This is a genomic window from Streptomyces sp. NPDC088157 (assembly GCF_044741545.1).
Taxonomy (GTDB): domain Bacteria; phylum Actinomycetota; class Actinomycetes; order Streptomycetales; family Streptomycetaceae; genus Streptomyces.
Genome location: NZ_JBIUSU010000003.1, coordinates 913071 through 969599 on the forward strand (window position 1 = coordinate 913071; position 56529 = coordinate 969599).

The 56529-nt window shown below is 73.1% G+C and carries 48 protein-coding genes, 1 tRNA gene, 1 pseudogene and 1 riboswitch (2 of these 51 running past the window's edge); of the genes and pseudogenes, 21 read left to right on the top strand and 29 right to left on the bottom strand.

The genetic code is table 11. The features are described 5' to 3' along the window. Positions 1-760, top strand: partial view of a CHAT domain-containing protein gene (locus ACIPFH_RS15315; protein ID WP_401826902.1) — the final stretch only. Its footprint begins 1820 nt before the window's first position; only the last 760 of its 2580 coding nucleotides appear in the window; its start codon lies off the left edge, out of view; the stop codon is at positions 758-760. Positions 761-782: 22 nt separating this feature from the next. Here the strand turns inward: ACIPFH_RS15315 and ACIPFH_RS15320 are convergent, their stop codons facing one another. Then, the gene (locus ACIPFH_RS15320) at positions 783-2999 is read right to left on the bottom strand and encodes a LuxR C-terminal-related transcriptional regulator (protein ID WP_401826614.1); all 2217 of its coding nucleotides are present in this window, start codon (positions 2997-2999) and stop codon (positions 783-785) included. Between the two features lie 78 nt (positions 3000-3077). Here ACIPFH_RS15320 and ACIPFH_RS15325 point away from each other — a divergent pair, with 78 nt between their 5' ends. From ACIPFH_RS15325 to ACIPFH_RS15335, 3 genes and pseudogenes are all read left to right on the top strand, one after another. Beyond that, complete coding sequence (locus tag ACIPFH_RS15325) at positions 3078-4163, top strand: M12 family metallopeptidase (protein WP_401826616.1); 1086 nt, start codon at positions 3078-3080, stop codon at positions 4161-4163. A gap of 255 nt (positions 4164-4418) precedes the next feature. Then, positions 4419-4898 (top strand): annotated as a pseudogene (locus ACIPFH_RS15330) (AAA family ATPase); the annotation flags it as partial. Between the two features lie 244 nt (positions 4899-5142). Continuing rightward, positions 5143-5349, top strand: coding sequence for a hypothetical protein (locus ACIPFH_RS15335; RefSeq protein WP_401826619.1), 207 nt, complete (start codon positions 5143-5145; stop codon positions 5347-5349). Here ACIPFH_RS15335 and ACIPFH_RS15340 read toward each other — a convergent pair. The 15 genes from ACIPFH_RS15340 to ACIPFH_RS15410 form a co-directional block, all read right to left on the bottom strand. Further along, positions 5328-6476, bottom strand: a complete 1149-nt coding sequence (locus tag ACIPFH_RS15340; RefSeq protein WP_401826621.1) for an LLM class flavin-dependent oxidoreductase — start codon at positions 6474-6476, stop codon at positions 5328-5330. The genes ACIPFH_RS15335 and ACIPFH_RS15340 overlap by 22 nt on opposite strands. Next, positions 6469-7560: an LLM class flavin-dependent oxidoreductase gene (locus ACIPFH_RS15345; RefSeq protein WP_401826624.1), complete on the bottom strand. Its 1092-nt coding sequence runs from the start codon at positions 7558-7560 to the stop codon at positions 6469-6471. Before ACIPFH_RS15345 ends, ACIPFH_RS15340 begins: the two co-directional genes overlap by 8 nt. Beyond that, positions 7557-8933, bottom strand: a complete 1377-nt coding sequence (locus tag ACIPFH_RS15350) for an NtaA/DmoA family FMN-dependent monooxygenase (RefSeq protein WP_401826627.1) — start codon at positions 8931-8933, stop codon at positions 7557-7559. The genes ACIPFH_RS15345 and ACIPFH_RS15350 overlap by 4 nt, the downstream gene beginning before the upstream one ends. Before the next feature lie 19 nt (positions 8934-8952). Further along, positions 8953-10161 (bottom strand): LLM class flavin-dependent oxidoreductase, encoded by a 1209-nt coding sequence (locus ACIPFH_RS15355; protein ID WP_401826629.1) that lies wholly within the window; start codon positions 10159-10161, stop codon positions 8953-8955. A gap of 120 nt (positions 10162-10281) precedes the next feature. After that, a complete protein-coding gene (locus tag ACIPFH_RS15360) occupies positions 10282-10413 on the bottom strand; it encodes a putative leader peptide (protein ID WP_401826631.1) in 132 nt (43 codons plus the stop codon). Between the two features lie 11 nt (positions 10414-10424). After that, entirely contained in the window at positions 10425-11174 is a 750-nt protein-coding gene (locus tag ACIPFH_RS15365) for a GNAT family N-acetyltransferase (RefSeq protein ID WP_401826634.1), read from the bottom strand. Between the two features lie 78 nt (positions 11175-11252). Beyond that, the gene (locus tag ACIPFH_RS15370) at positions 11253-12278 is read right to left on the bottom strand and encodes an ABC transporter substrate-binding protein (protein WP_401826636.1); all 1026 of its coding nucleotides are present in this window, start codon (positions 12276-12278) and stop codon (positions 11253-11255) included. A gap of 72 nt (positions 12279-12350) precedes the next feature. Then, a complete protein-coding gene (locus ACIPFH_RS15375; protein WP_401826638.1) occupies positions 12351-13154 on the bottom strand; it encodes an amino acid ABC transporter ATP-binding protein in 804 nt (267 codons plus the stop codon). Further along, a complete protein-coding gene (locus tag ACIPFH_RS15380) occupies positions 13151-14131 on the bottom strand; it encodes an amino acid ABC transporter permease (RefSeq protein ID WP_401826641.1) in 981 nt (326 codons plus the stop codon). The genes ACIPFH_RS15375 and ACIPFH_RS15380 overlap by 4 nt, the downstream gene beginning before the upstream one ends. A gap of 397 nt (positions 14132-14528) precedes the next feature. Then, positions 14529-14648: riboswitch (SAM riboswitch) on the bottom strand. Positions 14649-14714: 66 nt separating this feature from the next. Then, on the bottom strand, positions 14715-15611 hold the full coding sequence (locus ACIPFH_RS15385; RefSeq protein WP_401826643.1) for a glutathione S-transferase C-terminal domain-containing protein: 897 nt from the start codon (positions 15609-15611) through the stop codon (positions 14715-14717). 147 nt (positions 15612-15758) lie between these two features. Further along, positions 15759-15881 carry a putative leader peptide gene (locus ACIPFH_RS15390; protein ID WP_356263454.1) on the bottom strand — a complete coding sequence of 41 codons (123 nt, stop codon included), beginning with the start codon at positions 15879-15881 and terminating at the stop codon, positions 15759-15761. 583 nt (positions 15882-16464) lie between these two features. Further along, positions 16465-16965, bottom strand: a complete 501-nt coding sequence (locus tag ACIPFH_RS15395; RefSeq protein WP_401826645.1) for a DoxX family protein — start codon at positions 16963-16965, stop codon at positions 16465-16467. Then, positions 16962-17300, bottom strand: coding sequence for a hypothetical protein (locus ACIPFH_RS15400; protein WP_401826647.1), 339 nt, complete (start codon positions 17298-17300; stop codon positions 16962-16964). The genes ACIPFH_RS15395 and ACIPFH_RS15400 overlap by 4 nt, the downstream gene beginning before the upstream one ends. Positions 17301-17586: 286 nt before the next feature. Then, positions 17587-18516: a carbohydrate kinase family protein gene (locus ACIPFH_RS15405; protein ID WP_401826650.1), complete on the bottom strand. Its 930-nt coding sequence runs from the start codon at positions 18514-18516 to the stop codon at positions 17587-17589. A gap of 29 nt (positions 18517-18545) precedes the next feature. Beyond that, positions 18546-19232, bottom strand: a complete 687-nt coding sequence (locus ACIPFH_RS15410) for a class II aldolase/adducin family protein (protein WP_401826653.1) — start codon at positions 19230-19232, stop codon at positions 18546-18548. A 58-nt stretch (positions 19233-19290) separates the two neighbouring features. Between ACIPFH_RS15410 and ACIPFH_RS15415 the strand changes: the two genes are divergently transcribed. The 4 genes from ACIPFH_RS15415 (at position 19291) to ACIPFH_RS15430 (ending at position 21760) form a co-directional block, all read left to right on the top strand. After that, positions 19291-19941 (top strand): TetR family transcriptional regulator, encoded by a 651-nt coding sequence (locus tag ACIPFH_RS15415; protein ID WP_401826655.1) that lies wholly within the window; start codon positions 19291-19293, stop codon positions 19939-19941. A gap of 94 nt (positions 19942-20035) precedes the next feature. After that, on the top strand, positions 20036-20398 hold the full coding sequence (locus ACIPFH_RS15420) for a hypothetical protein (RefSeq protein ID WP_356265268.1): 363 nt from the start codon (positions 20036-20038) through the stop codon (positions 20396-20398). 370 nt (positions 20399-20768) lie between these two features. After that, a complete protein-coding gene (locus ACIPFH_RS15425; RefSeq protein ID WP_401826658.1) occupies positions 20769-21224 on the top strand; it encodes a DUF6325 family protein in 456 nt (151 codons plus the stop codon). Between the two features lie 248 nt (positions 21225-21472). Beyond that, positions 21473-21760, top strand: a complete 288-nt coding sequence (locus ACIPFH_RS15430) for an SHOCT domain-containing protein (protein WP_401826661.1) — start codon at positions 21473-21475, stop codon at positions 21758-21760. A gap of 56 nt (positions 21761-21816) precedes the next feature. On the opposite strand, the gene ACIPFH_RS15435 is transcribed toward ACIPFH_RS15430, so the two are convergent. Together ACIPFH_RS15435 and ACIPFH_RS15440 are read right to left on the bottom strand one after the other, a co-directional pair. Next, positions 21817-21890, bottom strand: a tRNA-Pro gene (locus tag ACIPFH_RS15435). A 44-nt stretch (positions 21891-21934) separates the two neighbouring features. Beyond that, a complete protein-coding gene (locus tag ACIPFH_RS15440; protein WP_401826664.1) occupies positions 21935-23365 on the bottom strand; it encodes an MFS transporter in 1431 nt (476 codons plus the stop codon). Between the two features lie 125 nt (positions 23366-23490). On the opposite strand from ACIPFH_RS15440, the gene ACIPFH_RS15445 reads away from it, so the two are divergent. Next, a complete protein-coding gene (locus ACIPFH_RS15445; protein ID WP_401826667.1) occupies positions 23491-24069 on the top strand; it encodes a TetR/AcrR family transcriptional regulator in 579 nt (192 codons plus the stop codon). A 9-nt stretch (positions 24070-24078) separates the two neighbouring features. Here the strand turns inward: ACIPFH_RS15445 and ACIPFH_RS15450 are convergent, their stop codons facing one another. Further along, positions 24079-25275, bottom strand: coding sequence for a serine hydrolase domain-containing protein (locus tag ACIPFH_RS15450; protein ID WP_401826670.1), 1197 nt, complete (start codon positions 25273-25275; stop codon positions 24079-24081). Positions 25276-25888: 613 nt separating this feature from the next. On the opposite strand from ACIPFH_RS15450, the gene ACIPFH_RS15455 reads away from it, so the two are divergent. The 7 genes from ACIPFH_RS15455 (at position 25889) to ACIPFH_RS15485 (ending at position 41905) form a co-directional block, all read left to right on the top strand. Then, the gene (locus ACIPFH_RS15455) at positions 25889-32932 is read left to right on the top strand and encodes an SDR family oxidoreductase (protein WP_401826672.1); all 7044 of its coding nucleotides are present in this window, start codon (positions 25889-25891) and stop codon (positions 32930-32932) included. Positions 32933-33012: 80 nt separating this feature from the next. Continuing rightward, entirely contained in the window at positions 33013-37458 is a 4446-nt protein-coding gene (locus tag ACIPFH_RS15460; RefSeq protein WP_401826904.1) for a beta-ketoacyl synthase N-terminal-like domain-containing protein, read from the top strand. Next, the gene (locus ACIPFH_RS15465) at positions 37455-37793 is read left to right on the top strand and encodes an acyl carrier protein (RefSeq protein ID WP_401826675.1); all 339 of its coding nucleotides are present in this window, start codon (positions 37455-37457) and stop codon (positions 37791-37793) included. The genes ACIPFH_RS15460 and ACIPFH_RS15465 overlap by 4 nt, the downstream gene beginning before the upstream one ends. Positions 37794-37796: 3 nt before the next feature. Further along, positions 37797-38612 (top strand): alpha/beta fold hydrolase, encoded by an 816-nt coding sequence (locus tag ACIPFH_RS15470; RefSeq protein ID WP_401826678.1) that lies wholly within the window; start codon positions 37797-37799, stop codon positions 38610-38612. Then, positions 38609-39784 carry a glycosyltransferase gene (locus ACIPFH_RS15475; protein ID WP_401826681.1) on the top strand — a complete coding sequence of 392 codons (1176 nt, stop codon included), beginning with the start codon at positions 38609-38611 and terminating at the stop codon, positions 39782-39784. Before ACIPFH_RS15470 ends, ACIPFH_RS15475 begins: the two co-directional genes overlap by 4 nt. After that, positions 39781-40851: a class I SAM-dependent methyltransferase gene (locus ACIPFH_RS15480; protein WP_401826683.1), complete on the top strand. Its 1071-nt coding sequence runs from the start codon at positions 39781-39783 to the stop codon at positions 40849-40851. The genes ACIPFH_RS15475 and ACIPFH_RS15480 overlap by 4 nt, the downstream gene beginning before the upstream one ends. A 100-nt stretch (positions 40852-40951) precedes the next feature. Next, positions 40952-41905, top strand: coding sequence for an alpha/beta hydrolase fold domain-containing protein (locus tag ACIPFH_RS15485; RefSeq protein WP_401826686.1), 954 nt, complete (start codon positions 40952-40954; stop codon positions 41903-41905). Between the two features lie 71 nt (positions 41906-41976). On the opposite strand, the gene lhgO is transcribed toward ACIPFH_RS15485, so the two are convergent. From lhgO to ACIPFH_RS15525, 8 genes are all read right to left on the bottom strand, one after another. Next, positions 41977-43188, bottom strand: coding sequence for an L-2-hydroxyglutarate oxidase (gene lhgO / locus ACIPFH_RS15490; RefSeq protein ID WP_401826688.1), 1212 nt, complete (start codon positions 43186-43188; stop codon positions 41977-41979). A gap of 293 nt (positions 43189-43481) precedes the next feature. Continuing rightward, positions 43482-44810 carry an MFS transporter gene (locus tag ACIPFH_RS15495; protein WP_401826691.1) on the bottom strand — a complete coding sequence of 443 codons (1329 nt, stop codon included), beginning with the start codon at positions 44808-44810 and terminating at the stop codon, positions 43482-43484. 263 nt (positions 44811-45073) lie between these two features. After that, complete coding sequence (locus tag ACIPFH_RS15500; RefSeq protein ID WP_359127197.1) at positions 45074-46024, bottom strand: VOC family protein; 951 nt, start codon at positions 46022-46024, stop codon at positions 45074-45076. Next, on the bottom strand, positions 46021-47133 hold the full coding sequence (locus ACIPFH_RS15505) for a 4-oxalomesaconate tautomerase (protein WP_401826695.1): 1113 nt from the start codon (positions 47131-47133) through the stop codon (positions 46021-46023). The genes ACIPFH_RS15500 and ACIPFH_RS15505 overlap by 4 nt, the downstream gene beginning before the upstream one ends. Next, positions 47130-47834 (bottom strand): 4-carboxy-4-hydroxy-2-oxoadipate aldolase/oxaloacetate decarboxylase, encoded by a 705-nt coding sequence (locus tag ACIPFH_RS15510; protein ID WP_401826698.1) that lies wholly within the window; start codon positions 47832-47834, stop codon positions 47130-47132. The genes ACIPFH_RS15505 and ACIPFH_RS15510 overlap by 4 nt, the downstream gene beginning before the upstream one ends. Positions 47835-47901: 67 nt before the next feature. Further along, on the bottom strand, positions 47902-48654 hold the full coding sequence (locus ACIPFH_RS15515; RefSeq protein ID WP_401826701.1) for a PIG-L deacetylase family protein: 753 nt from the start codon (positions 48652-48654) through the stop codon (positions 47902-47904). Between the two features lie 49 nt (positions 48655-48703). Further along, positions 48704-49354, bottom strand: a complete 651-nt coding sequence (locus tag ACIPFH_RS15520) for a GntR family transcriptional regulator (RefSeq protein ID WP_356253491.1) — start codon at positions 49352-49354, stop codon at positions 48704-48706. Positions 49355-49537: 183 nt separating this feature from the next. Continuing rightward, a complete protein-coding gene (locus ACIPFH_RS15525) occupies positions 49538-50050 on the bottom strand; it encodes a hypothetical protein (protein ID WP_401826704.1) in 513 nt (170 codons plus the stop codon). A gap of 191 nt (positions 50051-50241) precedes the next feature. Between ACIPFH_RS15525 and ACIPFH_RS15530 the strand changes: the two genes are divergently transcribed. Then, positions 50242-50586 carry a cupin domain-containing protein gene (locus tag ACIPFH_RS15530; protein ID WP_401826907.1) on the top strand — a complete coding sequence of 115 codons (345 nt, stop codon included), beginning with the start codon at positions 50242-50244 and terminating at the stop codon, positions 50584-50586. On the opposite strand, the gene ACIPFH_RS15535 is transcribed toward ACIPFH_RS15530, so the two are convergent. Further along, positions 50576-51628: a LacI family DNA-binding transcriptional regulator gene (locus tag ACIPFH_RS15535; protein WP_401826707.1), complete on the bottom strand. Its 1053-nt coding sequence runs from the start codon at positions 51626-51628 to the stop codon at positions 50576-50578. The two genes, ACIPFH_RS15530 and ACIPFH_RS15535, sit on opposite strands and share 11 nt — an antisense overlap. A 129-nt stretch (positions 51629-51757) precedes the next feature. Between ACIPFH_RS15535 and ACIPFH_RS15540 the strand changes: the two genes are divergently transcribed. After that, the gene (locus ACIPFH_RS15540) at positions 51758-52915 is read left to right on the top strand and encodes a Gfo/Idh/MocA family protein (protein WP_401826909.1); all 1158 of its coding nucleotides are present in this window, start codon (positions 51758-51760) and stop codon (positions 52913-52915) included. A 148-nt stretch (positions 52916-53063) separates the two neighbouring features. Then, the gene (locus ACIPFH_RS15545; protein WP_401826710.1) at positions 53064-53732 is read left to right on the top strand and encodes a hypothetical protein; all 669 of its coding nucleotides are present in this window, start codon (positions 53064-53066) and stop codon (positions 53730-53732) included. A gap of 37 nt (positions 53733-53769) precedes the next feature. On the opposite strand, the gene ACIPFH_RS15550 is transcribed toward ACIPFH_RS15545, so the two are convergent. Continuing rightward, positions 53770-54804 carry a LacI family DNA-binding transcriptional regulator gene (locus ACIPFH_RS15550; RefSeq protein ID WP_401826712.1) on the bottom strand — a complete coding sequence of 345 codons (1035 nt, stop codon included), beginning with the start codon at positions 54802-54804 and terminating at the stop codon, positions 53770-53772. A gap of 118 nt (positions 54805-54922) precedes the next feature. Here ACIPFH_RS15550 and ACIPFH_RS15555 point away from each other — a divergent pair, with 118 nt between their 5' ends. Together ACIPFH_RS15555 and ACIPFH_RS15560 are read left to right on the top strand one after the other, a co-directional pair. After that, a complete protein-coding gene (locus tag ACIPFH_RS15555) occupies positions 54923-56089 on the top strand; it encodes a phytanoyl-CoA dioxygenase family protein (RefSeq protein WP_401826715.1) in 1167 nt (388 codons plus the stop codon). 15 nt (positions 56090-56104) lie between these two features. Further along, on the top strand, positions 56105-56529 hold the 5' portion of the coding sequence (locus ACIPFH_RS15560) for an SDR family oxidoreductase (RefSeq protein ID WP_401826718.1). Its footprint extends 352 nt past the window's final position; only the first 425 of its 777 coding nucleotides appear in the window; it begins with the start codon at positions 56105-56107; its stop codon lies off the right edge, out of view.

The following is a 56529-nucleotide window of genomic DNA, read 5'->3' on the forward strand; positions in this document are numbered from 1 at the left end:
GGTGGAGGCGGCGGGACGGAAGCTGGAGGAGCTGCTGCTGGGCGACGCGGCGCGGCACCTGGGCCCGGGCCCGCTCGTGGTGGTGCCGCCGGCCCGGCTGCACCGGGTGCCGTGGGCGCTGCTGCCGTCGCTGCGGGAGCGCGTGGTCAGCGTCTCGCCGTCGGCCAGCGGCTGGCTGCGCGCGCGGGAGACCGAACCGCCCCCCGGCGGTCGGCAGGTCCTCGTGCGGGGGCCGGGGCTGGCGTCCTGCGGGGCGGAGGTGCCGGAGGTGGCCGGGCGGTACGGCAGGCCGATCGTGCTGGAGCAGGAGGACGCCCGTGTCCCGCGCGTGCTGCGGGAGTTGGACGGAGCGGCGCTGGCTCACATCGCCGCGCACGGCACGTTCCGCGGCGACAGTCCGATGTTCTCGTCGCTGCGGATGGCGGACGGGCCGCTGATCGTCCACGACTTCGAGCGGCTCGCCCGCAGTCCGTACCGGATCATCCTGTCCAGCTGCGACACCGCGCGGCTCGCCTCGGTCGGTGCGGACGAACTCCTGGGCCTGGTCACGGCGTTGCTGCCGCTGGGCACCGCGGGCGTGGTGGCGAGCAGCGCCCCCGTCAACGACGCGGCGGTCGTCCCGCTGATGCTGGCCCTGCACAAGGGCGTCAGCGCCGGGCGCTCCCTTGCCGAGGCCCTGCGGGACGCCCGGGCCGCGCTGCCGGGCGACGCGCTGCATCAGGCCACGGGGTGGGCGTTCACGGCGTTCGGCGCGGCGTGAGCCGTCCGCCGGCCCGGCCTGCTCACGCGGGCTGCTCCACCAGCCGCGGGAGCGCTCCGCGATCGCCGGCGCCGAGCCGGGTGTAGGCGCTGTAGAGGTGGTTGCCGACGGTCCGGACGGACAGGGTGAGGCGTTCCGCGATCTGCCGGTTGCTGAGGCCGGCCGCGGCGAGGGTGACGATCTGCCGCTGACGAGCGGTGAGTTCGCCCAGCACCAGGCCGGACAGGGCCGGGGTACGGGCGCCCTGGCAGCGCCGGGCCAGGGCGACGGCACGGGTACGGGCGGTGCGGGCCGCGCTGGGGTCACGGTGGACCCGTACCGCCTGCGCGTACGCCTCGGCAGCGAAGAGGAGGAAACCGCGCTCCTCCAACTCGGCGGCCACCAGGTCCAGTGCGGGCCCGTCGCCCCGGGCGAGCGCGCGGGCATGGCGGGCGAAGAAACCGTCGGACGGGAGCAGCGGGACGGCCCGCTCGGGCACACCGAGGCGCACGGCGTCGTAGACGGTGTAGGGGTCGGGTGCCGCTGGGGAGCCGTGAGCCGTGCCGGAGTCGTGGGCTGCGGCGCGGGGGTCATGGGTGGTGCGTGCGTGGCCCGTGGTGGGGCGGTCCTGGATCGCGTGGACGTCGTGCGTGCTCGTGCCGTCGCCGGAGCGGGTACGGGCGCCCATGCCGGTGCCCGTCATGGCGAAGGCGCGGGTGGTGCCGGTGCCGGTCGTACCTGTGCCGGTGCCGGTGCCGGTGCCGCTGCCCGTCGTACCGGAAGCCGCCGTGCCGATGTCGCTGCCCGTCGTACCTGTGCCGGTGCCGGTGGCCGTACCGACTCTGGTCGCGGCGGTGGCAGCGCCGGTGACACCGGAGCCGGTCGGGCCGGCGGCGGTGCCGGCACCGGTCGGGTCGGTGGTGGTCTCGTCGAGGGTTTTCAAGGCCGTGTCGAGGTCTCCGCGGGCGGCCGGTGGCCAGGCGGCCGTGGTGGGGTGGTCGGCGAGGAGGTCGATCGGTGTGCCCGCCTCCCCCGACTGGGCGGCGCACAGGGCGAGTTCGGTACGGCAGTTGCGGTCCTGCGGGGCGGCGGCCAGACCCTCTCGCGCCCAGGCCGCCGCCTCGCGCAGCTCTCCCCGCAGCCGTGAGAACCGCGCGCGGACGGCGGCGTACCGCGGTGGTACCGGTTCCCCCTCCGCGACCAGCCACTCCCCCACGGGCGTGGGCGTCGTACGGACGTCGGCCCGCTCGATGCGGCGGGTCAGCCCGGCCGCCTCGGCGTCGAGGGCGGAGGCCGTGGAGCCTCGGCGGCCGGTGAGCCGCCTCGTGCGCAGCCGTCCGGCCGCGGCGCGCAGGACCGGGCCGTGCAGGGGGTGGGCCAGGCGGACGGTCGTGTCGTCGTCGACGTCGAGGAGGCCGTCCGCCTCAAGGCGTTCGAGGATCCGCAGGTCCAGAGTGTCCGCCGCCAGCGGGAGGGGTTCCGCGAAGGCGAGGCGGTCGAGGATCTCGCGTTCGTCGGCGCGGGCGCGGGCGAGGACGGCGCCGCTACGCTCGCGCAGGGCCGGGGTCACCGGGACCCGGCCGCGCCACATCAGCTCGTCTGTATCCGCGCGCCTGGTGAACAGGCCCTGCTCGCGCAGCGCGTCCAGCAGGTCCCGCAGGAGGCACAGGTCGCCCCCGCACAGGCGGTGCAGACGGTTGACGGTGAGGGGCTCCACAGGGCCGCCGGCGCCGGCCGTGAGGAGGGGGACGGTGTGCTCACGGGGCAGGGGTTCCAGGACCAGACGGGGCAGCAGTTCGCCGGTCCACAGTCGGCAGACGGCGTCGGGCGCGAGGGCGCCGTCCGTGACGAGGACCAGCAGACGGGTGCGGCCCTGGACGGCCAGCTGGTGCAGCAGGGCGGCGGAGGCGTCGTCGAGCAGATGCGCGTCGTCGACCAGCAACAGCCGTACACCGGAGAGGAGTTGTACCGCGCGGTGCAGGGTGACGCCCTCCGGCAACAGGTGGGCGAAGGCGGCGAAGGGCAGGTCGTGGGTTCCGGGAGTGCCGGCCACCCGGGCGCAGTCGGCGCCGCGGACCGCCTCCGCGGCCAGGCGGGTGCGGCCGCAGCCCGCCGGTCCGGTGATCACGATGCCGGGCCGGCCCGCCGCCAAGGAGCGGCGGACGAGCCCCAGTTCCTCGTCCCGGCCGGTGAACGGCCATGGCAGTCGCAGGGTTCCCGCTGGGGTCTCGAACGTCGTCACCTCAACTGGAGTCGGCATACTCACTCCTGATACAGGGCGACTTGAGTAGCCCCCGACTCAGGCCCCGGGGTGGCCGTGCAGGGCAACCTGGAGCCCATGACCGCCCGTTACTGCTCGCTCGCCCAGCAGTCGGCCCCCGCGTTCGCCCCGGGGCTGGCCGTCGAGCGGCTCGACGCCCTCCTGAGCGGGCGGCGGATGTGGGTCAACGGCACGGTGCTGCACTACTGCTTCTTCGACGGCGAGAGCGACGGGTCGGTCATTCCCGTGCCGGGGTCCGGGGAGACCCGCTGGGTGTCGTGGGTCGGCGGCGAGGACCAGCGGGAGGTGGTGCGGGACTGCTTCCGCGAGTGGCGCGACCTGGGCATCGGGGTGGTCTTCACCGAGGTCGCGGACCGTTCGGAGGCGGAGCTGCGCATCGGCTTCCAGACGGGCGACGGCTCCTGGTCGGCGGTGGGCCGGGACGCGCTGTCGGCCGGTCTCAACGAGCGCACCATGAACTTCGGCTGGGACCTGACCGCGTCCGGGGAGCGCGCGACGGCCCTGCACGAGATCGGGCACGCGCTCGGCATGCAGCACGAGCACCAGAGCCCGTTCGCCGGTCTGCACTGGGACGAGGAGGCGGTGTACGCGGATCTGGCGGGCCCGCCCAACCACTGGAGCCGGGCCAGGACCTGGTTCAACATCCTGCGCAAACTGGACCCGGCAGAAGTGAACGGGTCGGTGTGGGACTCACAGTCCGTCATGGAGTACCCCTTCTCGGCGGGTCTGATCCTGGAGCCGGAGCAGTTCCGCGGCGGCGTGCATCCGTCGGGCGGGTTGTCGCCGCTGGACAAGGAGTTCGTCCTCGGCTGGTATCCACCGGCCGAGGCGCCGCGCCCGCCCGCGCTGGTGCCGTACCGCTCGGTGGCGCTGTCACTGGGGCCGGGCGGGCAGGTCGACTTCACCGTCGAGCCCCGGGAGACCCGCGAGTACACCTTCGCCACCTTCGGGGAGAGCGATTCGCTGGTCGTGGTCTTCGAGGAGCGGGACGGCGAGCCCCGTTTCCTCGCGGGGCACGACGACGGAGGTGCTCCGCACAACGCCACGCTCAGGGCCCGGCTCGTCAGGGGTCGCCGCTACTTCGTCCGCTTGCGCCTGTACTCCGGCTGGGGTTCGGGCGAGACGGCGGTCATGTGCTGGTGAGCCGGGGAGTCGCGTAGAGACCGCAGTCCGGCGCCGGGGGAAGCGCCGGGGACACGTCGCCTTCGGGGGAGGGGGGCGTGTCCCCGGCCACACCGGCTCGGCCGTTCGCGGGCGGGTCCGGACCGCGTGTCCCGATCACGTGGTTCCCGGCGTTGCCGACGTGGCCGGCGTTCACCCGACGCGAGCAGCGTGCGGGTGGCACTGCACTCGTATGAACAGCGCGCCTGGCCCGGGACGATCCGGCAGGATGAGCGCATGCTCGTCGTCCTCGGCGGTCTGCCCGCCTCCGGCAGGACCGCCCTCGCGCGCCTTCTCGCCGCGCGGACCGGCGCGGTCCATCTGCGGGTCGACACGATCGAGCGGGCACTCGTCCGCTCCGGCCTGACCCGGCATCCTGTCGGACCGGCTGGCTACGTCGTCGGGTACGCCCTGGCCGAGGAGCATCTGCGGCAGGGGCTCACCGTGCTCGCGGAGTCGGTCAACCCGCTCGGCGTCACCCGCGACGCTTGGCGCGACTGCGCCGTGCGGGCGGGGGTGCGCTGCGTCGAGGTGGAGGTGGTCTGCTCGGACGCCGACGAGCACCGGGAGCGGGTGCGCTCCCGGACGGTCGACGTACCGGGTCTGCCGCTGCCCGGCTGGGATCAGATCACCGGCCGGGAGTACGAGGTGTGGGCCCGGGATCGTGTCGTGGTGGACACGGCCGGCCGCACACCCGAGGACTCGGCGGCCGCGCTGCCGGCGGTGATGCGGACGGAGGAGGTCCGCCACCCCGCCCAGCGTCACTCCACGACCTCACCCACGGAGGGAACAAGCCATGATCACCGGATACGTCATCGGCGAAAGCCTGCGCGCCGGAGCCGAGTTCGCGCCGCCGGGGCTGCGGCTGCGCGGGGTGCGCAGGCTCGACGTGTCGGCGAGCGCCGAGACCGGGCAGCCGGGACTGTGGACGCTCGTCGAGTGGGCGAGCGACGATGACGACGTGGCCGGGATCGCCGACGCGCTCGCCGCCGTGCTCGAGCCGCACCTCGGCTGGTACGCCGACTTCACCGCGGGTGAGGAGAGGGTCGTGGTGTTCGCGGGGAAGGTGTTCCGCCATCGGCGCGGCGACGAGGCCGGCCGCGCCGAGGCGGTCGCGTACGGGCGGTCCGTGGGGACGCCCGTGCATCAGCTCGACTGGGCGGAGTGACCCCTGCGGCGCCACTCCCCGGCGAGGAGCTCGTAGGAGCGGACCCGGTCGGTGTGGTCGTGGGTGATGGTGGTGACGAGCAGTTCGTCGGCGCCGGTGGCTTCCTGGAGTTGTTCCAGCAGGTCCGCGACCCGGGCCGGGGAGCCGACGAACCGGGTGTCGATCCGGTCCTGGACCAGCGAACGGTCCTCGTCGGTCCAGGTGTGGGCGCGTGCTTCCTCCGGGGTCGGGTACGGGATCGCGCCCTCGGCGGTGCGGATGCTGCGCACCCACGGGCCGTAGCCGGTGGCGAGTTCGCGGGCGCGGGCGTCGTCCTCGGCCACGACGACATCGGCGGAGACGCTGACATAGGGCGCGTCGAGGGAGGCGGAGGGCTTGAAGCGGGCCCGGTAGCCGTCCACCGCCTCCAGGACGGTGGCCGGGCTGACGTGGTAGTTGGCGGCGAAGCGCAGACCCCGGGCGCCGGCGACCTCGGCGCTCTCGCCGCCGCTGCTGCCCAGGATCCACACGTCGACGTCGGCGCCCTCGCCCGGTACGACATGCGCCTCGACGCCCTCCGGGGAGCGGTAGGTGCCGGCCAGCAGGGCGAGGATGTCGTCGATCTGCTCCGCGTAGTCCGGCGATTCGGCGTTCGGCAGGAGGAGGAGCCTGCGTTGCAGGGCGATCCGGGGCGAGCCGAGGAGGCGTTCGAAGGAGAAGCGGGGCGGTATCAGCAGGCCGTTCGGGGCACGGCCGTCGACGACCGGGGTGACGGTGGACGGCCGGCTCGGCCGCTCCCCCGGCGGACGGCCGCCCGAGCGGCCCAGGCCCAGGTCGAAGCGGCCGGGGTGCAGCGCGTCGATCAGGCCGAACTCCTCCACCGTGGACAGGGCGGTGCGGTGTCCGAGCTGTACGGCGCCGGAGCCGAGCCGGATGGTGGAGGTGGCGGCCGCGGTCAGCGCCAGGACCACGGCCGGGGACGTGCCCGCGACGCCGGGGTTGAGGTGGTGTTCGGCGAACCAGTAGCGGGCGTAGCCGAGGCGTTCGGTCTGCCGGGCCAGGTCGATGGAGTTGCGCAGGGCGTCCGGGGCCGTCGATCCCGAGGAGATCGGGACCAGGTCGAGAACGCCGAGGGGGATGTCAGACACGGGCCGGCTCCTCGGTGGACGACGGTGTCGGAAGCACCGGCGCCCAGTCGAACGGCGGGTCCGGTATCTCCTTGCGCAGCGCCGACGCCACCTCCGACTGGAACAGCTCCAGCGAGTCGCGGTGCCGGGTTTCGGTGAGGCCGCTCGCGTCGGCGTGCACATGCAGGACGGTGTGGCCGAACCGCTCGTGGTAGCGGTGCACCTTGTCGATGACCTGCTGTGGGCTGCCGATCAGGGCGGAGCTGCGCTCGACGAAGTCCTCCAGCGTCTCGAAGACCACGGGCAGCCCGGCTTCTCTCTGGAAGGCGAGCGTGCCCTCGAAGATCGGCCGGTATGCCTCGACGGCCTCCTGGGAGGTGCGCGCCACGTACAGTCCGGCCGAGCCGGCGCCGACCGCGAGGGCGGCCGGGTCGTGGCCGTAGTGCTCCCAGCGCTCCCGGTAGTACCGGATCAGCTCGGCGTAGGGCTCGACGGGGTGGGTGACGTTCGCCGAGAACAGCGGGTCGCCGTAGCGGGCGGCCAGGTCGACGGACTCCTTGCTGGTGGCGCTGCCGTGCCAGACCCGCACGGGCTGCTGGTAGGGCCGGGGCCAGACTTCCGCGTCCGTCAGCTCCGGGCGGAAACGGGTGGCCGCGGTGACCTTGTCGTTGCGCCAGATCCGCCGGAACACCTCGTAGCTCTCGGCGTTGCGCTCCCACTGGTCGTCGGGCGTGACGTGGAACAGCTCGCGCTGGGCGGCGCCGTTGCCCTTGCCGATGATCAGCTCCAGGCGACCGTCCGAGAGGTGGTCGAGGGTGGCGTAGTCCTCGTAGGCGCGGACCGGGTCGAGGAGGCTGAGGGTCGTCACGGCGGTGAAGAGGCGGATGCGGCGGGTGAGGGCGGCGATGTGGCTCAGCACCACCGGCGGCGAGGAGGAGATGAACGGCCGCTCGTGCCGCTCCCCCACGCCGAATCCGTCGAAGCCGAGTTCCTCGGCGAGCAGGGCGTTGTCGAGCACCTCTCGGAAGCGGTCCCGGGTCGGCTTGCGGACGCCGGTGACCGGGTCCGGACGGTGCACGATCAGGGTGATGGCGAGGAACTTCACGAGGCCACCCGCGCGGTGCTGTCCGCCTCGTCCGGCAGGGCGAGGCCGAGGTGGTCCCTGAGCGTGGTGCCCTCGTACTCGGTGCGGAAGACGCCCTGTTCCTGGAGGAGCGGGACGACCTCGTCGGCGAACCCGTCGAGGCCGCCCGGGGTGATGTGCGGGACGAGGATGAAGCCGTCGGCGGCGTCGGCCTGGACGTACTCGTTGATCGTCCGGGCGACGGTGGCCGGGGAGCCGACGAAGTTCTGGCGGTTGCCGGTCTCGATGACCAGGTCGCGGATCGACCAGTTGTTGGCCTCCGCGAGCTCGCGCCATTCGCGGGCGGTGGCCAGCGGGTCGCGGTACATACGGACCTGGGCCCGGCCTCGCGCGATGTGGTTCTCGCCGAGGTCCGGGTCGATGTCGGGCAGCGGGCCCTCCGGGTCGTAGCCGGACAGGTCCCTGTTCCAGACGAACTCCAGGTGCTTGAGGGCGGTGGCGCCGCTGACCTGCTGGCGCCGCACGTCCTTGGCGATCTCCTCGGCCTCGGCGTCGGTGTCGCCCAGGACGAAGCTCGCGGCGGGCAGGATCAGCAACTGGTCGGCGCGCCGCCCGTACTTGGCGAGGCGTGACTTGACGTCGGTGTAGAAGGCCTGTCCGGCGTCGAGGGTCGCGTACCGGCTGAAGATGGCGTCGGCGCTGGAGGCGGCGAACTCGCGGCCCTCGTCGGAGTCCCCGGCCTGGAAGATCACCGGACGGCCCTGGGGGCCGCGCGGGACGTTGAACCGGCCGTGGATGTCGAACTGCTCGCCCTCGTGGACGAAGGCCCCGGCCTTGGCGTCCTGGAGGAAGGTGCCGGTGCTCTGGTCGGCGACGATCTCGTCGCCCTGCCAGGAGTCGAAGAGCTCGCCCGCGGTGGCGAGGAACTCCTTGGCACGGGCGTAGCGCTCGTCCTGCGGGAGGAAGCCGCCCCGGCGGAAGTTCTCGCCGGTGAAGGCGTCCCAGGAGGTGACGACGTTCCACGCGGCGCGGCCGTCGGAGAGGTGGTCGAGGCTGGCGAACTGGCGGGCCACCTCGTAGGGCTCGTTGAAGGTGGAGTTGATCGTGCCGGTCAGGCCGAGGCGTTCGGTGACGGCGGCGAGCGCGGCGAGGATCGTGAAGGTGTCGGGGCGGCCGACGACGTCCAGGTCGTAGATCTTTCCGCCCTGTTCGCGCAGGCGCAGCCCCTCGGCGAGGAAGAGGAAGTCGAACTTGGCGCGTTCGGCGGTCCGCGCGAAGTGGGCGAAGGAGCTGAACTCGATGTGGCTGCCGGCCTGGGGATCGCTCCACACGGTGGTGTTGTTGACGCCGGGGAAGTGCGCGGCGAGGTGGATCTGCTTCTGGGGCTTGCTCATGGTGGGGTTCCCTTCCCGCTCAGGCGGTGGCGGTCGCGTAGCGGTTGGCGGGGCGGGACAGGCCAAGCAGGCCGCGCAGGGTGTCGGCCTCGTAGGCGCTGCGGAAGGCGCCGCGGCGCTGGAGTTCGGGGACCAGGCCCCGGGTGATGGCCGGCAGGTCGTGTCCGGCGACGGCGGGGCGCAGCCGGAAGCCGCTCAGGCCGGTCGCCTGCAACTCCTGCAACAGGTCGGCGAGTTGGGAGGGCGAGCCGGTGAAGATCCGGGCGTCGCTCCGGTACTCCTCGCCGGCGAGGGCGTCGAGGCGGTCGCGACGGGCAGCGGCCTCGGCCGGGTCGTCGTCGAGGAAGACGACCAGGTCTCCGAAGATGTGCAGCGGCTCGGCGGCCCGCCCTGCCCGCTCCTGTTCGGCGCGGATCTCGGCGACGATCGCACGGGCCTGGTCGCTGTCGTGCGGGGTGACATGGCCGACGTCGGCGGCGCGGGCCACCAGGCGGTAGGGGACCGTGTCGTGCGCGAGGGCGGTGACCAGGGGCTGGCCCTGCGGCGGGCGCGGGGTGATGGAGGGCCCCTTGACGCTGAAGTGGCGGCCCTCGAAGTCGATGTAGTGGAGTTTGTCGCGGTCGATGAACCGGCCGGTCGCCACGTCCCGGATCTCCGCGTCGTCCTCCCAGCTGTCCCAGAGGCGGCGGACGACCTCGACGTAGTCGGCGGCCTCGTCGAAGAGGTCGCTCACCAGTTCCTGGGTGGCGGGGGCGTCGTAGGCCTCGATGCGGGGGATCGTGCGGCGGCCGAAGTGGGCGGCCTCGGTGGGGCGGGCGGTGATCTGGACCCGCAGGCCGGCGCGGCCGCTGCTCACGTAGTCGAGGGTGGCGATCGCCTTGGAGAGGTGGAACGGCTCGGTGTGGGTGGCCACCGCGGTCGGCACCAGGCCTATGTGCCGGGTGAGCGGGGCGATGCGGGAGGCGACGAGGACGGCGTCGAGCCGGCCGCGTACCTGGTCGGTGCGGTCGTCCGGGTCGAGGAAGTGGGAGGACTGCGGGCCGAGGCCGTCCTCGATCGTCACGAAGTCGAGCAGTCCGCGCTCGGCCTCGGCGACCAGATCGGCCCAGTATCCGGCGGTGAACAGCTCACGGGGTCGGGCGACGGGCTCACGCCAGGAGGCGGGGTGCCAGCCGGTGCCGTCCAGAGCGACGGCGAGATGCAGCGGGGAGGAGGAGGTCGAGGACACGAGGGTGCCTTCCTGGAGGTCCGTACGAGAGCGCCGGCCTGCGCGCAGGGGCTGCGCGGGCACAGGGCGGGGGCGAGCAAGGCGGAATGGAGGCGCCCCGGGCCGAATGCTGAGGGAGGGTCAGGAGCGACAGAGCGCGCCGGCCACGCGCTGGAGGTCGATGTGGGGCCGGGAGTGGAGGTGCACGGCGTGGCGTATGCGGGTCACGTCCACTCCCCCCTCTTTCCGGGCGCCGGACGGCGCCTCACACATCTCGTCATGAGTCAGAACGCCCCGGTCTCGTCGGATGTTCCCGGTGTGCGCACCGAGACGACGGTCGAGCGGCGGCGCAGGGCGAAGCCCAGGGACTGGTACAGGCGGATCGCCGGGGCGTTGTCGGCGGCGGCGTGCAGGAACGGGGTGTCGCCGCGCTCGCGGATGCCGTCGCCCACCGCGCGGATCAGCCGGGTGGCGAGGCCCCGGCCACGATGGGCGGGGTCGGTGCAGACGGCACTGATCTCGGTCCAGCCGGGCACGCGCAGACGTTCGCCCGCCATGGCGGTCAGGCGGCCGTGGTGGCGGATGCCGAGATACGCGCCGAGGGCGATGGTCCGCCGGAGGAAGGGGCCGGGCCGGGTGCGGGCGACGAGGTCGAGGATCTCCGGCACGTCGTCCGGACCGAGGCGTACGGCCTCGGGCGCGGGTTCGGTGCGGAACCCCTCGGTGGCGACGAGCTGCACGCCCTCTCCCCCGCCGGTGATCTCCCAGCCGTCGGGAACCCGGTCGACGGGCTTGATCCGTACCGTGGTTCCGGGGCCGACGAGGGTGTGCAGGTCGGCCCAGGCGGCCGGATCCCCGGGGTCGGCGAGGGCGGCGAAGGCGTAGACGTCGGCCGGGTACCGTGCGGCCCGGCCGACCCGCTCGGCGAGGTGGGCGTGCGGGCCGCTGAGCGCGGCCCAGACGGCGTTGTCGAGGGGGTGCGGGTGGGCGGCGGTCGGAGCTCCGCCTCCGCGGAGGTCGATCGGGGTGGCCACGGAGGCGGAGTCCCTTCCTGTTCGCTTGCTGCCGTTTCTAACTCAACCCGCTTCTTGCGCCGCTGCGCTGACGTAGCGTCAGGAGTTGTCCAGCGGCAGACCGGGCGGGTTGATCTCGGACTTGGCGACGGCCTCGTTGGAGAGGTTGTAGGCGGCCAGCCACTTGGCGTACTGCCCGTTGTCGATGAGGTGGTTGATGGCGTCCGCGAGCGGCTTGGCGAGGCCGCTGTCCTTCTTGGCGGTGGCCGCGATCAGGCCCTGGAGCGTTTCGCCGGCGCCGGAGAAGGTGCCCGCGCTGCGCGTCGCGTTGGTCGTGGCCGCGGTCTTGGCGACGTTGTAGGCGATACCGGGGTTGGGGCCGAAGAACGCGTCGATCTTGCCGCTGCCGAGCGCCAGGTAGATGCCGTTGCGGTCCGGGTAGTACTTGATGGTGAGCTTCTTGCCCTCGGACTCCAGCTTCTTCTTCCACTCCAGGAGGATCTTCTCCTGGTTGGTGCCGGAGCCGACGGTGACGGTCAGGCCGGCGAGGTTCTCGTAGTTGCCGTCGAAGTTCCACTTGTTGGACTTCTTGACCTCCCAGCCGAGGTTGTCCTGGCGGTAGGAGGCGAACTCGTACTTCTTCTTGCGCTCCTCGGTGTCGGTGACGTTCGAGAAGGCGACGTCGACCTTGCCGCTGTCGATGCCGACGAAGAGGTTCTCCCAGGTGAAGTTCTTCGTCTCGGGCGTCAGGCCGAGGACCGCGGCCACCAGCCGGCCGAGGTCGGGCTCGGCACCGGTGAGGGTCTTCTGGTCGTCGCCGACGTACGCCAGCGGGGCGAAGCCGGAGGGCAGGGCGCCGATGCCGATGTTCAGTTTGCCGCTCTTCCTCACGGCTGCGGGCAGTTCGGCGCTGATGGACTTGACCTCGGACACCTTGAGGGTGGTCTCCTTGGCGGCGCCGTTGGACACCCGGCCGACGGTCACACTGCCGGCGGCGGCGCTGTCGGCCTCGGTGGCGGCCTCGCTGTCACCACCGCAGGCGGCGAGCCCGGTGGCGAGGGTGGCGACCGCGGTCGCCGCGGTGATGCCGCGAATCAGGCTGCGTCGGGTGAAGTGGGCAGACATGGCCGTCCTTTGTGACTGGATGAGAGAGGGTGGCGTGGGGGAGGTCGTGGGGCGCGTCGGCGCGCGGTGGCGTCAGAGCACCTTGCTGAGGAAGTCCCGGGTCCGCTCGTGCCGGGGCCTGTCGAGGACCTCGCTCGGCGGGCCCTGTTCGACGATCCTGCCGCCGTCGATGAAGACGACCTTGTCGGCGACCTCGCGGGCGAAGCCGACCTCGTGGGTGACGATGACGAGGGTGGTGCCGCTGGTCGCCAAATCCTTGATGACGGCGAGGACTTCGCCGACGAGCTCGGGGTCGAGCGCGGAGGTCGGCTCGTCGAAGAGGATGACGCCGGGGCGCAGCGCGAGGGCGCGGGCGATGGCGACCCGCTGCTGCTGCCCACCGGACAACTGCCTCGGGTAGGCGGCGGCCTTGTCGGCCAGGCCGACCCGGCCGAGGAGTTCGCGGGCCAGTTCCAGGGCCTGGTGCTTGGCGAGTTTCCCGGTCGCGACCGGCGCGGCGGCGACGTTGTCCAGCACGGTCAGGTGCGGGAAGAGGTTGAAGTTCTGGAAGACGAAGCCGATCCGGCTGCGCTGGGTCAGGATGGCCCGCTCGCTCAGCTCGCGCAGCCGGTCGCGGTGCCGGCGGACGCCGATCGGCTCGCCGTTGACGCTGACGTAGCCGATCTCGGGCTTCTCCAGGTGGTTGACGACCCGCAGCAGGGTGGACTTGCCGGAGCCGGACGGGCCGAGGATCACGGTGACCTCGCCGGGCCGCACGGTCAGGTTCACCCCGTCCAGCACCCGGTGGGCGCCGTACCACTTGTGCACGTCGTGCACCTCGACGGCGGCGGGCACGACCCCGGCGGTCTCGGTGGTCTGCACGGTCTCGGTGGTCATACGGCGGCCTCCCGGCGGATGCGGGCCCGCAGGTCGGCGAGACCGGTCCGCAGCTTCTGCAACGGCGTCGGCGGCAGGGACCGCGTGGCGCCCCGGGCGTAGTACCGCTCGACGTAGAACTGGACGACGGAGACGAGGCTGGTCAGGATCAGGTACCAGACGGTGACGACCAGCAGCAGCGGCACGATGTCGCCGGGGTAGGTGGAACCCATGGTCTGCGCGGTGCCGAACAGGTCGAGCAGCGACACGTAGAAGACCAGCGAGGTGGACTTGATCAGGCCGATCAGCTGGTTGACGTAGTTCGGGGTGATCGACCGCAGGGCCTGCGGGAAGACGATCCTCCAGAACTGGTAGCGCTTGGGCAGGCCGAGCGCGGCGGCCGCCTCGTGCTGGCCCTGGTCGACGGAGAGGATGCCGCCGCGGACCACTTCGGCGGCGTAGGCCGCCTCGTTCAGGCTCAGACCGACGACGGCGATCACCATGTCGGTGGCCAGCCGGGACTCGTCGAAGCGGAAGAACGCCGGGCCGAAGGGGACACCCACGCTCAACGTCTGGTACAGGGCGCTGAAGTTGTAGAGGAAGAGCAGCACCACGATGAGCGGGATGGAACGCAGCGCCCAGACGTAGGTCCAGCTGACGGCGCGCAGCACCGGGCTCTTCGAGAGGCGGGCGAGGGCGAGCAGGATGCCGCCGAGGAGGCCCAGCACCGCGCTGTAGGCGGCGACTTCCAGGGTGATCAGCAGTCCGTCGAGGATCACCGGCCGCAGGAACCAGTAGCCGAAGCGGTCCCACTGGTAGAAGGGGTTGGAGACCAGTCCGTGCGCGAACTGCGCCACCAGGACCAGCACCACGGCGGTGGCGATCCAGCGGCCCGGCCGGCGCAGCGGCTGGACCCGCTGGGCGGTGAGCTTCTCGGGCGGGGTGTCGATGGCGGGTGCGGCCTCGGCGAGGGTCACGGCGCCTGGGGGTTCACTCATGAGGGGCTCCGGCGGGAGTCGGACACCCCGGGGCACGGCAGACGTGGGCGGCGGTATGCGCTTCGGCGGGGCGGCGGGGACCGCTCGGCGGCAGCGAACAGGGCACGGCGCACGGATGCGTACGGAAGACCGGGGTGGGGCGGACAACGGCACACCGCTCGGGCGGTGTTCGTCAGGAACGCGGAGGCGGGGCTGCGGGGTGAGGGGGTTCGTTCAGCCCCGACAGCGGGCACGGCCCGGTGCGGTACACAGTGCGCTGTTCACACGGAGGAGGTCGACGGCGCGGTTGGCGACGAGGATGTCGAGATACGGCCGTACGCAGCTTCGGGGGCGACGGGGCGCCGTCCGAGGAGCTGCGTACATGTCCGTCACCATCACTGTTCCGGCCCCCGAGGGGCCCTCGCGCTTACCGATGCGTCATTACCGAAACGTCGGTCCGGTCGTCACCTGGGGCACCCCACCGCGGAGCGAGGGTTGCCGGTCAGCTAGCCAGGGCTTGTCGCTGACGCTCATGACCGTTCTGGGCCGTAAGTAAGACAGTTGCCCGAACGAATGTCAACGGCGGTCCAGTGGATGGACCGGGTCAGGGCCGCCTGACCTGCGGTCGGACCGTCGTACCGTCCGACGCGTGGGTCTCCCAGTCCAGGATCTGGACGGCGGCGCCGGCGGCCTCCAGACCCTGGCAACGGGCGTGGTGGCGGCGGGCGATGGCGTCCAGGTCGAGGTGGGCGCCGAAGGCCGGGTGGGCGGCCAGACGGCGGGCGTAGGCCCACAGGGCGGGGTGGTCGGCGATGCGGTGCACGGCGGCCGCGTCCAGGTGGTAGCGGTGCACGGTGTCGAGCTGGACCAGTGCGACCCACAACTCCACGTCGGCGGCCGTGATCTGATCGCTGATCAGATGTTCGTGGGCTCCGAGCCCCCGCTCCAGCACTCCGAGCGTGGTGAGCAGCGTGTCGAGCGCGGCGGCGCGCTCCGCCTCCTCCGTGTCGGCCGCTCCGGCGCGTTGGGCGGCCTCCTCGATGCCCTGGGCGCACATCCGCTCGACGGCCTCGATCTGCGACTCGGCGCCGCACGGGTACAACGCGGCCCGGCCGCCACCGAACCTGCGGGCGAGGTCGCGGGCGATGTCGGGGCCGTGGCTGCTGACGATGCGGCCCGACCAGTCGTCGCTGAGCACCGGCGCGAGGGCCGGCCCGGTGTACCGGTGCGCGCTGGCGTCGTACAGCGGGCGCAGCGCGGAGTGGCCTCCGTCGGGGCAGTCCGGGACGGCGGGCAGGAAGGTGACCGGGCAGGCCCTTTCCAGGCCGAGGAGGCTGTGGGTGACGGCGATGCGCAGACAGTCGGGGTCGGCCGCCGCCAGATGGAGGCGGTAGCGGCGCGGCACCGCGTAGTGCCCGCTGCGCGCGTCCCGGCCGATGCGGCCCCGGAAGGCGGGGGCGGGGCGGGCGGACAGGTGGGCGGCCAGTGGTGTGACGGACATGACTCTCCCCGGGGGCGGGACGCACGGCGGACGTGCGCGCGGCGGATGCGACGTCGAAGGAGGAGGTGCGGACCTCGTCCGCGCGTGCCGGGTGCGGCCGCGTCCAGGGGACACCGCCGGTGCGGTTCGGCGCGGGACGGACCCGGCTCAGCCCTGGGGCCTGATCGCGCTGGCAACGCGCTTCAGGTCGATGTGACGGCGGGAGGTGAGAAGGGGCGACGACCACGCCGTGCGGCTCGCGCGGCCGGTGATCGGCTCCTGTCGCCCCATTGTTTCCCTACCCGTTCACTAGGATTCCCGGATCGAGTGTCGATCCGCCTCGAGCCTCCGTCAAGGGGGCGTCCACCAGGTGAGTACCGGGCGGATGCGGGGGGTGCCCGGGACGAGCCCCGAGCGGCCCTCGGCGGAACCCGGGACGGGGCCGGAGTGTGACACCCGGACGGGGCCGGGGGTGGGACCCGGAGGGGGCCTGGGTGTGACACCTGGACGGGGCCCCGGGGTGGGACCTGGACGGGGACCGGGGTGAGGCCCCGACAGGGACGGGCGGGGCCCCGGACAGGGACAGATCAGGCCCGGGCGGGAACGGGGTGAGGCCGACGACCTGCTCCTCATCCGTGTCGGCCACCACGCACAGGCACACCAGGTCACCGTCGGCGGCCGGTTCGGCCGGTGAACCGGCGGTCCCGGCGGCCGTGTCGGCGAGGGGTTCGAGGCCGGCGGGGCGGCGAGGGGTTCGAGGCCGGCGGGGCGGCGGGCCCCCAGAGTGGTGGCGAAGCCCGCCTCTACGACCCGGCGGGCCAGGGCGCGCCCTGGCCGCCCGGTCCGATGAGACCCGCGCGCATGGGACGCCTCCTCAACTCTCCTTCCGCGGGCGCCAGAACACGGCCAGCAGACCGGCTGTCGCGACGACACCCACCCCGAGCACCACACCGGCGCCCGTCCATCCGGTCACGGCGATGTCCGCGGCCTCGTCCATCGAGTAGTCCCCCGGCCCCCACGCCCCGAGCGCCACCGTGAGGACGCCCAGGACGAGGACGTACTCGTACCCCTCCTTGAACACGAAGAAGCCGTTGCGGCGGTGCGCCAGCAGACCCGCGACCAGCATCACGGACAGCACGGCCGCGCAGGCCAAAGGCGTGAGGAAGCCGGCCAACAGCAGGACTCCCGCGCCGAGTTCGGTGAGGACGCTGAGCCAGGCCTGGAGTCTCGGGCGGGTGAGTCCGAGCCCGCCGAACCAGCCGGCGGTGCCGGATATGCCGCCTCCGCCGCGCCAGTGGTTCCAGCCGTGCGCCACCATCACCAGGCCGAGCACGAGCCGTACGAGCAGCAGTGCGGTGTCCGATGCCTCACTCATGGCCATGTCCCCTTCTCCGTCGGAAGCGCCCGCACCCCCGGCGCGCACTCCTCGACGAAGGCGAGCACGTGCCGGTGGTGGGCGAGAGCGGTACGGCCGACGCCGGTGTGGTGACCCGCGCCCGCCTGCTCGTGGCGTACCACCCGCCGGGCCCCGGTGAACATGGAAGCGAGGACCGCGAGGCTCTCGGCTCCGTTCGCCCCCTCGCACTCGGCGAGGGTGAGGCGCACGGCTGCCGGGACGCTCGCCGCGAGCCGGGCGAACTCCTCCTGTCCGCCTTCCCGTTGGCCCTCGTAGGCAGGCGAGGCCGAGCCCATGCCGCGGCGGCCGTCCACGTCGGACGGTTACCCGCGTGGCCGATGCCACAGCGCGCGGCGGGGGTCGGGCCGGGTCGCGGCGTCACTCCTCCCTCGCCCGTGCGGCGGCCGGGTGACGGACGCGGCCCAGGCCGCCCACTTCCATCCCGGGCAGCCGGGCGCCGCGCGGGTCGCCCTCCATCCGGACGGTGGTTTCGCAGCCCGCGAAGTGCGCCCGCCCACGATGGTGATCCGGGCCCGGGACCGGGCCGGCTTCGTGGTCGACGCCCTCCTCGTGCGCCGGGAAGGGCGACCGGGCGTCATCTCAGGTGCGGGGCTTCGTCGTCGCGGCGAAGGCGTCGGCGGCCGTGAGGTCGAAGTCGCCGTGGTCGCTGCCGAGCCCCTGCGCGACGAGCGCCGCGGCGGCGCTGCCGAGGACGGCGGCGTCACCCGGCGCCCGGCCCAGGCTCACGCCCCGCAGATAGCCGGCCGAGAACGCGTCGCCGCACCCGGTGGTGTCGACGACGTCGACCACGAAGGCGGGGACCGGTTCCGCGCCGTCCGCGGTCACCACGAGCGCGCCGTCGGCGCCGCGGGTGACGGCGACGACGCCCGCACCGGCGCCGAGCAGCTTGCGCGCCGCCGTCAGCAGGTCGTTCTCGCCGGTGAAGCCGAGGACCTGGTCCTCGTTGGGCAGCAGGTGGTCGATGTAGGGAAGGGCCGCCTCGATCTGCTCGAAGCTGCCGAGGACCCCGGGGGCGAGCAGGTCCACGGAGGTGACGACCCCGTGCTCCCTGGCGAACGACAGGATGCGCGTGGCGACGTCGACGCCGATCAGCTCCGGCCCGCCCAGGTGCAGATGGTCGGCTTCGGCGAGGGCCTCCCAGGGCACGTCGTCGAGGCCGTAGGTGATGTTGGCGCCGAGCAGGTGCAGTGAGGGGCGGTCGCCGTTGGGCCGGATCGGCAGGACGCTCGCGGAGGTGGCGGTGTCGGTGCGGCGGACGAGGAACTCGGTGTCGATGCCCGCCCGGTCGAGCAACTGCACCAGCATGTCGCCGGTCGGGTCGGAGCCGATGGCGCCGGCGCTGCGCACCTGCGCGCCCAGCTTGGCGAGGGTGAGAGCGGTGCCGCCCGCGGTTCCCGCGGCGGTCATCCGGATGTCCTCGACCAGCGTCGCGCCCTGGCCCTCGGGTATCTCCTGCACCGGCCGCACCAGTACGTCCAGGACGTGCACGCCCATGGTGAAGATCCTCATCGGCTTTCCCCCTTCATCGGCCTTCGGCCTCATCGGCTCTGTTCCTGCGTGGGTGCTACGGGGTGGGTGGTGCCGTAGTCGCGGGCGATCGCGGCCTCGATCACAGCGAGTTGCTGCTGTTCGTCGAGGAAGCGGGGCCGGCCCATGGCGGCCGCGCGCTGGTAGACGCCACAGGCCCATTCGAGGAGCAGCGCGTTGTCGACGGCCTTGTCGAGGGTCGTCCCGTGGGTGACCGCGCCATGGTTCGCCAGCAGGGCGGCGCTGCGGCCCTCGAGCGCGGTGAGCACCGAACCGGCCAGTTCGGGGGTGCCGAAGGTGGCGTAGGGCGCGACGCGCACCGTGCCGCCGAGGGCGAGCAACTGGTAATGGACGCAGGGCAGTTCGTCGAGGACGCAGGAGACCGCGGTGGCCATCGGAGCGTGGGTGTGGACGACCGCGCCGGTTCCGTAGCGGCGGTAGACCCCGAGGTGCAGGTCCAGTTCCGAGGTCGGCCGCAGGCTTCCGGCCACGACCTCGCCCTCGAGGTCGACCACGGTCACCTGGTCCGGGGTGAGTTCGGCGAGGACCGCGCCGGTCGCGGTGATCGCGACCCGGTCCTCGACGCGTACGCTCACGTTCCCGGCCGTGCCGATGAGGAGGCCTTCGGCCCCCAGGCGCCGACAGGCGTCCGCGACGGCGGCCCGCTCCTGACTCAGCGCCGAGCTTGAGGCGGTCATGGGCGCGAAGGTAGCGTAAACGTGAAACAAAGTCACGTTCAGATTTGGAGGCAGTTCCTTGGTCCACGCGACCACGGGTCCCGACGGTGGCGCTCCGCTGCGCCGCACGCCCCGGCAGGCGCGCAGCAAGGCTCGTCTGGCCCTGATGCTGGAGGCCGCCGAGCGCATCCTGGTCGGCGAGGGCGTCGAGGCACTCACCACGACGCGGGTCGCGGCCGTGGCGAAGGTGTCGGTCGGCTCGCTGTACCAGTACCTCCCCGACCGTGACGCGATCATCGACGCGCTCGCGTCGGGCTACTTCGCGCGCCTGGAAGACGTCATGGACGACCTGGTCCGCACCGCGGCGCGGGAGCGGTGGGCCGATCCGGTGGGCGCGCTCATCGACACGTTCGCCCGCGTCTACCGCACCGAGCACGGCTTCCGTGCCCTGTGGTTCGGCAGCGGGCTGACGGAGCGGACCCGGGCCGCGGACCGTGAGCACAAGCGGCGGATGGCCGACGGGATCCGCCGGGTGCTGCTCGTGCTGGGCCTCGCCCGCGACGACGAGAGGCTCGCGAGGGCCTGCCATGCCGCGATCCTCGCTGCCGACGCCCTCGCCCAGGAGGCGTTCCGCCGCGCCCCGGAAGGCGACACGGACCTCCTCGACGAGGCGAAGGCGATGCTGCGCTGCTACCTCACCGAGGTCGTCGCACGCTACGGGCGGCCGTAGCCGAAAGTCCGTGGCCACCGCTGCGGGACTGTCGATACCGTCGGGACCCGCAACCGACCGCGCCGGCGGTCGCCGCACCCGGAGAGCGAATCCCATGACCCTGACCAGGCAGCACCGAGCCACCACGACCCTGTGGCGGCCCACCGGCCCGAAGGAGCTGGAGTTGGTGCGTGAGCTCGGCATGCGTGCCTGGCCGCCCCGGTTGCCCGAGCAGCCGATCTTCTACCCGGTCCTCGACGAGGACTACGCCGTCCGGATCGCCCGGGACTGGAACGTCAAGCACGACGGCGCCGGCTATGTCACCCGGTTCGAGGTCGACTCCGAGTTCCTGCGCAGGTATCCGGTCCGGCAGGCGGGCGGCCGGACCATCCTGGAGCTGTGGGTGCCTGCCGAGGAGCTGGAGGAGTTCAACGCTCACCTCGTGGGCGAGATCGAAGTGGTGCACGTCTTCTCGTGACTCCCGGCACATCGGGGCCTCCGCGGCGTTCGCCGGCTGGGACGAGGCCTGGGGTTCCCCGGTCCAGCTGCTGCTCGACCTCGTCCAACTGATCGCGGTCGGGACGGGCACGCTCAAGTGCCGGCGGGCCGTCCGGCGCCGGGTGCGCGAGCGCCGGCACGGGCGCACGGCCGGGCGGCCGCGTAGGACGGGCGGACCGCGTAGGACGGGCGGACCGCGTAGGAGCGGTTCGGATGCCGTCGCCGTCGTCCGGGCATCCCCGGCCGGGCGGGCGGGCGCCGCACCGAGGTGCGGCCGCGGGTGTCCGATGCTGCAATGAAATCCGAGGACAGCGGGGGTTCGGACGCCGTGACCACCCAGGGGTGAAGCCGTGAGCGATGAATTCGTCGAAATGGGACCGATCGACTACGTGGTCGTCGAGTTTCCCGGGAACCGCATGACCGGCGAGGGCTTTCCCCTGCTGGTCGATCTGGTGGACCGCGGCCTCATCCGGATCCTCGATCTGATGTTCGTCAGGAAGGACGCGGACGGATCCGTGGTCGGCCTGGAGATCGCCGACCTGACCGGCGACGGAGCCCTGGACTGGGCCGTCTTCGAGGGCGCCTCCTCCGGCCTGCTGGGCCAGGACGACATCGAGGAGGCCGGCGCCGCGCTGGAGCCCGGCAACGCCGCGGGAATCCTGGTCTACGAGAACCTGTGGGCCGCGCCCTTCGCCACCGCCCTGCGACGCGGCGGTGCGCAACTGGTCGCCTCCGGGCGGATCCCGGTACCGGCCGTCCTGGCCGCGCTGGAGGAGACCGACGACGATCGGCCGCCGACGGCGTAGGCACTCCGCCACGGCGGATCACGGCCCGGGGCGGCCGCCCGGGTGACCCGCCCGCCGCGAACCGCCCGCCGCCCTTGCGGCCTGTCGGTCACTCCTGGCGCCGGGGGCCGGCGCCGGGGCCCGAGGACATGCGGGGAACATCCTCCGGTGGTCCAATGAAGGTGTCCGGTGCGCGCCCCGCGCGCCGGCAGGAGATGCCGTCTTCTTCGCGTCCTCTTCACGTGCCTCCGGCGAGAAAGGAAACCACCGTGCCAGGTCTCCTCCGCGGGGTCGCCCGCACAGCCGTGGTGGCTGGAACAGCGACCGCGGTATCGAACCGTGTATCACGCCGCCAGCAGGGGCGGTGGGCCCAACAGGAGCCTCAGCAGGCCCCTGAGCAGGCCTATCAGCAGGCCCCGCCGGCGCCGACCGCCGAGCAGCCGCCCGACATGAGCAGCAAGATCGACCAGTTGAAGCAACTCGGGGAGCTGAAGGCCCAGGGTGTCCTCACCGAGGCCGAGTTCGCCGACCAGAAGCGCAGGATTCTCGACTCCTGAAGCGAGGAGGCTGTACCGGAACCCCGGTACAGCCTTCCCTCTGCGACTTCGAAAAGTCGGGACGACAGGATTTGAACCTGCGACCCCTTGACCCCCAGTCAAGTGCGCTACCAAGCTGCGCCACGTCCCGAGGCGTTTCCGCTGCGGTGAGCTGCGGGAACGCGCAGGCCGAGCTTACCGCACAGGGGTGGGTGCGGCGGTCGTCACCTGGTGGGCGGCCGCGTCCGGCAGGCGGGTCGCGCGGCGGGCGGGGACCAGCAGGGCGGCGAGTGCGGCGCCCAGGCAGAGCACCGCGAGCAGGGTGAAGCCGTGGGTGTAGCCGGAGCCGTAGGGCAGACCCGACGGCTGGAGGCGGCCGGTGACCAGGACGCCGGTGACGGCGGCGCCGATGGACCCGCCGATGGTGCGGATGTTGGCGTTCATGCCGGTGGCGGCGCCGGTCTGGGCAGCGGGGACGCTGCCCACGATCAGGTTCGCCATCGACGCGAAGGCGAGACCGATCCCCAGGCCGAACACGCCTGCCACGAGGGCCACCTGCCACTGCGCGTCATGCCAGAGGGCGAGGAAACCCAGGGCGAGCGCACCGAGCGCGGCGCCGGTCGTGAGCAGCGCCTTGGCGCCGACGCGGGGCTCGAGACGGCCGCTGAGCACACCGGAGACGAACATCGCGAGGAGCATCGGCAGCATGAGGAGCCCGGAGGCGGTGACGCTCGCGCCGAAGCCGTACCCGGCCGTGCTCGGGGTCTGCACGAACCCGGGCAGGAAGGACCAGATCGCGTACATGCCCGCGCCGAACAGCAGGGCGGCGAGGTTGGTGGTCCACACGGCCGGCAGCCGCATGATGCGCAGGTCGATCAGCGGCGTTCGGGAGCGGGCCTCGGTGAACAGCCACAGCGCGAACAGCGCGACGGCCACGGCGAACAGGCCGATCACCCGGGCCGAGCCCCAGCCCCAGACGCCCGCCTGGCTGAGCGGCAGCAGCAGGGCGACCAGCCAGCCCGACAGGAGCACCGCTCCGATCCAACTGACCTTGCCGTCGGCCCTGTTGGGCGACTCGGGCACATAGCGCAGGGCGATCAGCGTGGCGGCCGCGACGATGCCGACGGGGATCCAGAACAGCCAGCGGTAGTCGAGCGCGGAGACGATCGGTCCGGCCGCGACCATGCCGACGCCACCGCCGGCGGCGATCACGGCGGACAGGTTGCTGATGCTGCCGGGCACCCGGGACGCGGCGAACTCGTCCCGGATGATGCCGAAGGAGAGCGGGAAGAGCGCTCCGCCGATCCCCTGGACCACCCGGGCGAGGATCAGGACGCCGATGTTCGGCGCGAGCGCGGCGAGCAGACAGCCGGCCAGGACGGCGAGCAGGACCCCGACGAGGGTGCGCTTCTTGCCGATGAGGTCGCCGACCCGGCCGAGGATCGGCGTGAACACGGACGCGGACAGCAGATAGGCGGTCATCACCCAGGTCGCGGTGGACTGCGAGGTGTGCAGCGCGTGCTGCACGGTCGGCAGGGCCGGCGCTATCAGCGACTGGAGCATGGAGAACACGCCGGCACCGGTCGCGAGGACCGCGAAGGTGAGGCGGGTGGACGTGCGGGGCATGAGGAGCCTCTCAAAAGGACTCTCGGGAAGCGGAGAAGGGGCCTCGGACTGCTAAAGTGGAGGCACCCCTCCACTGTAGCGGAGGCATCCCTCCGTTTCAACGAGTCACGCCCAGGAGGCAGCACGTGCCGGCTCAGCAGTTCCCCGTCAGCGAGATCGTCGCGGCCCAGCGCCCCGTCCGTAAGGACGCGGCCCGTAACTACGACGCACTGCTGGCCGCCGCGCGCGAGGCGTTCGCCGAGCACGGCTCCGAGGCGTCCCTGGAGGACGTCGCCCGGCGCGCCGGCGTGGGCATCGGCACGCTGTACCGGAACTTCCCGACCCGCCGGGCCCTGTTCGAGAGCGTGTACGCGGACGAGGTCAACGCGTTGTGCCGGTCGGCGGAGGAGTTCTCCGGCCTGGAGCCGTGGGAGGCGCTCACCGCCTGGCTCGAGCGGTTCGCCGGCTACATGGTCACCAAGCGGGCGGTGCGTGAGGCGCTGGAGGGCGAGTCGGAGATCTTCCAGGCCTGCCGTGAGTCGATGTACGCGGCGGGCGGGCCGCTGTTCGAGCGGGCCCAGCGGGCCGGGGCGGCCCGGGGGGACATGGACTTCGGCGATCTGCTGCGGATGGTCGCCGGCATCACCGCGACGGCCTTCGTGGACGACGCCCAGCGCGACCGCGTTCTGGCCATCGCGCTGGACGGGGTGCGCGCCGGGCGCTGATCTGGAGCGTCAGCCGGACAGCGGGTGCCGCGGGTCGAGCAGGTCCGCGATCCGTTCGGTGACCGTCTGGGCGGTGTTCCCGGCGGGGGCGTCCGGGCCCACCGTCGTGGACACCGCGATGGACAGCCGCTTGTCCGGCTCGTACGCCATCACGGCCGCGTAGCCGAAGAAGGACGGGTTCTGCACCACCCAGCCGTTCTTGACCACGACCCCGAGGCCGAAGTGGAAGTCCTCGGTCATGGGCAGGCAGACGGTGGCGGGGCAGTTGGCGGTGGGGTGCCCGAGACCGACCGTGCCCGGGTCCAGCTGGGTGCGGAAGGAGCGCTTCGAGAGCAGTTCGCCCGAGCCGATGGCCTGCCCGGAGCGGGCCAGGTCACAGATGTCCTGGGTCAGCACGGCGCCGGGGGCGGTGGTCCAGGAGGGGTTCCAGTAGGTGGACTCCTCATAGGTACCGCGTTCGTCGTCGTAGGCGTGCAGCACGGGCGGCGGGATGAGCGCGGTGTCGTTGTTGCGGGTGTTGCGCAGCTCGAGGGGTTTCATGACGCGTTCCCGCAGGAGGCGGTCGAGCGGGGTGCCGGAGATCTTCTCCAGGGCGCGGCCGAGGAGGACGAAGTTGGCGTGCGAGTAACTCCAGTTGGTGCCCGGCCGGTACCACAGGGGGTGGCTGAGGGAGATTCCGACGACCTCCTCGGGGGCCCAGTGCTGCCAGGGGTCGGCGTAGAGCCTCTTCAGGAAGGCCGGGTCGGTGACGTAGTCGTGCAGGCCCGACGTCGAGTCGCCGAGCATGCGCAGGGTGATCTCGTCACCGTGCGGCAGGTCGGGCAGCCAGCGGGAGACCGGGTCGTCGAGGCGCGCCTTGTGCTCCTGGACGAGCTGGAGCAGCACGGTGCCCATGAAGGCGATGCCGACCGAGCCGGTCCGGAAGTGCATGGCGGGCGTGGCGGGCACATCCGTGAGGGACTCGCCGTCCGCGCCGGTGACGAGTTCACGCCCGCCGACCGTGACCTTGACCAGGGCGGCCTTGAGACCGAGTTCCTTGCGGGCGGCGCGGACGAGGGCGAGGACCTCGCGCGCCTGGCCCCGCGGATTGCGCGTGGCGGCGCAGGCCCGGTCACGGGGACCGGGGTCGACGGCCGCGGCGGCCGTCTGGAGGGTCGAGGCGAGGAGTGCGGCGGCGCACAGCAGCGCCGTACGGGTACGCGTCATACGGGCACTATGGGCTGATCGCCACATCGACCCCGCGGGCAACACTCCCGGGCGGTGCCACCCCGGACCCGGACGGCCCTCAGGCACCGGAGGACGGTGAGCACGGAGGACTTCTCCGGTCGGCCGGGGGTGCGCCGGGTTCAGCACGGGACAGGCGCTCGGGGTGGGGCGGGGGCTGCCGCGTGCGAAGCGCCCCGAGCACAAGCATTTCCCGGTCACTCCGGGACCGACACACAGAATTTTCCCCGCCGGCCGCCCGACGCCGGGAATGTGCGTTCCGATTCGGACATGCGGTCCAGAGGAACCCATTTCCTGCGTTCGTTCATGTTTCTACGAGGTGAGTGGAGGGTGAACGGGACCGGCCCCGAAAGGAATTCATCCCATTTCCTACGCCTCGGCCCTCCGCCCACGACTGACCGAATCACTGCGGCTGGATACCGGCCGATCGTTCGAACGTTGACCAGTGAGTAATAAGCGCACTACCTTTCAACGCGTTTCGAGCACGCGCTTCAGAACGGCGTTCCGCGGTGTACCTCTGCCCGCTGGAATGCGGTGAGCCGCCTTTGCTGTCCCGAACCCCCCACCGTGCAGTCTCACCTTGATTCGGAGAATCATGACGTCCGCTGTGCGTTCCGAGGACATGATCATCGGCATCACTCCTTTCGGCGAACCCGATGCCGGACTCGCCCTGGCGGTCGCCCGGGCCGGCGGGCTCGGCGTCCTCGACCTGGGATCCGGTGACCGAAGATCCCGCGAGGCCCTCTCCCGGCTGCGCCGCGCGTCCCCGGGCGCCTTCGGGGTCCGGGTCGGCGCGCACTGCCGGCTCGCCCCCGCCGACCTGGAACCCGACGGCCCGCACACGGTGATCCTCGGCTCGCAGGCCGCACAGCCCTCGACGGCCGCCAACACCGAAGGCACGCGCTGGCCGATCGCCGACCTCGCGGCGCGCCACCGCGTGCTGGTCGAGGTCACCGACCTGGCAGGCGCGCGGGCCGCGTTACACGCCGGGGCGCACGGCCTGATCGCCCGCGGCGCCGAGTGCGGCGGCCGGATCGGCGAACTGAGCACCTTCGTCCTGCTCCAGCAGCTCCTCACCGCCCCCGAGGTGACCTCTCCGGTGTGGGCGTGCGGCGGAATCGGCCCGCGCACGGCCGCCGCCGCGGTGGCCGGCGGTGCGACCGGCGTCGTCCTGGACAGCCAGCTCGCGCTGCTCGCCGAGTCGGCGCTGCCCGAACCCGTCGCCGCGGCGCTGCGCACCCTGGACGGCTCGGAGACCGTCGTCCTCGCCGGACACCGTGTCCTGCGACGGCGCGGCCCGGACGCCCCGCGGCTCGCGGAGGGCGCGGGACCGCGGGCGGTGGCGGCGCTGCTGGGCGCGCGGGATCTGGGCGCCCAGCTGCTCCCGGTGGGCCAGGACGGTTTCCTCGCCGCCCGGTTCGCCGAGCGCTGGGGTGACGTACGGCGGACCGTGCGGGCAGTGCGGGACGCGGTTCTGGACGCGGTGCGCGACGACACGGCCGTACGGGCGCTGCGGGCCGGGTCGCCGATGAGCCGGGCGCTCGGGACGCGGCTGCCCGTCGCACAGGGGCCGATGACCCGGGTGAGCGACGGGGCCGCGTTCGCCGCGGCGGTGGCGGCCGACGGGGCGCTGCCCTTCCTCGCCCTGGCCCTGGCGGACGGTGCGCGGACACGGGACATGCTCGCCGAGACCCGGGACGCGGTGGCCGGCCGGCCCTGGGGTGTGGGGGTGCTCGGCTTCGCGCCGGAGGATGTGCGCACCGCACAGCTGGAGGCCGTACGGGAGCTGCGGCCGACGCACGCGATCATCGCGGGCGGACGGCCGTCCCAGGCGCAGGCGCTGGAGCGGGACGGCATCCGGACCTTCCTGCACGTGCCGTCGCCGGGGCTGCTGCGGCAGTTCCTTCAGGCCGGGGCGCGCCGCTTCGTGTTCGAGGGCTCGGAGTGCGGAGGGCACGTCGGACCGCGCGGCAGTTTTCCGCTCTGGGAGGCCCAACTGGCGGTCCTGGAGGACTTCTTCGCGCTGCACGAGGCCGACGGTCTCGAGGTGTTCTTCGCGGGCGGGGTCCACGACGAGCGGTCGGCGGCGATGGTAGCCGCGCTCGCCGCGCCGCTGACCGCGCGCGGAGCGTCCGTGGGCGTGCTGATGGGCACCGCGTATCTGTTCACGGAGGAGGCGGTGGCGCACGGCGCGATCCGGCCGCTGTTCCAGCGGCAGGTCATGGCCGCCGAGCGCACCACGCTCCTGGAGTCGGCGCCGGGTCACGCCACCCGCTGTGTGCCGAGCCCGTTCGCCGCCGGCTACCGCGACCAGGAGTCCCGGCTGCGTGGCGAGGGGGCGGGCGACCGGCAGATCTGGGAGGCGCTGGAGCGGCTCAACGTCGGCCGGCTGCGCATCGCGAGCAAGGGACTGACCCGGGACGCCGACGGCTCCCTCACCCCCGTCGACGAGCGACGCCAGCTCGCCGAGGGGATGTTCATGGCCGGGGAGGTGGCCGTGCTGCGCTCGGCGACCACCACGGTCGCGGCGCTGCACGAGTCCGTGACGACCGGCGCGGCCCAGCATCTCGTGCTGCGTGCCGCGGAGTTGGCAGACCGGGACCGGGTGCGGGAGCCGGCCGCACCGGTCCCGCTGGACATCGCCGTCGTCGGCATGGCGTGCATGTTCCCGCAGGCGCCCGACCTGCCCACCTTCTGGGCGAACGTGGTCGGGGGCGTGGACGCGGTCGGCGAGGTGCCGGCCGACCGCTGGGACCCGGCCGTCCACCACGGCCGGTCGACCCCCTCGAAGTGGGGCGGCTTCCTGCCCCGCATCCCCTTCGACCCGTTGCGGTACGGCATCCCGCCCACCTCCCTCGGCAACGTCGAGCCGGTGCAGCTGCTGTCCCTGGAGGCGGCCCGGCGCGCCCTGGAGGACGCCGGATACGGCGAGGGGCAGCGGGAGTTCGACCGCTCCCGGACCTCGGTCGTGTTCGGCGCGGAAGCGGGCAGCGACCTGTCGAACGCGGCCACGCTGAGGGCGGTGCTGCCCTCCTACTACGGCGAGGTCCCGGCGGGCCTGGACGAGCAGCTCCCCCAGCTCACCGAGGACTCCTTCCCCGGCATGCTCGCCAATGTCATCTCCGGGCGGATCGCCAACCGGCTCGACCTCGGCGGCGCCAACTACACCGTCGACGCCGCCTGCGCCTCCTCGCTGGCCGCGGTGGACGTCGCCTGCAAGGAACTCGTCGGCGGCACCTCCGACGTGGTGCTGTGCGGCGGCGCCGACCTGCACAACGGCATCAACGACTACGTCCTCTTCTCCTCCGTGCACGCGCTGTCCCCGACCGGCCGCTCCCGCGCGTTCGACGGTTCGGCGGACGGCATCGCCCTCGGCGAGGGGGTGGCCTGCGTCGTGCTCAAACGCCTCGCGGACGCCGAACGCGACGGCGACCGGATCTACGGCGTCGTCAAGGGTCTCGGCTCCTCCAGCGACGGCCGTTCCCTGGGACTCACCGCGCCCAGGCCCGAGGGTCAGCGTTCGGCCCTGGAACGCGCCTACCGCAACGCGGGCGTCTCGCCGGCCGACGTCGGGCTCGTCGAGGCGCACGGCACCGGGACGGTGGTCGGCGACCGCACCGAACTGCGCGTCCTGAGCGAGGTGTTCGGCGAGGCAGGGGCGAAACCGGGCGGTTGCGCGATCGGCTCGGTGAAGTCGCAGATCGGACACACCAAGTGCGCCGCCGGACTCGCCGGCCTGATCAAGACGGTGCTGGCCCTGCACACGGGTGTCAGGCCGCCGACGCTGCACGTCGAGGCACCCAACGCGGCCTGGGAGGCCGGGGAGAGTCCCTTCGCCTTCCATACGCGGGCACGGCCCTGGGCGGCGCCCCCTGAGGAACGCGTCGCCGGAGTCAGCGCGTTCGGCTTCGGCGGCACCAACTTCCATGTCGTGCTGAGTGCTTACGCCGACGGCGTGCCGCCCGTGCGGGGACTGGACGCCTGGCCTGCCGAACTGTTCGTCTTCCGTGGGCGCGACGCGGCCGCGGCCCGCCGTGCGGTGGACGAACTCCTCGAGGCCGCCGAGGCGGAGGGCCGGCCGTGGCGCCTGCGGGACCTGGCGCTCGGCGCCGCGCGCCGGTCGGACGCGAGCGGCGACCCCGCACAGGTCGCGGTCGTGGCGACGGACGTGGACGACCTGGTCGAAAAGCTGCGGCGGGTGTCGGCCGATCCGGCCGGACACGACCCGGCGCGGGGGATCCACCGGGCCCCGCAGGACGACCCCGGTGACGGCAAGGTCGCCTTCCTCTTTCCCGGCCAGGGCAGCCAGCGCACCGGCATGCTCGCCGACCTGTTCGTCACCTTCCCCGAGCTGCGGCCCTACCTGGAGCTCGGCCGCGCCCACGCCGACACCCTGTACCCGCCGGCCGCCTTCGACGACGCCGTACGCGACCGGCAGCAGGATGCGCTGACCGACACCCGGGTGGCGCAGCCGGTCCTCGGCGTCGCCGGGCTCGCCGCGCACGCCGTGCTCGGCGCGGCCGGGGTACGGCCGGACATGGCCGCCGGACACAGCTACGGCGAGCTGGTCGCCCTCTGCGCGGCCGGCGCCCTGGGCCCCGAGACCCTGCTGGAACTGAGCGCGGAACGGGCGACGGCGATCCTCGAAGCGGCTGGGGTCACGGGGGCCGACGGGACGACCGGACCCACCCCGTCCGCGGCATCCGCCGGAGGTGATCCCGGCGCCATGGCCGCTGTCGCCGCCGGTGCCGAGGACGTGGCGCGGGCACTCTCGGCGGCGCAGGCGCCCAACTCCGTGGTCGTCGCCAATCGCAACTCGCCCCAGCAGACGGTGATCTCGGGTCCCACGGACGCCGTCACCGAGACCGTACGGCTGCTGCGCGAGGCCGGGTTCGGGGCCAAGCGGATCCCCGTGGCCTGCGCCTTCCACAGCCCGCTGGTCGCCGGTGCCGCCGACCGGTTCGCCGGGGCGCTCGCGGTCCGGCCGGTGCACGCCCCCGAGTTCCCGGTGTGGTCCAACCGCACCGCCGCACCGTACCCCGCCGACCCGGACGCGGTACGGGCCCAGCTCGCCGCCCAGATCGGCGCCCCGGTCGCCTTCGTCGAGCAGATCGAGGCGATGTACGAGGCGGGCGCGCGCGTCTTCGTCGAAGCCGGTCCCGGGTCGGTGCTGACCCGACTGGTCGGGCAGATCCTCGGCGACCGTCCGCACCACGCGGTGGCCTGCGAGCCCCGCCCCGACGGCGGTCTGCGCGACTGGCTCGACGCCCTGGCCCGGCTCGCCGTCGCGGGTCTGCCGGTACGCGCCGGGTGGCTGCTGCGCGGCCGCGACGCGGTCGACGCGGTACGGACCCCCGCGCCGAAGCGGCCCGGCTGGACGGTCGACGGACAGTTGGTCCGCACCGCCTCCGGCGCCCTCCTGCCGGGCGCGCTCGCACCGGCCCGACGAGTCGTGGCACCCATCGAGAGGACTGAGGCGACTGTGACGACCAACCCCCCGCACGGCGTCCCGTCCGACCGGGACGCGCTCATCTCCGAGTTCCTGCGCACCAGCCGGGAGATGGTCGCCGCCCAACGGGACGTGCTGCTCACCTACCTGGGAGCCGCCCCGGGCGCGCAGCCCGTCCCGCCCGTGGCGGCCGCACCGCCGTTGATCCAGGCGGTGGCCGAACTCACCACCGTGCGAACGACGGTGGTGCCGGCGACGTCCGAACCGGCTCCGGAGTCCGCTCCGCCCCGTGCCGCCGGGCCCACGGACGTCCAGCAGGTCGTGCTGGAGATCATCAGCGAGCGCACCGGCTACCCCGTCGACATGATCGAGCCCGACCTCGACCTCGAGGCGGACCTCAGCATCGACTCCATCAAGCGGGCCGAGATCGCGGGCGAGTTGGCCAGGCGTCTGGGCGCCGGGGCCGGTGCGGATCTCACCTCGATGGACGACGACGAGCTGGAGGAGCTGGCGAAGGCGCGTACGGCCGCCGCGGTGACCGACTGGCTCACCGCCAGGCTGACCGGACCGGCCGCACCCGACCCCACTCCCGCAGCCGCACCCGCTCCCCCGGTCCCGCCGACCGTCGCGGCCGCGGCGGCCTCGGAGTCCGCAGCGCCCGCGGAGGTGACGTCGGAGGTGACCGGCGAGCCGCCCAGGAGGCATGTACTGCGACCGGTCCTCCTCGACGGCGGGACCGACGACCGGGCCGGCGACGGCAGCGGCGACGATGCCTATGCCGCCGCCCTCCCCGCCGCGCTGTCCGGCACCCGCTGGATCCTTCTGGGCGAGGCACCCGAAGTGGCCGCCCGGCTGCTGTCCCACGGTGCCGACGTCGACGTACGGGCCCGGGACCACGTCCTGTCGGAGGCGGACGGGCCGGTGGACGGGGTGCTGTATCTCGGAGCCCTCTCGGGCGCCGACGACAGCCCCGTGCTGCCGGACGCGTTCCCCGTTCTGAAGGCCGCCCTCGCGCGCGGCCCGCGCAGGCTGCTGGCCGTCCGCCGCGCCGACGGCGAGACACCCGACCCCCGGACCGCGGGGCTGCGCGGCCTGTTCCGGACCGTGGCGCGCGAGTATCCGGAGACCGTGGCCCGGGTCGTCGACCTCGCCGACGTCTCGCCGTCCGCCGTGGCGGACGCCGTGGTCGCGGAGGCCGTCGCGCCGGACCGCGCTCCGGTCGTGCTGCGGACGGCGGCCGGCCGGCACGGTTTCGAGCTGGTGGAGGCGCCGCTCGGCGCGCTCGGCAGCACGGGCGCCGGACCGGCCGGGGACGGGGCCGCCGAGGCCGCCGCACTGGGACTGGAACGGGATTCGGTGGTGCTGCTCGTGGGCGGGGCGCGGGGCATCACCGCGCAGTTCGCCGCCACGCTCGCCGGTGCCGCCCGCTGCCGGCTGGAGCTGCTCGGCCGTACTCCCGCGCCGGACGGTCCCGAAGACGCCGACACCGCGGCCGCCCGCACCCCTGCCGAGCTGCGTGCCGCACTCGCCGCCCGCGGCGCCACGAAGCCGACGGAGATCAACCGCGCCGCCGAACTCCTGCTGGCCCAGCGGGAGATCACCGCCACCCTGAGCGAACTCGCGGCACTCGGCAGCCCGGCCCGTTACCGCTCCGTCGACTTCCGGGAGCCCGGTGCGGTGCTTCAGGCGGTGAAGGAGATCCACGCCGAACACGGCCGGCTGGACGGTGTGGTGCACGCGGCCGGCGTGATCGAGGACCGGCTCGTCGCCGAGAAGAGCGCCGAGTCGTTCCAGCGGGTCTACGCCACCAAGGCCACCGGCGCGGACGCCCTGCTCACCGCGTTGGAGGAACTGCCCGCCGCCCCCGCGTTCACCGTGCTGTTCGGCTCGATCTCGGCCGTGCTGGGGAACCGGGGCCAGGCGGACTACGCGGCCGCCAACGACGCCCTGGAGACTCTCGGCGCGGCCTTCGCCGCCCGTACCGGGCACCGTGCGGTGACCGTGCACTGGGGTCCGTGGGCGCCCACGGCGGGGCATGCGGGCATGGTGGGTGCGGAGCTGGCCCGTGAGTACGCCCGGCGCGGCATCCGGCTGATCGATCCCGAGGAGGGGACCGCGGCGCTGCTGCGGGAGCTCGCCTGGGGCGAGGAGTCGGCCACCGCCGTCGTCTACACCGCTTCGGGCTGGTGACGGGCGCGGTGACGTCACCCCGATCGGTCGCCGAACGGTCGTCGGTGACCACCGGTCAGGTGCCGGTCGCCATCGTCGGCATGGCGGTGCTGCTGCCGGGCGCCGCGGACCTGGACGCGTACTGGCGCAACCTGCGGGACGGCGTGGACGCGATCGGCGACGTGCCGGAGGGGCGCTGGGACGCCTCGTACTACCGTCCCGGCACGGCGTCCGACCCGGCCGTCGCGGACCGGGTGTACGCGCGGCGGGGCGGGTTCGTGGACGGGCTGGCGGAGGTGGAGGTCACCCGGTTCGGGATCACGCCCCACTCGGTGGCCGGGACCGAGCCGGACCAGCTGATCGCGCTGCATGTGGCCTCGGCCGCGCTCGACGACGCGGGCGGCCCGGACCGGCTCCCCGACCGGGGGCGGGTCGGCGTCGTCCTCGGCCGGGGCGGCTACCTGACCCCCGGTCTGGTCCGGCTCGACCAGCGGGTCCGGACGGCCGGCCAACTCGTCCGCACACTCGGGGAGTTGCTGCCCGACCTGACGTCCGACCAACTCGGGCGGGTGCGGGCGGCGTTCACCGAGCGGCTCGGCCCGGACAGTCCCGAGTCGGCGATCGGACTGGTGCCCAATCTCGCCGCCTCCCGGATCGCCAACCGGCTCGACCTGCGCGGTCCCGCGTACACCGTGGACGCGGCCTGCGCGTCCTCGCTGGTCGCCGTGGACCAGGCGGTGGGCGCACTCGCCTCCGGCCGCTGCGACCTGATGCTCGCGGGAGGCGTCCACCACTGCCACGACATCACGCTGTGGAGCGTCTTCTCCCAGCTCCGCGCCCTCTCCCCCAGCCAGCGCATCCGCCCCTTCCACCGGGAAGCCGACGGCATCCTGATCGGTGAGGGGACGGGCGTGGTCGTCCTCAAACGGCTGGCCGACGCCGAACGGGACGGCGACCGGGTCTACGCCGTGATCCGGGGCACGGGGGTGGCCAGCGACGGCCGGGCGGCCGGGCTGGTCAACCCCGACCCGGGCGGTCAGGCGCAGGCCGTGCGGCAGGCGTGGCGGGCCGCCGGGCTGGACCCGGCCGAGCCCGGCTCCCTGGGCCTGCTGGAGGCGCACGGCACCGCGACCCCGGCGGGCGACGGAGCCGAACTGGCCACTCTCGCCGAGGTGTTCGGACCCGGCGACGGCGAGGCCGAGGCCGTACTGGGGTCGGTCAAGTCGATGATCGGCCACACCATGCCCGCCGCCGGGGTCGCAGGCCTGGTCAAGGCCGCGCTCGCCGTCCACCACGGCACGCTGCTCCCGACGCTGCACTGCGACGACCCGCACCCCGCCCTGGCCCGCACCCGGTTCCGCACCCTGGAGAAGGCTGCCGACTGGGAGACCACCGCACGGCAGCCGGTGCGCCGGGCCGCCGTCAACGCGTTCGGGTTCGGCGGGATCAACGCGCACGTGGTGCTGGAGGAGGCCCCGGGGGCACACGGATCACGCGCCACGGTGCCGTCCCGTCCGGTCCTGTCGGTCTCCGAACCCGAGCGCGTCCTGCTGCTCGCCGCCGACTCCCCCGCGACTCTCGCCGCGCTCCTGGACGCCGACGACGACACCGTACGGGCCGCCGGGCTCGCCCCCTCCCGGCCGCACCCGGACGCGGGACCGGCCCGCCTCGGCATCGTCGACCCGACCGCGAGGCGGCTCGCTCTGGCCCGCCGCACGGTCGCCGGGCAGCGTGCCTGGCACGGCCGCAGTGACGTCTGGTTCCGGCCGAGCCCCCTGCTGGGCGCCGACCGGGGCGGGTCGGCCTTCCTGTTCCCCGGTCTGGAGGGCGACTTCACCCCGCAGGTCGACGACGTGGCCGCCCACTTCGGTCTGCCCGCGCCTTCCGTCGCCGGGGACCGGACCAAAGACGTGGGCCGCCACGGTTTCAGCGTCGTCGCCGTCAGCCGGCTCCTCGACGCCGCGCTGCGCCGCAGCGGCATCGTGCCGGACGCGGTCGCCGGGCACAGCGTGGGCGAGTGGACGGCGATGGCGACGGCCGGACTGTACGCCGGGGACGAGGTCGACGCGTTCATGGCGAACTTCGACCCGGACTCGGTGTCGGTTCCCGGGCTGGCCTTCGGTGCGATCGGCGCGTCCGCCGAACGCGTGCTGGCCGCCCTGCGCGACGAGGGCGGGACCGCGGCGGGCCTGGTGCTCTCCCACGACAACGCGCCCGGCCAGTCGATGGTGTGCGGCCCGGAACCGGCGGTGGAGGAGTTCGTGCGGACCTTCCGCGCGCGCGGAGTGCTCAGCCAGGTGCTGCCGTTCCGGTCGGGCTTCCACACGCCCATGCTGGAACCGCATCTCGGCCCGATCAGGGAGGCCGCCGACGGTTTCCGGCTGCATCCGCCGCACACCCCGGTCTGGTCGGGGACGACCGCCGCGCCCTTCCCCGAGGACGAGGCGGGCATACGGTCCCTGTTCGTCCGCCATCTGCTGGAACCCGTCCGCTTCCGGCAGTTGACCGAGGCGCTGTACGCGGCCGGGCACCGGGTGTTCGTCCAGGTCGGCCCGGGTCAGCTCGGCTCCCTCGTCGCGGACACCCTGGGCGGCCGGGACCACCTGGTCGTCGCCGCCAACTCGCCCCACCGCACCGGCCTCGCCCAGCTCCGCCGGGTGGCGACCGCGCTGTGGACGGCGGGGGCGGCGGTGGCACCGTCACCGGCCCCCGTCGCGGCGGCGCGGACGCGACGACCGCCGGTGCGGCTGGATCTGGGCGGCGCCCTGGTGTCCCTCGCGCCGCGGCGGCTCGCCGAACTGCGTGCCGAGGTGCGCTCCCCCGCCCGGGCGGCCGGGTCCGTCGGTCCGTCGCCGTTGGACGCCCTCGTCGGGGATTCGCCGATGGCCGCCGAACTGTCCGCCCTGCTCCGCGAGACGGCGGACACGGCGGCCGCCCTGATGACCGCGAGGGCCACGGCTCCCGAGGCCGCGGCGCGGGTCGGCCCGTGGCAGACCAGCGTCCACGTCTCCCCCGACACCATGCCCTACCTGCTGGACCACTGCTTCTTCCCCCAGCGGCCCGGCTGGCCCGAGGTCGCCGACCGGTGGCCGGTCGTCCCGGCGACGACGATCGTGCAGCACATCGTGGACGCCGCGCAGCAGGCCGCCCCCGGCAGAGTGCCGGTCGCCGTGCACGGGGCGCGGTTCGAGGAGTGGCTCACCGCCACGCCCGCCGCCGACGTGCCGGTGACCGTGACGCCCGAAGGCCCGGACCGGCTCGCCGTCTCCTTCGGGCCCCGGGCCCGCGCGACGGTCGAGACGGCCGCCGCCCACGCCTTCCCGCCCCCCTCCCCGTGGACCGTGGACCCCGGCGCCGAGCGCGTCCCGGACCACACCGGCGCCCAGCTCTACGACGAACGCTGGATGTTCCACGGCCCGGCGTTCCAGGGTGTCACCGAACTCACCGCGATCGGCGACCGCCACGTACGCGGAGTGATCACCACCCCGCCCGCACCCGGCGCGCTGCTGGACAACGTCGGCCAGATCCTGGGCTACTGGATCATGGCGACCCGTACGGAGCGGACCGTCGTGTTCCCGGTCGGGATGCGGGAGATGCGCTTCTACGGGCCGCATCCGGCGCCGGGGAGCGAGGTGCGGTGCCTGGTGCGGATCACCGCGCTCACCGACGCGTTCCTGGAGGCCGACGTGCAGCTGACGGCCGGGGGCGGGGTGTGGGCGGAGCTGTACGGCTGGCAGGACCGCCGCTTCGACAACGACCCGAAGACCCGGCCCGTCGAACGTTTCCCGGAACATCACACCCTTTCCGAGACCCGGCCCGGCGGCTGGCAGCTGCTGCACGAGCGGTGGCCGGACCTGGCGTCCCGCGAGCTGATCATGCGCAACTCCCTGGGCGGCGTGGAGCGTTCGCGGTACGCGGAGCACGCGCCGCGCGGACGCAGGCAGTGGCTGCTGGGCCGGATCGCGGTCAAGGACGCGGTACGGCGGTGGCTATGGGACCAGGGCGAGGGCCCGGTCTTCCCGGCGGAGCTGCGGGTGTGCAACGACGAGGCGGGCCGGCCCTACGTCACGGGCGTGCACGGCCGCGTCCTGCCCCCGCTGGACGTCTCGCTGGCGCACTGCGCGGAGGCGGGCGTGGCGATCGTCCGGCCGCACACCCCGGGCCCCGGCCCGGGGATCGACATCGAGGAGGTCACCGACCGCACCCCGCAGACCCTCGCCGCCGCCCTCACCGAGGCCGAACTACGGCTGCTGCGCCGCCTGTCGGCCGGGACCGGTGGCTCCGAGGCCCTGTGGTTCGCCCGCTTCTGGGCGGCGAAGGAGGCCGTCGCCAAGGCGGAGGGCACCGGCTTCGGCGGCAGGCCGAGGGACTTCACGGTGCTCGACGCGACCCCGGCCGGCGACCGGCTGACCGTCACGGGCCGCCTGGAACGCGCCTACCCCGTGCACTGCGCACCGGCCGCCAACCCGCCCCGGCTGCCGGACCGTTCGTACGTAGTGGCCTGGACGACGGGACACCCGACCGCAGAGGAGTACGACGCCCGATGACACCCCCCACCCCCCGCACCCCCGCCACCGCCCCGGTCGGCGCCGACGAGAAGTCCGTCCTGGCCGATCTCACCGGCATGCTCGCGCGGCTCCTTCAGGACGAGTACGGCCTCGACGACTTCGAGGTCGACATGCAGACCACCTTCAACCGGGACCTGGAGCTGGAGAGCATCGACCTGGTCACCCTGGCCGGTCTGCTCCAGGAGCGGTACGGCGACCGGATCAACTTCGCCGAGTTCCTGGCCGGCATGGAGTTCGACGAGATCATCGAGCTGACCGTCGGACGGCTCGTCGAGTACGTCGTGACGAGTCTGAAGGCGGCGGAGGCGAGCTGAGCCATGGCGATGGTCGACACCGGCGCGGTCCGGTTGCACGTACAGCGGCTCGGCCCCCGGCAGGGGCGGCCGGCCACCACCACCGTGGTGCTGGTGCACGGTCTGCTCACGGACAGCCTGGCCAGCTACTACTTCACCGTCGCCCCGGCGTTCGCGGCCGCGGGCCTCGACGTCGTCATGTACGACCTGCGCGGCCACGGTCGCAGCGAGCGGCCCGCCCGGGGCTACACGCTGGACGACAACGTCGACGACCTGGCCGCGCTGCTGGACCGGCTGGCGGTGACCGGCCCCGTGCACCTGGTCGGCAACTCCTACGGAGGCACCATCGCGTTCGGCTACGCGGCCCGTCACCCCGGGCGGGCGGCGAGCGTCAGCCTGATCGAGTCCGAACCGGCCACCGCGGCCTGGGCGGTGAAGCTCGGCGGGATCCTGGACCGGGTCGTGAACCAGCTCGCCCACAACGAGTCCGACGCCATCGCCTGGATCACCGCCAACCGCAGCCACAACACCGCCCGGCTGGCCAGGGGCGCGGCCCGGCTGGCCCGGGAGACCACCCTCGGACGGGACATCCCGGCCAGCCGGGTCCTGACGGACGAGCAGATATCGGCGGTGCGCTGCCCCGTGCTCGGTCTGTACGGCGCCGACTCGGATCTCGCCGAACTCGCGCCCTGGCTGCGGGCGGTGCTGCCGGACTGCCGGACCGTGGTGATCCCGGGGCACGAGCACTCGGTCCTGGTGGAAGCCTCGGGGACGGTCGGCGGGCACATACTCTCGCTCGTCGACGGGGCCGGGCGGGTGGCGGCGGAGGCGGCCGGGTGAGCCGGTTCCTGTTCGTCGTACCGCCGTTGGTCGGTCACCTCAACCCGGCCGTCGGCGTCGCCGCCGAACTCACCGCGCGGGGGCACCGGGTGGCGTGGGCCTGCGCCGATCCGGAGCTGGTGGTCCGGCTGGCGGGTCCCGGGGCCGGAGCGGTCTTCGCCTGCGGCGGGGCACCGCGGGGCGAGCGGCCCGCCGACCTGCGGGGTCCCGAGGCGCTGAAGTTCCTGTGGGAGTGGTACCTGCTGCCGCTCGCGGAGGCGATGGCGCCGGGTGTGCGGGCGGCCGTCGAGGCGTTCCGGCCGGACGTCGTCGTCGCCGACCAGCAGGCCTTCGCCGGCGCGCTGGTCGCGGAGCGGCTGGGTCTGCCATGGGCCACCTCGGCGACCACCTCGGCCGAGTTCACGGATCCCCTCGCCGGGCTGCCCAAGGTCGGGGAGTGGCTGGACCGGCGGCTGGCCGGCCTGCGGGCCTCGATCGGGGCTCCGGCGGGCTGCGCCGACCCCCGCTTCTCGCCGCATCTCGTCCTGGCCTTCAGCACACCGGAGTTGGCGGGTGACACGCACCGGGGTGTCCGCTGGGTCGGCCCTTCGATCACGGCCCGCCCCTCCGTCGCCGGATTCCCCTGGGAGTGGCTCGACGGCGGCCGCGCCACCGTGCTGGTCACGCTCGGCACCGCCAACACCGACGTCGGCGGGCGGTTCCTCGACGTGTGCCGGAGCGCGCTGCGGGAGCGGGCCGACCGGGTGCAGGGCGTGATCGTCGATCCGGGCGGCACGCTGGAGACCCGGAGTGAAGACAAGGACGTACTGGTTCTGCCGCACGTGCCTCAACTCGCCCTGCTGGAGAAGCTGGAGAGGGGAGCCGGCGCGGTGGTCTGCCATGCCGGGCACAACACCGTGTGCGAGGCCCTGTGGCACGGCGTTCCTCTCGTCGTGGCGCCGATCCGCGACGACCAGCCGGTCGTGGCCGGGCAGGTCGCGGACGCGGGGGCCGGGGTGCGGGTGCGGTTCAGCCGGGTCACCGCGCGGCAGCTGGGCGCCGCGATCGACTCCGCCCTGGACGAACCCGGACACCGCGCCGCGGCCGACCGGATCCGTACGGCGTTCCGCGCCGCGGGCGGTCCCGCCGCCGCCGCGACCCATCTCGAGGAACTGGCCAGGGAGTTCACATGAGCGAAGAGACCAAGCCCACCGCCGAGCGGATCGCCGAGCTGCGTCCCGCCTACCGGGCGGACATCGCGGCCGGCCCGGCCCGCTTCTTCGAGCCCCGGCGCACCACCTGCCCGTGGTGCGGCTCGGCAACGCTGACCACCCGGCTGCGCACCTCCGATCTGCTCCAGCACAAGCCGGGCCGCTTCGTCCTGGACCGCTGCGGGGGCTGCGGGCACACCTTCCAGAACCCGCGGCTGAGCGCCGAGGGCCTGGAGTTCTACTACCGGGACTTCTATGACGGGCTGGGCGAGAAGAAGCTCGGGGACACCTTCGGGGGCCGTACGAAGATGTACCGGGGGCGGGCCGAGTCGATGCTGCCGCACGACCCCGGGCCGAAGACCTGGCTGGACGTCGGCACCGGGCACGGTCACTTCTGCGCCGCCGCCCGGGAGGTGCTGCCCGGGACGACGTTCGACGGACTCGACTTCACCGACGGCGTCGAACTCGCCGAGCGGGAAGGCCGGGTGGAGCACGGCTACCGGGGCGGATTCCCGGACCTCGCGCCCGAACTCGCGGCCCGCTACGACGTGGTGAGCATGTTCCACTATCTGGAGCACAGCACCGACCCGGACCGCGAACTGCGCGCCGCGCACGAGACGGTACGGCCCGGTGGCCATCTCCTCATCGAGGTGCCGGATCCCGAGAGCCGCTACGCGCGGCTCCTGGGCCGCTGGTGGCTGCCCTGGCTCCAGCCGCAGCACCTGCACTTCGTACCGGTGGCCAACCTGCGGGAACGGCTCGCGGACCTGGGCTTCACGGTGGTGGCGGAGCAGCACGCCGAACCGCACGACCCGGTCGACCTGCTGGCCGCCGTATGGCTGGCGCTGGACCACGCGGCGCCCCGCGAGGACGCGCCGTGGCTGCCCGAGCCGCCGAACGCGCTGCGCCGCACGCTGCGCGGGGCGCTGCTGGTCGCCGGGATCCCGGCGCTGATCGTGGGCACCCTGCTCGACCGGTTCGCGGTGCGTCCGCTGTCGCACCGGCTGGGGGTGTCCAACGCGTACCGGATCGTGGCCAGGCGGGACTGACGGACGAGTGCGCCCGCGGGTCGCGCCGTGCTAGCTTCGCCCCGTTCTCTTCATCAGGAATCCTGGCGATCGACGGTACGGCTCGACGAACGGAACCCGCATGTCCATCCTGGCCAGACCGGCGGTGGCCGCCCTCGCGGCCAAGACGATGCAGGGCCTCACCCGGCTGGCGAGCCGTCGGACGAGCGGCGCCGGGTCCGCCGCCTCCTGGCAGGCGCGCTTCCCCGAATACCCGCGAGACGTACAGGAGTTGACGGTACCGACCTCCGTCGCCCCGGCTGCGGTCACGGTGTACGCGCCCCCGGCCGGGACGGCGACGCGTCCGCCCGTGCACGTCAACTTCCACGGCGGCGGGTACGTCATGTCGATGCCCGAGGTGGACGACGGCCTCTGCCGCATCCTCGCGGCGCAGGCGGGGGTGGTCGTGATCAACGTGAGGTACGTCGTCGCCCCGCAGCACCCGTTCCCCGCCGCGGCCACCCAGGCCCACGAAGTCGTCCGCTGGGTCGCCGAACACGGCGCGGAGCACGGCTGGGACGGCAGGCGTCTGAGCGTGGGCGGCCAGAGCGCGGGCGGCGGGCTCGCCGCGGCCGTGGCCCGCCAGGCCCTGGAGCAGGGCGGCCCGTCGATCGCGCTCCAGGTGCTGCACTACCCCCCGCTGGACCTGTCCACGAGCGCCAAGGACAAGAAGGCCGCCGTCGCCAGGCCGCTGCTGCGGCCATGGCTCGGCGACATCTTCGACTCGTCCTATGTGCCGGATCCCCGCGAGCGTGCCCACCCGCTCGTGTCGCCCGCGGGCGCCTCGGACACCGCCGACCTCAGGGGCATCGCCCCGGCGCTGGTGATCACCGCGGAGTACGACCTGCTCAGGAACGAGGCCACGCGGTACGCCGAGCGGCTGGACGCGGCCGGCGCCCTCGTGGAGCACCACGACGTCACCGGAGCCGACCACGGCTACGACACCAAGGACGACGAAAAGGCCAGGACGACCTATGCCCTGATGGCACGTCACATCAGGCAGGCCACCAACTCCGATACGCAGCAAGCCTCTTGAGGCGAAGGCGACCGGGACGCCGCGGCCCCCGTGTCCCGGAGGCCGTCGGAGGGACGCGGGCGCCCGCTCCCTCAGCCATTGTCCGAGGCTCGGCCGAAAGCGGCCTCGACGATGTGCTCGGCGATCGCCATGGAGGCCGTGGCGGCCGGCGAGGGCGCGTTGCGGACGGCGGTGACCCGGCCCACCCGGTGGATGCGGAAGTCGTCCAGGAGGGTGCCGTCCCGGTCCAGGGCCTGGGCGCGCACGCCCGCTCCGCCGCGTACGACGTCCTGGACGCCGACGCCGGGGACGTACAGTCCGGCGTCCCTCATGAAGGCCGACGCCGAGAAGGATCCGCGGTACTCCCTGATGCCCGTGCGCCAGTGCCGGGCCGCCATCTTCCAGGTGCCGGGGTAGGCGGCGAGACCCAGCAGGTCCTTCGGGGAGATCCGGGTGCGCGTGTACCCCTCCCGGGCCAGGGCCAGGACCGCGTTGGGGCCGACCTCCACCGAGCCGTCGACGCGAGGCGTGAAGTGGACGCCGAGGAACGGGTAGCGGGGGTCCGGCACCGGATAGATCAGGCCCCGCACCAGGTCCGTCCGCTCCGGCCTGAGCAGCATGTACTCGCCCCGGAACGGGACGATCCGCGGGTCCCGCCGGTCCCGCGCGAGCCCGGCCACGGTGTCGGAGTGCAGGCCCGCGCACAGGATCAGCCGGTCCACGCGCACCTGTTCCCGCGCCGAGGCCACCTCGACGGCGCCGGGCGCCTCGGTGATGCCGGTGACCGCGAAGCCCGTCCGCACCTCTCCGCCCGAGCCGACGACGTCCTCGGCGAAGGCCCGGGCGATCGCCGGGTAGTCGGTGATCGCGGTGCGCGGGGAGTACAGGGCGGCGACGCCGCCGGCGTTCGGCTCGATCTCCCGGATCTCCTCGCGGGTGACCTTCCGCAGGTCGGGCACATGGTTGTTCCTGGCCCGGTCGTAGAGGGCGTTCATCCGGCCGAGCTCGTCCTCGCGGACCGCCACGACCAGTTTGCCGATCTCGCGGTACGGCAGCTCGCGGTCCTGGCAGTACGCTCGCAGCAGAGCCACCCCCCGCACCGTCAGGTCGGCCTTGAGGCTGCCGGGCGTGTAGTAGATGCCGGCGTGTACGACGCCCGAGTTGTGGCCGGTCTGGTGGAGCGAGACCTCCCGCTCCTTCTCGAAGACCACGACCCGGGTGCCGGGCCGGCTCAGGGCGATCTCGCGGGCCGTGGCCAGACCCACGATGCCGCCGCCGACGATGCCGATCGTCTCGTCAGCCATCGGCACCTCCTCTCTCTGTCTCGCTGCTCCTGATCGTCAGCCGCCGAAGTGCCCGGCGACCGTCCTGACGCGCGTGGAGAAACGCAGGACTTCCCCGCCCTGCTCCTTGCGGGCCGTGCCGGAGTCGTGGAACCCGCCGAAGGACACACGGATGGTGAAGCCGTGCGGTGCCAGGTGAAGGTACCGCCGATCCCGGCAGCTCACCCGCCTCGGAGCGCAACGTGCGACTGGACGCCGGAGGCCCCCATCGGCCACACGACGAACTGACGTCGTCCGACCGTGCGCCCGAGTGCTCAGTGGGCGCCCGCCAACTCCCGGTCGGCGTTGCGCGGGGCGGCCGGGCGGGAGCTGCGCAGCGCGGCGACGCCGATGAAGACCATGGACGACAGGCCGGCGACGGCGAACGCGGTGAAGCCCCGGTCGCCGTGGTTCGAGGCGAGCAGTTGGCCGCCCAGCCACGGGCCGAAGACGGCGCCGAAGCGGCCCATGCCGGAGGTCCAGCCGACGGCGGTGGCCCGGTTGTCCGCTTGGGAGCGGATGGAGACGGTCGCGTAGATCATCGTCTGGGCGCTGTTGAGGAAGACGCCGGTGAAGAAGACGACGACCATCGTCACGGTCATCGGCATGTGGACGCTGAGCAGGAACACGCCTGCGGCGGTCAGCGCGAACCAGATCGCGGAGATGCGCGGGGCGCCGAACCGGTCGGCGGCGCGCCCGGCGACCAGCATGCCCACGATGCCGCCGAGGTTGAAGACGACCACGAAGGACAGGGCCGAGCCGAGCTCGTAGCCCTCGGCACGCATCAGGGTGGGCAGCCAGGTGGCGACGCCGTAGACGAGGAGGAGACCACCGAAGGAGGCCAGCCAGTACAGCAGGGTCTGGGTCCACTCACCGCCGCGGAAGAGGTCCTTCAGCGCGTTCCAGCGGTCGGCCGCGCCCTGCTTGCCGGACCTGGCGGCCGGCAGCTCGACGTCGTAGCGGGTGGCCAGCTCGCGGGCCTCGTCGGTGCGGCCCTTGGCGACGAGGAAGCTCAGCGACTCGGGAAGCAGCTTCGCGAGCACCGGGGCGAAGAGCAGCGGGAGCACGCACACCCAGAACGCGGCGCGCCAGCCGACCGGGTCGATGAGCCACTTGGCGACGTAGGCGGAGAGGATGCCGCCCGCGTGGTGGGCGGTCATGAGCAGGCCGATGACGAGGGCGCCGCGGCCGCGCGGGGCGTAGTCGGAGACCATGCTGATCGCGGTGGGCAGCAAGCCACCGAGGCCGACGCCCGCCAGGGTCCGGCCGAGGCCGAAGACCTCGACGCCGCGCGCCGTCGCGCAGACGCCGGAGGCCAGCGAGAAGAGGATCACGCAACCGACCATCAGGTTCTTGCGCCCGACGCGGTCGGCGACGGTGCCCGCGGTGAGCGCGCCGATCAGCATGCCGAAGGTGGCGTAGCTGCCGAGGTCGCCGGCCGTGTCCGGGGTGAGGCCGAAGGTCTTCGTCTCCAGCAGGTGCGGCAGCACCGAGCCGTAGATGAACATGTCGAGGCCGTCGAAGAGCACGGCCAGCCAGCACAGACCGACGACCAGGAGGGCCAGTCTGCTGCCACGGGCGGACAGCGCGGGGGAGGAGGACATCGTTGTTTTCCTCTCGTCCAGGAGGCGTTCCCTGGAGGGGACGAGTGAAGAGGGCCGGCGCGGCTCGTGCGGCTGGCCCGGTGTGCGCAAGACGCTAAGGACCCCGCCCCGGGAGAGTCAACAGTTTTGTCAACAATCTCATCGACAGTCCGTCGGGGCTGTGGAGGGCCGCCGAAAGTGCACCGGAGGGTCCCGGAAGGTCCCCGCTTCCGCGCACTCGGAACAGGCTCGGCGGGCTCGGCGCAAGAGCTCGGTGCACAGGCTCAGCGCACGGGCGGTGTGCCGTGCGTGTGGAACGACTCGATCGTCCTCAGGCCCCAGGCCTGCCCCTTCTTGCGCTCCTCCTCGGTCCACGTGACGAGCGGCCAGTCGGGGGCCAGCACCAGGCGCGTGAGCGGGTTGCACAGTTCGATCCGGTTGCCGCCGGGCTCGTAGACGTACAGGAAGAACGTCTGCTGGATGGCGTGCTTGTGCGGGCCCGTCTCGATGAACACCCGGCTGTCGATGGCCAGGTCGGCGGCCCGCAGGATGTCCTCGCGGGTGTCGGTCGCGAAGGCGATGTGGTGCAGCCGCCCGGAACTGCCGGTCCAGTCCGAGGTGTAGACGACGTCGTACGACTTGTTCGTGTACGTCAGCCAGCGCGCCGCGATCTTCCCCGTGTCGAGGCGGATCTGTTCGGTGGGGCGGGCGCCCAGCAGGTTCTGCTGGAACTCGGAGTTGGCGAGCACGTCGGCGGCGAGGAAGTTGACGTGGTCCAGGCGCCGTACGCCCACGCCCCGGTTGGGTTTGGCCTGCGGCTGGTTCTTCAGCGCCGGCTTCAGCCCGTCGGGCGCCCGGTAGTACTCGCTCTCCCAGTACAGGGCGTGCTCGTGGCCGTCCGGGTCGGTGGTGACGTACAGCTTGCCGAGGCCGGGTTCGTCCTCGGTCCAGTGGCCGGTGCCGCCCGCCGCCTCGATCGCCGCGACCCGGCGCTGAAGGGCCTCCTCGCTGGAGGTGCGCAGGGCCAGCCGGCCGAGGCCGGGCTCCGCCCGGGCGGTGAGCACCAGGCTGTGGTGCTCGTAGTCGTCGAAGGTCCGCAGCTGGACCGTGTCGCCGTCCTGCCCGTTGACCGTGAGCCCCAGATAGTCGGTGAAGAAGCCGACACTGGCGTCCAGGTCCGGGGTGAAGAGCTGGGCGTGGCCGATGTGGGCGATGTCGCCGAGCGGCGGAGTCATCGTTGACCTCCAGGGGAGCGTGCGGGCAGGGGGGCCGTCTCGGCGGACCTGGGGAAGACGGTGCCGTCGAAGATCTTCCGGGCCGTGCGCACCACGGCGGTGCGGCGGGCGGAGGGCAGGCCGTCGGGGGTCGACCCGAGGCTGCTTTCGATGTCCAGGAATCCAGTGGGGTGTTCTATGCGAATTCGGTCGCTTCGGGCGTCGACCCTCGCCAGCTCCGCCCCGACGCTGCCGTCGATCCGCAGGCCGGCCGCGACACTTGCCGCGCCGAGGACCCCGATCGAGGGGTGGCAGCGCACGGGAATGAAGGTGCGGGTGGTGACCGCGCCGCCGTCCCGGGGCGCGGCGAGCAACGTGAGCTTGGGCACGGTGGCGTCCGAGACGTCACCGAGGCCCATCAGCCGGCCCGCCGCGAGGCGGATCGTCCGGAGGCGGTCGGCGAGCGCGACGTCCTCCTCCAGGTCCCTGGGCGGCTCGTAGCCGGTGACCTTGAGGGAGGCGGCCGCGATGAGCACCGTGGGCATCCCGTTGTCGACGCAGGTCACCGCCACACCGTCGATCTCGTCCCGGACGTTCCCGGTGGGCAGCAGCGCGCCGGCGCCCGGCGGGAACTCGATCACCACGGGCGCGGCCGTCCCCGGCACCCCGGAGATCCCGGCCGCGCCGGTGTAGTCCACGCGACCGCCCGGCGTGGGGAAGGTCGCCGTCGCGTAGTCGTCGGAGTTGACCATGCGGATACGTACGGTGGTCTCCGCCTCCCCCGCGGCGACGAGTCCGCGCTCGACGGCGAACGGGCCGACGCCGGTGAGGAGGTTGCCACAGTTCTGACGGTCGCTCACTTCGGGCCGTTCGACGGCTACTTGGAGGAAGAGGTAGTCGACGTCGGCGCGTGCGTCGGTTGACGGCGAGACCACGGCCACCTTGCTGGTGAGCGGGTGCGCGCCGCCCAGGCCGTCGATCTGGCTCGGGTCCGGGCTGCCCATGACCCGCAGCAACAGCTCGTCGCGCAGGGCCGGTTCGGCGGGGAGGTCCTCGGCGAGGAAGTAGGCGCCCTTGGAGGTGCCGCCCCGCATCAGCAGGCAGGGCAGTTCCTCGGGATCGCGGGTCACGACGACTCCCCCAGGTACTCCTCGTACGTCCTGTACTCGACACCGAGCCGTTTCAGGGTCTCCCTCAACCCGTAGCGGTCCAGGCCGAGTTCGCCGTCGAGGAAGGCGGCACGGGAGCGGGCCTCCTTGGCCTCGCGGGCCTCGGACGCCTCCGCGGTGGCCCGGGCCCGCTCGCGCGGGACGACCACGACACCGTCGTCGTCGGCGAGGATCACGTCGCCCGGGCGGATCACCTGGCCGTCGATCGCGACGGGCACGTTGACCGAGCCGCCGGTGGCCTTGACCGTGCCCTGCGCGGACACGGCCCGTGACCAGGCGGGGAAGTCCATGTCCCGCAGCTCCTGCGTGTCCCGGATCCCGGCGTTGGTGACCAGGCCGCGTACCCCGCGCTGTCGGAGCGCGGTCGCGAACAGCTCGCCGAACATGCCGTCGGTGGACGGGGAGGTGGTGGTGACGACGAGGACGTCGCCCTCGCCGCACTGCTCGACGGCCGCGTGGATCATGAGGTTGTCGCCGGGCCAGCTGAGCACGGTCACGGCGGTGCCGGCCACCCGTACGCCCTGCTGGATCGGGCGGATCGCCGGGCCCAGCAGACCCGTTCGGCCCATCGCCTCGCCGACCGTGGCCACCCCGAAGCCGGCCAGCGCGTCGACGTCCGTCAGCTCCGCCTTCGGTGGATTCGTGACGATCACGCCGCTCACACGTCCTCCTTCCGCGCGGTTCCGCTTCGCTCCGCGGACTTCCGGCCTCCGCTGTACGTCGGCTCGCTCACGCCAGCTCCTTCGCGATCTGCGGGTAGGGGCGCATGTACGCCTCGGCCATGGTCCTGTGCGCCAGGCCCAGGTTCGGTCCCGCGTTGCGCTTGAGCTGGACGCCCCGGCGCACGGCGAGGTCGGTGTAGTAGTCCCACAGGTGCTGCTGGGCGCCGAGGCACTCCATGGCCTTGCGCTTGGTCTCCCACACCTCGGTGATGTCGAGCAGCACCTCGGGCCTGAAGCCGCTCATCTCCGGCTGGTGCGGCTCGAAGTAGAAGACGGGCGGCGCGCCGATGATCTCGCCCTCGCCCGGGTAGCCGATGGCCTGGGCGAGGACCCTCGCCTCCAGCGCCATCCGGTTGGCGGCCGGATGGTCGCCGTTGTACGGGTCCTCGGTGGGATGGGTCAGGACCACGTCGGGCTGGGTGTCGCGGTAGACGGCGACCAGCCGGTCGGTCAGTTCGGCGGTGGCCACGAGCGGGTAGTCGCCGGCGTCGAAGAAGCGGACCTCGGCGCCGAGGGTGGCGGCGGCGCGCTCGGCCTCGTCCCGGCGTATCGCCTTGATCTCGTCGAGCTTCCTGCCTTCGCGCCACGCCTTGGCGGACTCACCTCGCTCGCCGAAGGTCAGGCACGCGATGGTGATCCTCTCCCCGCGGGAGGCGGCCAGGGCGATGGCGCCTCCCGCCCGCCACACGAAGTCCCCGGCGTGCGCGGTGACGACGAGGGTCGATCGTGGAGGGCCGGCGGGCGCGTTGGGCTGGGTCATTCTCTGATCTCCTTGGTGACAGGTGGGCGCCCGCCCCGCGCAGCCGTGATCAGTTGCGCAGCGCCTCGATCACGCTGGTGAGGTGGGCGCGGACGGCCGTCTCGGCCGCCTGCGGGTCCCTGGCCCGGATCGCTTCGATCATGGTCAGGTGCTCGTTCAGGGATTGCTGCGGCCGGCCCGGCCTCAGCGCCAGCTGGAAGCGGTGGCGCACCAGTTGGGCGTTGAGCCGCTCCAGCAGCTCCTGCGCGGTCTGCTGTCCGGAGAACTCCCGGATGCGGACGTGCAGTTCGTGGTTCAGGTCGGAGTAGGTGACCGGCTCGCCGTCGGCGACCGCCTTGGTCATGGCCGTGCCGAGGCCGGTCAGCTCGATCAGCTGGTCGTCGCTGGCCGCGACGGCCGCCTTCGCCGCGCACAGTCCTTCGAGGACCATGCGGCACTCGGTGATGGCGACCGCTTCGTCCACGGTCACCACCCGCACCCGCGAGCCGCGGTTGCGGATCCGTTCGACGAGTCCCTGGGACTCCAGATCGATGAGTGCCGCGCGGATGCTGGCCCGCGTCACACCGAACTGCTCGGCGAGCTCGTTCTCCACCAGCCGCTGGGCCGGTGCCATCTCGCCGTGCAGGATCGCCTGCCGCAGCTGCGCGAGCGCATGCTGTTTGGCCTGCTCCCCGGTGCTCGGACGGGCTTCGTTCGGCATGGTTGCCCTCCCTGGGTGAGTGCCTGTCGAACCTAAATCTAGCGAAACAAGATTGTCAACAATTTTGTCCGCCGTATTGCTGCCGCGTGGTCGTGCTCATGTTCCCACCGGGTGGCACGGCAAGGGCCCACGCGGGTGCGCAGGCGTCGCGCGGGCGGGTCTGCGGCGGCAGGGGACCGCGGGTTACTTGATCACCGCGTTCGCCACGACCACGATCACGCCGAGCAACGCGTCGACCGCCCCGATCAGCACCGCGACCGCCCACGGGCGGCGCGACCGGCGGGCCGTGACCAGGCCGAGGGCGAACAGCAGGGCGATGTTCAGGGCGAACGCCGCGTACTCCACCCCGTTCGCCGGCCACCAGCCCCAGCCGGCGCCCGCGAGGATCAGGACGGTGGGCAGGACGGCCACGACGAGGGGCCACTCCTCGGCGAGGGTGCGCAGCGCGTCCCCCCGGCGGTGCGGGGAGCGCTCGGCGATGTAGTGGGCGTAGCCGTGCGCGAGCGCGGAGGCGAACGCGGTCACCAGCAGCCAGGCGGCGTCGTAGCGGCGGCTGTCCTGGGAGGTGTGCCCGTACTGGCTGAGCGCGGCGACCATCGAGCTCGCCAGGACCGCTCCGTAGACACCGCCGAAGAGAAGGGCCTCGCGCGTGTCATGCCGGTGCGGCGCGGGAGCCGTCGCGGTGTCGTCCGCCATGGCTCCACGATCACCCGGCCGCGCACCGGCCGCCAGTCGTGACGAAGTGTCCTTTCACCTGGGCCGACAGCCCACACAATGTCCACGCCCGACGGACGTACGGCCTCGCTAGGGTCGCCCCCATGAGCACCGACAGCCCGAGCCGGCATGACCCCGACGGCCCCGACAGCGCCGCCGGCCTCGCGAGCCCCCTGCCCCACAGCTTCGTCGTCCACATCCCCGACGCCGACCTCGAGTCCGAGCCGCTCGATCCGCGGCAGATCGTCGCCGGAGCCCCCGAGGTGACCGGCAAGGTGGTGTGGGAGTCGGCGGACGGCCGTCTGATCAGGGGGATCTGGCAGATCACCCCGGGCGTCGTCACCGACATCGAGGCGGACGAGCTGTTCGTGGTGATCAGCGGGTCGGCGACCATCGAGGTCGAGGGCGGTCCCACGCTGACCGTCGGCCCCGGCGACCTGGCGGTGCTGCGCGAGGGCGACCGGACCACCTGGACGGTGCACGAGACGCTGCGGAAGGCGTACGCGATCACCCTGTGATCGCGGGTGGGCGCGCCGTCGTCCCGCGGACCTCCAGGGTCGGCGCGGCCAGGTGCACCCTCCCCTCTCCGCCCGGCCGTTCCAACCGGTCGAGCAGGCAGCGGGCCGCACGGCGGCCGACCTCGTGGCCGGCGCCGTCGACGGTAGTGAGCCACACATGGCGCAGCCGGGAGATGCTGGTGTCGTCGTAGCCGACCACGGACAGGTCGCGCGGCACCCGCAGGCCCAGTTCCTCGGCCGCCGACAGCACCCCCACCGCCGTCATGTCGTTGACGGCGAACACGGCCGTGGGCCGCTCGGCGCGGGCGAGCAGCCGCACCGTGGCCCGGTAGCCGCCCTCCTCGGTCAGGTCGCCGGCCTCGACGAGCGCCTCGTGGCCCGGTCCCGCCGCCCGCATCGTGGCCTCGAAGCCGCGTCGGCGCAGATCGGCGACGGCGCCGTAACCCGCGAGGTGGGCGATGCGGCGGTGGCCGAGTCCCACGAGATGTTCGGTGACCAGGCGGGCGCCGTGCTCGTCGTCGTTCGCCACCAGGTCCACCCCGGCCGGCACCGGCTCGCGGGCCCCCGCGACGACGACCGGCATCCGGGCGGCGACGGTCTCCAGCGCCGCCGGGTCGGGCAGCGTGCCGACCACGACCAGTCCGTCCGCTCCCAGGTCCAGGAAGGGCCCGGCCGGGTCCTGGCCGACGCGCCGGTGCAGCCGGGCGTCGGCGAGCAGCATGCGCAGACCGCTCGCGTGCAGCAGCGAGTTGAGGCCGTCCAGGAGGTCGACGTACCAGGGGTTGCGCAGGTCGTGCAGCAGGACGCCGACCATGGGGGTCCCGGTCCCCCCGCCCGAGCGGGTGGGAGCCTCCGGGAGGGTGCGCCGTTCGCCGAGGCTGCGCGCGGCCGCGTTGGGCCGGTAGCCCAGGTCGCGCACGGCCCGCAGGACGGCCTCCCGCTTCTCGGCGCGCACCTGGTCGGAGCCGCGGAGCACCAGGGAGACCAGCGACTTGGACACACCGGCCCGGTCGGCCACGTCACGGATGGTCGGGGGTCTCATACTTGGACCGTTCCATGTGACGCCGGGGTTGTCAAAGGGCCCGGACGGCCTTGACAGCCTGGGGAAAAGGCCCACAGGGTGGCCTGGTCAGAAGATGGAGCGGTCCAAGGAAGGGCTGTGGTGGCTGCGATGGTGGATGCGCTGGGAGTGGCCGTCGTCGGGTTCGGCTGGATGGGCCGGGTGCACACCCAGGCATACGCCCGCGTCCGGCATCACTACCCGCGACTGGCCCTGATTCCGGAGCTCGTGACCGTCGCGGAGGAGGTGCCCGGGCGGGCCGAGGAGGCCGCGGACCGGTTCGGCTTCGCCTCCTTCACGCGCGACTGGCGCGAGGTGGCCGCCGACCCGCGCGTGCGTGCCGTCAGCATCACCGCGCCGAACTTCCTGCACCGCGAGATCGGTGTCGCGATGGCCGAGGCCGGCAAGCACATCTGGATCGAGAAGCCGGTGGGCCTCACGCCGGAGGACGCCCGGGCAGTGGCGGACGCGGTGGCCGCGGTCGGCGTCCAGGGCACGGTCGGCTTCAACTACCGCAACGCGCCCGCCGTGGAGACCGCCCGCGACCTGATCGCCGCCGGTGAACTCGGCTCGGTCACCCACGTCCGCGTCCGCCTCTTCAGCGACTACGCGGCCCATCCCGACGGCGCCCTGACCTGGCGCTACGAGCGGGAGCGGGGCGGCAGCGGAGTGCTGGGCGACCTGGCCTCGCACGGCGTGGACCTGGCCCGCTTCCTGCTCGGCGACATCGTCTCCCTGACGGCCGACACGGCGGTCTTCGTCCCCGAGCGGGCCCGCCCGACGGGAGCCACGGCGGGCCACAGCCTGGCCGTCGGCGGCGAACTCGGGCCGGTCGAGAACGAGGACTACGTCAACTGTCTCCTGCGCTTCGCCTCCGGCGCCCGCGGCGTGCTGGAGGCCTGCCGGGTCTCCGTGGGCGAGCAGAACAACTACGGCTTCGAGGTGCACGGCACCAAGGGTGCCGTCTTCTGGGACTTCAGAAGGATGAACGAACTCGGCGTCAGCCGCGGCACCACATACCAGGACCAGCCCGTGAGCACGGTCTACGTCGGCCCCGGCGACGGCGAGTTCGGCGCCTTCCAGCCCGGTGCGGCGAACGCCATGGGCTACGACGACCTCAAGGTGGTGGAGGCCCACCGCTTCCTGCGCTCGGTCGCCGAGGGCATCCCCTACGGGGCGACCCTCGCGGACGCGGTGCACAGCGCGACCCTGCTGGAGGCCATGGCCCGGTCCGCGCGGAGCGGCTCCTGGGTGGACGTACACCCGTAGGGGTGGCGGTAGGACCACCCCCGATCCGGCTCCCAGGCCCAGGGACCGCGCGCCCCGGGAACGGCAGGCTTCAGGGGTCGGCAGGCGCGAACGCGAGCTCGCGGCCGCCGGCCCCGAATCCGCCTCACCGAGCACCCGGGGGATCCCCATGTCCGAAGCCTTCGCCCGGCGCCTGACCGGCCTCGCCGCCGTCGTCGCCGCGGTCGCCCTCATCGTCCAGGTACCGCTGTACTTCCTCTACTCGGGCCCGCCGCCGGACGCGAACGTCCTGTCCCGGCTGCTCATCGGGATCGTCGCGCTCGCCTCCCTGGTGGTGTTCGTGACCGCGTTCCGGGAGCTGGTCAAGCGGGTCGGCCCGGCACATGAGTGGACCGGCTCGATCGCCTTCGCCACCGGCCTCGTCTACGCCACGGTCACCCTGGTCTCGATGGGCCTCGAGGCCGGCGCGGTCATCGCCGTCGACCACCCGATCGACCCGACCATCGACGTCAGCGGCACCTACATCCTCTACGGGTCGATCTCCCGGCTCATGCTGGCGCTCTTCCTGACCGCGCTCGGCCAGGCCGTCACCCGTACCCGCCTGCTGCCGCGCTGGATTGGCCGCTCGGCGTACGTCCTGGCCGGGGTCAACCTGGCCTTCGTGCCGTCGCTGTTCTTCGGCAACGACCCCGCGTTCTTCTACGCGGCGAACGGCTGGGCCACGACCGCCCTGACGGGTGCCGTCCTCAGCTACTGGCTGCTGGCCCTGGGCGTCTGCACGTACCGCAGCGCGGCACGGGTCGCCCCGGCGGCCGGGACACCGGCGCCGCGGCACTGACCCGCCCGCGCGGTCCGCGCCCCGAGTGGCGGCCGGTTCAGCCGGCCACCACCCGGGGCGGCATGTTGTACGGAGTGACCACCTGGATCGCCGACGGCAGCGTGGGGCCGGCCGGCGGCAGCGCGCCGTGCGCCCGCATCACCGTGTGGCACGCCTCGCGCACGTCGTGGCGCAGATCGTGGTGCAGGACGGCGGACAGCCGGTGGCCGCGCAGCAACCGGGTGTTGTCGTGGTCGAGGTCGTGCGCCACGAACACGGCGCACTCCCGGCCGACGTCGGCGAAAGCGCGCAGGGTGGCGTTGTTGCCGCCGCCGATGGAGTAGACGGCGCGGATGTCCGGGTCTCGTTCCAGCGCGCCCCTGACCAGCTCGTACTGGGTGACGTCCAGCCCCTGCCCCTCGGCGATCTCGACCAGTGCGCGCTCGGGATGACGGGCCCGCATCACGCTGCGGAAACCCATCTCGCGCTCCTCCTCGTTGCGGAAGAACCCGCTGCTCAGACTGGTGAGCACATTGCCGGGGCGGTCGCCGAGCCACTGGCCCATGAGGTAGGCGGCGGTGGCCCCGGCGGCCCGGTCGTCGATGCCGACGTAGGCGAGGCGGGCGCTGGCCGGCAGGTCCGTGACCAGGGTGACGACCGGGATCCCGGCGGCCACCAGCCGACCGACGGCGGCGTTGGTCTCCGGGAGGTCCGGCGCCTTGAGGACGACCCCCTGCGAGCCGCGCCTGGCTATCCGGTCGAGCGTCGCGACCAGATCCTGGACCGGTCCGGTCTCCCGGAAGTGGAAACGGGAGCGCAGCACGGCCGGGTGCAGGGCCGGCAGCTCGGCCTCCAGGGCGGCCCGCACGGCGGTGGTGAACCGTTCCGGCGCCTGCATCACGATGTCGACCATGAAGGTGCGGCCGACGAGTCTGACCTGGGTGCGCTGCCGGTCCAGGTCGGTGATGGCGCGCCGCACCTCCAGCACGGTGGACTCGCGCACCCCGCCCCTGCCGTTCAGAACCCGGTCGACGGTGGCCTCGCTCAGACCCGCCTGACGTGCGATCTCTCGGATGGGGAAGGGGTGGCCCACGGAAAGCTCCCAGGGAATCTGCTTGAGGGGTTTTTGATGGCCGCCTGCTGGTTGTTCGACGGGTTTGTCATGACAAGAATGGCAGGGCTGAGCCGCCATTGTCATCGAAGGGACGACGATGTCCTTCACCTCCGTGCGGGGCCATGCCTGGCTGACCGAGCAGGACTGCGACCTCGACACCTTCCGCGCCCTCGTCGAGCGCACCACCGGCCTCGCCGACTTCCCGCACGCCACGGCGGTCGAGGGGAACGTCCTCGTCTACGACAGTGAGCGCCTGCGCGCCGCCGGAGCGGACCTCACGGTGCGCTCCGAGCTGGTGCGGGCCCTGAGCGACGGGCCCGGTGTGGTCGTCTTCCGCGGCGCCTTCCCCGATCCGGGGGTCGTCGACCGGACCACCGCCGTCTTCGACGCGCTCATCGCAGCGCAGCGCGCCTCGGGCTCGACCGCCGGCGACCACTTCGCGAAGCCCGGCGCCAACGACCGCGTCTGGAACGCCCTGGAGAAGGCCGCCCTGCACGACCCGGAGGCGTTCGCCGACTACTACGCCAACGACATCCTCGCGCTGGTCTCACGCGCCTGGCTCGGTCCGGGCTACCAGGTGACGTCCCAGGTCAACGTGGTCAACCCGGGCGGCGCGGCACAGAGCCCGCACCGCGACTACCACCTCGGGTTCCTCTCCAACGACGCGGCCGCCGCCTATCCGGCGCACGTCCACCGCCTCTCCCCCGTGCTCACCCTCCAGGGCGCGGTCGCGCACTGCGACATGCCCGTGGAGTCGGGGCCCACGCTGTACCTGCCGTACTCGCAGACGTACGAGCCCGGTTACCTGGCCTGGCGACTGCCCGCGTTCCAGGAGTACTTCGAGAAGCATCACGTCCAACTGCCCCTGGCCAAGGGTGACGCGGCGTTCTTCAACCCGGCCGTCCTGCACGCCGCGGGCACCAACCGCACCACCGGCGTACGCCGGACCGCGAACCTGCTCCAGGTGTCCTCGGCCTTCGGGCGCGCGATGGAGACCGTGGACCGGGAGGCGGTGGCCAACGCGGTCTTCCCCGTGCTGCTGAAGCGCCGGGCGCAGGGCGCGGACGAGGAGTGGCTGGAGCGTGTCGTCGCCGCGAGCGCCGAGGGCTACCCCTTCCCCACCAACCTGGACAGTGACCCGCCCGTCGACGGTCTCGCCCCGCCCAGCCAGGCGGACGTCGTACGGCGGGCGTTGCGCGAGGAGTGGACCCCGCGGGCGCTCCGGGACGAGCTGCGGGCCGGCGCCGTGCGCCGCGCCGGCTGAAAGGATCTTTCTTACATGGGACTTCTCGACGACAAGGTCGTCCTCGTCAACGGCGGCAGCCAGGGGGTCGGCGCGGCCGTCGCGCGGGCCGCGGTCCGCGAGGGCGCGCTCGTCGCCGTCACCGGGCGGCGGCCGGAGCCGGGCGAGGCTCTGACGGCGGAGCTGACGGCCGCGGGCGGCAAGGCCGTGTTCGTACGGGCCGACCTCTCCGACGCCGGGCAGGCGAAGGCGTCCGTGGCCGAGACGGTGGCCGCGTACGGGCGCGTCGACTGCCTGGTCAACTCGGCGGGGCTGACCTCCCGGGGCACCCTGCTCGACACCACGCCCGAGCTCTTCGACCAGCACATCGCGATCAACCTCAGGGCGCCGTTCTTCGCCATGCAGGCGGCGGTAGCGGACATGCTGGCCCGGGAGGCGCCCGGCACGGTCGTCAACATCAT

Coding starts and splice junctions, on each gene's coding strand:
- ACIPFH_RS15320 (WP_401826614.1), bottom strand. CDS start 2,999: ATGCCGACTCCAGTTGAGGTGACGACGTTCGAGACCCCAGCGGGAACC.
- ACIPFH_RS15325 (WP_401826616.1), top strand. CDS start 3,078: ATGACCGCCCGTTACTGCTCGCTCGCCCAGCAGTCGGCCCCCGCGTTC.
- ACIPFH_RS15350 (WP_401826627.1), bottom strand. CDS start 8,933: ATGAGCAAGCCCCAGAAGCAGATCCACCTCGCCGCGCACTTCCCCGGC.
- ACIPFH_RS15360 (WP_401826631.1), bottom strand. CDS start 10,413: ATGTGTGAGGCGCCGTCCGGCGCCCGGAAAGAGGGGGGAGTGGACGTG.
- ACIPFH_RS15370 (WP_401826636.1), bottom strand. CDS start 12,278: ATGTCTGCCCACTTCACCCGACGCAGCCTGATTCGCGGCATCACCGCG.
- ACIPFH_RS15375 (WP_401826638.1), bottom strand. CDS start 13,154: ATGACCACCGAGACCGTGCAGACCACCGAGACCGCCGGGGTCGTGCCC.
- ACIPFH_RS15380 (WP_401826641.1), bottom strand. CDS start 14,131: ATGAGTGAACCCCCAGGCGCCGTGACCCTCGCCGAGGCCGCACCCGCC.
- ACIPFH_RS15385 (WP_401826643.1), bottom strand. CDS start 15,611: ATGTCCGTCACACCACTGGCCGCCCACCTGTCCGCCCGCCCCGCCCCC.
- ACIPFH_RS15390 (WP_356263454.1), bottom strand. CDS start 15,881: ATGGGGCGACAGGAGCCGATCACCGGCCGCGCGAGCCGCACGGCGTGG.
- ACIPFH_RS15395 (WP_401826645.1), bottom strand. CDS start 16,965: ATGAGTGAGGCATCGGACACCGCACTGCTGCTCGTACGGCTCGTGCTC.
- ACIPFH_RS15405 (WP_401826650.1), bottom strand. CDS start 18,516: ATGAGGATCTTCACCATGGGCGTGCACGTCCTGGACGTACTGGTGCGG.
- ACIPFH_RS15410 (WP_401826653.1), bottom strand. CDS start 19,232: ATGACCGCCTCAAGCTCGGCGCTGAGTCAGGAGCGGGCCGCCGTCGCG.
- ACIPFH_RS15420 (WP_356265268.1), top strand. CDS start 20,036: ATGACCCTGACCAGGCAGCACCGAGCCACCACGACCCTGTGGCGGCCC.
- ACIPFH_RS15440 (WP_401826664.1), bottom strand. CDS start 23,365: ATGCCCCGCACGTCCACCCGCCTCACCTTCGCGGTCCTCGCGACCGGT.
- ACIPFH_RS15450 (WP_401826670.1), bottom strand. CDS start 25,275: ATGACGCGTACCCGTACGGCGCTGCTGTGCGCCGCCGCACTCCTCGCC.
- ACIPFH_RS15455 (WP_401826672.1), top strand. CDS start 25,889: ATGACGTCCGCTGTGCGTTCCGAGGACATGATCATCGGCATCACTCCT.
- ACIPFH_RS15460 (WP_401826904.1), top strand. CDS start 33,013: ATGGCGGTGCTGCTGCCGGGCGCCGCGGACCTGGACGCGTACTGGCGC.
- ACIPFH_RS15465 (WP_401826675.1), top strand. CDS start 37,455: ATGACACCCCCCACCCCCCGCACCCCCGCCACCGCCCCGGTCGGCGCC.
- ACIPFH_RS15470 (WP_401826678.1), top strand. CDS start 37,797: ATGGCGATGGTCGACACCGGCGCGGTCCGGTTGCACGTACAGCGGCTC.
- ACIPFH_RS15480 (WP_401826683.1), top strand. CDS start 39,781: ATGAGCGAAGAGACCAAGCCCACCGCCGAGCGGATCGCCGAGCTGCGT.
- ACIPFH_RS15485 (WP_401826686.1), top strand. CDS start 40,952: ATGTCCATCCTGGCCAGACCGGCGGTGGCCGCCCTCGCGGCCAAGACG.
- lhgO (WP_401826688.1), bottom strand. CDS start 43,188: ATGGCTGACGAGACGATCGGCATCGTCGGCGGCGGCATCGTGGGTCTG.
- ACIPFH_RS15495 (WP_401826691.1), bottom strand. CDS start 44,810: ATGTCCTCCTCCCCCGCGCTGTCCGCCCGTGGCAGCAGACTGGCCCTC.
- ACIPFH_RS15500 (WP_359127197.1), bottom strand. CDS start 46,024: ATGACTCCGCCGCTCGGCGACATCGCCCACATCGGCCACGCCCAGCTC.
- ACIPFH_RS15515 (WP_401826701.1), bottom strand. CDS start 48,654: ATGACCCAGCCCAACGCGCCCGCCGGCCCTCCACGATCGACCCTCGTC.
- ACIPFH_RS15520 (WP_356253491.1), bottom strand. CDS start 49,354: ATGCCGAACGAAGCCCGTCCGAGCACCGGGGAGCAGGCCAAACAGCAT.
- ACIPFH_RS15525 (WP_401826704.1), bottom strand. CDS start 50,050: ATGGCGGACGACACCGCGACGGCTCCCGCGCCGCACCGGCATGACACG.
- ACIPFH_RS15535 (WP_401826707.1), bottom strand. CDS start 51,628: ATGAGACCCCCGACCATCCGTGACGTGGCCGACCGGGCCGGTGTGTCC.
- ACIPFH_RS15540 (WP_401826909.1), top strand. CDS start 51,758: ATGGTGGATGCGCTGGGAGTGGCCGTCGTCGGGTTCGGCTGGATGGGC.
- ACIPFH_RS15545 (WP_401826710.1), top strand. CDS start 53,064: ATGTCCGAAGCCTTCGCCCGGCGCCTGACCGGCCTCGCCGCCGTCGTC.
- ACIPFH_RS15555 (WP_401826715.1), top strand. CDS start 54,923: ATGTCCTTCACCTCCGTGCGGGGCCATGCCTGGCTGACCGAGCAGGAC.